This is a genomic window from Aquabacterium sp. A7-Y (assembly GCF_026153205.1).
Taxonomy (GTDB): Bacteria; Pseudomonadota; Gammaproteobacteria; order Burkholderiales; family Burkholderiaceae_C; genus Caldimonas.
Window position 1 is genome coordinate 1 of the sequence record NZ_JAPFBW010000019.1, and the last position, 56,375, is coordinate 56,375.

Here is a 56,375-nt window from a genome sequence, read left to right on the forward strand (position 1 = left end):
GTAATTTTCGCGCTGCGAGTGAGAGCGCTTTTGCCAACAGCACCTGCTGCCGCCACAGGCCGAAGCTGGTATTGAGCTCCTGGCGGAACAACCGGGCCACGGTGCGAGGGCTGGCGCCGGCATCCAGGGCCCAGGCTTCCAGGGAGTCGTGCCGGGTCGGGTCGTCGAGCACCGCCTGGCACAGTGCGCGCAGACGTTTGTCGGTCGGCAGGTCCACCCCCAGGCGTACGGCCCGTGCGCGGCGCAGTTCGTCGAGGATCAAGGCACCCAGGTGGTGCTGCCGACCCGGCTCGGCGGTCGGCTGCGCCGTGGCGCCGACATCCGGCTCGGTGTCGAGCTCCAGCACCAGGGCGCGCAGCAGCGGCGACACGTCCAGCACCCGGCACTGGCGCCACTCGGCCTCGGCCCCGCGCGCCACCTCCGGCCCGACGCGTCCCGCGGGCTGGTGGATGTAGACGGTGCGCATGTCGGCATCCTCCAGCACCGTGATCGCGTGCTCGATCCCGGGCGGCACCCAGACCGCGCGGGTCGGCGGCACGAGATAGGTGCTGCGCTGCGTATTGACGCGCAGCACGCCGGTGGCCGAGAAGGTCAGCTGCGCCCAGTCGTGCGCATGCGGCGCGACTTCGGTGTCGGCCCGCATCCGTGTGCGCCTTGCCGCGAATCGGGCGGGCGGTCGTCGGCACGTAGAGATGCGGCGTCAGCGGGCCGACCCGCTCGATGCGGCGGGCGGTCGGAGGGCGGCGCGGCGGTTTTGGCATGTTCTCGACAGAAGTTGTCCCGCTATCGTAAGTCGGACGCAGCCCGTCTTCGTACCATCTCTTCGCGAACTCCCTCACAGCAGCATGACTTCCGCTTCCTCCCCCCCTGTTCCACTCCACCAGGACGCCCGCACCATCGGGCTGATCGGGCTGGCCCACGGCACCTCGCACTTTTTCCACCTGCTGCTGCCGCCGCTGTTCCCCTGGTTCATCCGCGAGTTCGGCGTGAGCTGGCTGGAGCTCGGTTTCCTGGGCAGCGTGTTTTTCTTGATCTCGGGTGTCGGCCAGGCACTCTCGGGTTTCCTGGTTGACCGTGTGGGCGCCCGGCCGGTGCTGTTCTCGGCCTTGGGCTGTTTTGTGCTCGCGGCCCTGGCGGCGGCCTCGGCCCAGGGTTATGACGGCCTGGTGCTGGCCTCGGCGCTGGCCGGCCTCGGCAACGCGCCCTTTCATCCGGCCGACTTCACCATCCTCAACAAGCGCGTCTCGGCCGCCCGCCTGGGGCATGCGTTTTCGGTGCACGGCATCACCGGCAACCTGGGCTGGGCGATGGCGCCGCTGTTCCTGGTCGGCGTGACGCAGTTCACCGCGGTCACCCAGTCGTGGCGCCTGGCCTGCCTGGGCGCGGCGGCCATTGCCGCGGTGGTGCTGGCGGTGCTGTGGAGCCAGCGCGACGCGCTCGACGATCGCCAGGGCGCCTGGGCCCACGAGACCAAAAAGGGTGCCGCTGCCCCGGCCGAGCACCCGCTGGCCTTTCTGCGTCTGCCCTCGGTGTGGCTGTGCTTCTCCTTCTTCTTCTGGTCGACCTGCGCCTTGAGCGCCGTGCAGAACTTCGCGGCGCCAGTGCTGAAGCAGCTGTACGAGCTGCCGCAGCACATCACCTCCATGGTGGTGACCGGCTACATGCTCTGCGGCGCTGTCGGCATGGTGGCCGGGGGCTTCCTGGTGGCGCGGGTGCAGCGGCTGGAGGCGACCATCGCCGTGTCGCTGCTGGCCGGCGGGGCGCTGCTGGCGCTGGCCGGCTCGGGGTTGCCGGGCGGCATCGCGGCCGCCGTGATCGCCTGCCTGGCGGGCTTCGGCACCGGGCTGGCCGGGCCTTCGCGCGACATGCTGATCAAGCGCGCTGCCCCGCCGGGGGCGACCGGCCGGGTCTACGGCACCGTGTACTCCGGGCTGGACCTGGGTTTCGCGGTGGCGGCGCCCGTGTTCGGCGCGCTGCTGGACCGGGGCTACAGCTCCGGTGTGTTCTACGGCGCCGGGCTGGCGCTGGCGCTGAGCGTGGTGTCGGCGGCCGTGGTGGGCCGGCGCCAGCGGGTCGGCGCGCAGGCGGTGCCGCAGGCGGCCTGACCGGGGAGTCGCAGCTGGGCCCGGCCAGCCTCCCGGCATCGCTGGCAGACCGGCTGCGTACACTTCGCCCCCGTCACCGCCAGAGAAGACTGCAGGCATGAGCACTGTTACGACAAGAATCGCCACCCTCGATGACCTTCCCGTCGTCGCCCCCCTGTTCGATGCCTACCGGCAGTTCTACGAGCAGCCTTCCGACCTGCGGCTGGCAACGGCCTTCCTCCGCGACCGCATGGAACGGCAGGAGTCGGTCGTGTTGCTGGCCGAGGATGGGGACCGTCTTGCCCTCGGCTTCTGCCAGCTCTACCCCAGCTTCTGCTCGCTGGCTGCCGCGCCGATTTACGTCCTCTTCGACCTCTATGTGCGGCCCGAGGCACGTTGCTGCGGCGCGGCCAAGGCCCTGCTGGAGTTCGCAAGGGAGAGGGCCGAGCGCGACGGTCGTGTGCGCATGGACCTGACCACGGCGAAGACCAACCTCCCGGCGCAAGCCCTCTACGAATCGCTCGGGTGGGTGCGCGACGAGGTCTTCTACGCTTACAGCCGGCACACCGGGCGGTGAGTCCCCGGTGCCGCGCCGGGCGGTTTCTGGCATAGTGGATGCACTTCGCACGACCCATCCACCGACCGTCGAGCCCATGAAAGCCCTGAAGTCCGACCGAGCCCGGCAGCTGCTGCAGGATCCCGACGCCAGCGGCCAGCTGATGACCTTCCTGCTCTCGCAGCGTGCGCGGCCGGGGGCCAAGAAAGACGCCCCGGTGATCACGGTGAGGCCCCGCGATGGGCAGTCCTTCGAGGTGCAACCGGAAGTCGTACCCAAGGCCGCCTGAGCCCGCGCCGGCCCGTAGCACGTGAATATTGCGCTTCCGGCGGTCGTCGTTTTCCTGCTGGTCCTTCCCGGCTTCCTGGTCCGGATGCGCTTCAAGCGCGTCGAGCGCAGCGTGCTCGATGCCTCGCCCTTCGGCCGCGTCGCCACCGAGGCGACCATCCTCGCGACGCTGCTGCACATCTTCTGGATCCTGCTCGGCGCCGGGCTGTTCGACCGGCACTTCGAGCTGCGCCTGCTGCTCAACCTGCTCGGCTCGCACCCCGAGGCCCAGCGCGACGCGAGCGAGCGTATCGGCGCCCAGGCCGACTGGCTGGCCTTCTATTTCGTTTCGCTCTATCTCGCGTCCTGGCTGTTGCCGACCCTGGCGCGCGACTTCGTCAGCGCACGCCGCTGGGACCGGCTGGGCAGCCGTTTCGGCCGGGTGCTGCGCTTCAATGACGCACCCTGGTACTACCTGTTGAGCGGCGCCGACTTCGCCCCCGGCGAGGTGCCCGACCTGATCCTGATCTCCGCGGTCGTCAACGTCGGCAAGGAGCCCTGGCTCTACGTCGGGGTGCTGGACGACTACTTCATGACGCCATCCGGCGACCTCGATCGGCTGGTGCTGCAGAACGTGCGCCGGCGCCGCCTCGCCGATGATCGCGAGGGCCCGGATGCCGATGCGCCGGACCGCTTCTACGCCATCGACGGTGACTACCTGGTGCTGCGCTACACCGAGTCCACGACCGTCAACGTCAAGTACGTGAAGCTGCCGGCGCCGGAGCCGGACGCTGCGCAGCCACCCGCCTTGCTGCCTGATGCCTCGCCACAGGAGATCGCATGAGCTCAACCGCTTTCCGGCCGGCCGGCCACGTTCTCGTCGAGGCCCTGATCGCCCAGGGCGTCGACACCGCCTTCGGCGTGCCGGGCGAGAGTTTCCTGGCCGTGCTCGACGGCTTCTACGAACACCGCGAGAAGATCCGCTTCATCGCCTGCCGCCAGGAAGGTGGCGCCGCCTTCATGGCCGAGGCCCAGGGCAAGCTGGGCGGCCGGCCCGGCATCTGTTTCGTCACCCGGGGCCCGGGCGCGACCAACGCGAGCATCGGCCTGCACACCGCCTTCCAGGACTCCACGCCGATGATCCTCTTCGTCGGCCAGGTCGGCTCGGACATGCGCGACCGCGAAGCCTTCCAGGAGGTCGACTACCGCGCGATGTTCGGGCCCAACACCGGCGCCTTCGCCAAATGGGTGGCCGAGGTCGACCGCGCCGAGCGCCTGCCCGAGTACGTCGCGCGGGCCTTCCACGTCGCGCTGCAGGGCCGCCCCGGCCCGGTGGTGCTGGCCCTGCCCGAAGACATGCTGACCACGCCCATTGCGAGCCCCGTGCTGCCCCGGGTCGAGCCGGCCACGGCCTGGCCGGCACCCGGCGCGCTGCGCGAGGTGAGGGCGATGCTGATGGCCGCCGAGCGCCCCTTGGTGATCGTCGGTGGCGGCGGCTGGGACGTGGAGGCCTGCAAGGCGCTGCAGCGTTTTGCCGAGAACTGGCAGCTGCCGGTGGGCTGCGCCTTCCGCTTCCAGGACCTGTTCGACAACCGCCATCCCCTCTATGCGGGCGATGTCGGCATCGGCATCAACCCGCGGCTGGCGCGGCGCATCGCCGAGGCCGACCTGATCCTCGCGGTGGGCGCGCGCCTGGGCGAGATGACGACCGGCGGCTACACCTTGATCGAGGCGCCTCGGCCGAAGCAGAAGCTGATCCACCTGCACGCGGGGCCCGAGGAACTGGGCCGGGTTTATGCCGCCGACCTGCTGCTGCAGTCCTCGATGTCGAACGCTGCGAAGGCGCTCGAGAGCCTCGCCGCGCCCGCCTCGGTGCCATGGGCTGAGTGGGCCGTCGCCGCCCAGGCCGACTACCAGGCCAACCTCGAGCCCGGTCCCAGCCCCGGGCCGCTGGACCTGGCCGCAGTGGTCAAGACGATGCAGCGGGTGCTGGAGGAGACCGGCCGCCAGGACGCGGTGTTCACCAACGGCGCCGGCAACTACTCCGGCTGGCTGCACCGCTACTACCAGTACCAGGGCCTGGCCCGCGGCGGCCGCACCCAGCTCGCGCCCACCTCGGGCGCGATGGGCTATGGCGTGCCGGCTGCGGTGGCCGCCAGCCTGCTGCAGCCGGGCCGGACGGTGATCAACATCGCCGGCGACGGCGACTTCCTGATGACCGGGCAGGAACTGGCCACGGCCACCGGATACGGCGCCCGGCCCATCGTGCTGGTGGTCGACAACGGCACCTACGGCACCATCCGCATGCACCAGGAGCGCGAGTACCCGGGGCGGGTCTCGGGCAGCGATCTGTTCAACCCCGACTTCGTGATGCTGGCACGCGCCTACGGCTGGGCCGCGACCCTGGTCGCGCAGACCACCGAGTTCGAGGCGGCCTTCCGCGAGGCGCTCGATCGTCCGTTGCCGACCCTGCTGCACCTCAAGCTCGACGCCGAGGTCAGCACCAGCCGCAGCACCCTCAGCGGCATTCGGGCCGCCGCCCTGGCGCGCCGTAAGGCAGCGTCCTGACACCGGCCTGACATTGACAGCTGGCACCACCCGTTACATGTCTGTGTGATCCAAGTTGCAAGGTCCTGATCAAAATCGGGCCCGATGCAAGAAGCCCGTTCAGGGCTCACAAGACGTGACAGGGGTGCGGAGTATGAGTGCAGCCGTCGTGCTGGAGTTGCTGCTGGCAGCAGCACTGCTCGGGTGGGGAGGGTGGTTGCTGGCCGCCCGGATGCCGTTGGCTCTGCTGGCGCGCAAGGCCACGGCCTGGCGCAAGACGGCCGCCACCTTGCGGGTGACCAGCTTGCAGACGGCGCGCGGCCGCGGCACCAGCTTTCGGGTGCTGGTGCGCTACAGCTACCAGGTCGAAGGCAGCGAGGTCGCCGGCGAGCGCATCCACCACTGTTACACCCCGTCGGCGCGCCGACTGCTGCACAAGGGCATCTTCAACCGGCTGCAGTCGGGCTCGGTCATCGCGGTCCACTTCGACCCCGAGCGGCCCGAGCAGTCCACCATCCTGGCCGGCGTCAACCGCGACTGCCTGCTGTATGCCCTGGCCGGCGTGCCGCTGATCGTGCTGGGCGGCCTGCTCGGCCTGCACGGGCTGCTGCTGTCTTCCGACATCGAGGTGCCGGACTGGCTGACGGTGTGCGGGGCTTTCGCGGCGCTCGTCTGCGCGACCGTCGCCGCGGTGAGTTGGCGGGCGCACGACCGCCTGCTCGCCGACGTCGCGCGGGTGCTGTAGCAGGCGCCGGCGCTTCAGGCGAGGTGTCCCAGGCGCCGGATCTTGCGCCGGCGCACGCGCGAGAAGTGGGCGCTGAGGGCCAACGCCGTCACCAGCGTGCCGGCCCACAGCGGCCAGCTGTCGGCCAGTTCGCCAGGACGCGGCGGCACGCTGCGGTGGTAGAGCAGCCAGGCCAGCGCGAAGTTGGCCATGCCCCAGACCACGTTCACCAGCGGCCGCGAGTCGCCCACCGCCGGCGGCTTCGCGAAGGGCGTGGGGAAACGCCGGCCGCTCAGGCCATGGACGAAGTGCGGTACGCCGTTGACGGCGAAGACCGCAACGAAAAAATGTGCCACGTGATCGAGCCAGTCCATCGCCTCTGCTCCTGCTGCTGCCTGGCGAAAGATCGCAATCGATGTGCCCGGGCGAGGTGTTTCATGCCGCCAGCGCGCGCCGCAGCGCATCCGAAGGCAGGGCGGTTTCGACAGCGTCCGCCAGACGCTCCAGGCTGTGCTCCCGCAGGGCCTGCAGGTCCAGCGGCTGGCGGTCCTGCAGGCCGGCCCAGGCCAGCAGCGCATCCAGCGCCTCGGGCGTGTCGAAGAAGCCGTGCACATAGGTCCCGAGGATCTGGCCGCCGGCATCGCGCACGCCCTCGGGCCGCCCGTCGTCCAGCGACAGCAGCGGGTGCTCGAAGGCCGGCCCCTGGCTGACGCCGGCATGGATCTCATAGCCCTCGACACGCGCGCCCCCCTCCAGCAGCCGGCCGCGCACGCGACGCAACTGCTTTTCGCTTTCCAGCGTGGTGTGCAGCGCCAGCAGTCCCAGACCGGGCAGGGAGCCAGCCGGGCCTTCGATGCCCTGCGGGTCGTGCAGCCACTCGCCCAGCATCTGCATCCCGCCGCACAGGCCGACCAGCTTGCCGCCGTAACGCAGGTGGCGCCGCAGATCGCTGTCCCAGCCGCGTTCGCGCAGCGCGCGCAGGTCGGCCTGCACGCTCTTGCTGCCGGGCAGCACGACCAGGTCGGCCGCCGGCAGGGGCCGGCCCGGCCCGGCCAGCAGCAGTTCCACCTGCGGGTGTTGGCGCAGGGCGTCGAAATCGGTGTGGTTGGAGATGCGTGGCAGCACCGGTACCACCACCCGCAGCCGCGGTCCGGCGGCGCAAGGGGGCAGCGCCGGCGCCAGCGCATCCTCGGCGTCCAGCACCAATCCCTGCAGGTAGGGCAGCACCCCCAGCACCGGCTTCCCGCTGCGCGCTTCCAGCCAGGCTAGCCCCGGCTCCAGCAGCCGCAGGTCGCCACGGAAGCGGTTGATGACAAAACCGCGCACCCGCGCCTGCTCGCTCTCGCTGAGGCAGGCCAAGGTGCCGAGCAGGTGGGCGAAGACGCCGCCGCGGTCGATGTCAGCGACCAGCACGACCGGGCAATTGGCCGCCTCGGCGAAGCCCATGTTGGCGATGTCGCGCTCGCGCAGGTTGACTTCGGCCGGGCTGCCCGCGCCCTCGACCAGGACCACCTCGTGCGCGGCGCACAGGCGCCGGTAGCTTTCCATCACATACGGCAGGGCCAGCGGTTTGTAGTCGTGGTAGGCCAGCGCATCGGCATTGAAGCGGGCGCGGCCCTGGATGATCACCTGGGCGCCGGTGTCGCTGTTGGGCTTGAGCAGCACCGGATTCATGTCGGTGTGCGGCTCCAGCCCGCAGGCCTGGGCCTGCAGTGCCTGGGCACGGCCGATCTCGCCGCCGTCGGCGGTGACGGCCGAGTTGAGCGCCATGTTCTGCGGCTTGAAGGGCGCGACCTTGCGGCCGCGGCGGTGGAACACGCGGCCCAGCGCGGCGACCAGCGTGGACTTGCCGGCGTCGCTGGTGCAGCCCTGGACCATCAGGGTGCCGCGGAAGCTGTCGAAGAAGTCGATGTCTTGTGAAGGAGCGGGCATGGGCCGATTATGATTTCCGGCTTCGCCCTTGCCGGCGCCTGCCCGCTCCCGCCCCGCCGCCTGCCTGCCTTGCACCTCGATCTCCTGACCTTCCTCCCCGACCGCGAATGGGCCTGGGCCTTGTTGCTCGGCGTGGCGGCCGACGTGCTGCTCGGCGAGCCGCGCCGCTGGCATCCGCTGGTGGGTTTCGGGCGGCTCGCGAGCGCCATCGACCGCCGCTTCAACGGCGGCCGGCGCTGGCAGGGGGTGCTCGCCTGGCTGGGGCTGGTCGGCGCACTGGCCGCGCTGTATGGCGGCGCGCGCTGGCTGCTGCCGCAGGCCGCACGTTGGATGGCCGATGGCGCAGCCCTCTGGTTCGCGCTCGGCGCGCGCAGCCTGCAGGAGCACGTCTGGCCGGTGCGCCAGGCGCTGGTGCAGGGCGACCTGGCGTCGGCCCGCGCCGCCGTGCAGCGCATCGTCACGCGCGACTGCACGTCGCTGGATGCGAGCGAAGTGGCCGCGGCCGCCGTCGAGTCCACGCTGGAGAACGGCAACGACGCGGTGTTCGGCAGCTTGTTCTGGTTCGCCGTCGGCGGCGGGCTGGGGGCGCTGGTGTTCCGACTTGCCAACACGCTGGATGCGATGTGGGGCTACCGCACCGAACGCTACCTGTGTTTCGGCTGGGCCGCGGCCCGGGCGGACGATCTGCTGAACTGGCTGCCGGCCCGCCTCACCGCGCTCAGTTATGCGGGCCTTGGCTACACCCGGCTGGCCCTGTGGTGCTGGCGCCATCAGGCGCCGCGCTGGGACAGCCCGAACGCCGGGCCGGTGATGGCGGCCGGCGCCGGCGCCCTCGGGCTCAAGCTCGGTGGCCCGGCGCGCTACCACGGCCGCACCGAGACGCGCCCGGTGCTCGGCGCCGGCCGCCTGCCGCACAGCGGCGACGTGGGCCGGGCGCTGGCCCTGGTCGCCAGCGCCTTGCTGATGTGGCTGGTGGTGCTGACGGTGCTGCACGTGGGGCTGACGCGATGACGCCGGCGGCCGGTGCATGGCCCCAGGTGCCGCACGGCGCCGACCTCGAACGTGCCAGGCGCCTGTACCCCGAGCCCCGCGGCGGCTGGCTGGACCTGTCCACCGGCATCAACCCGCGGCCCTGGCCCGCGGCAGCGGCGGCGCTGCGCTTTGGCCTGGACGTGTGGCGTGACCTGCCGACGCCGGACGCCGGCTTGCTGACCGCGTTCGAGGGGTACTACGGTGCCGGGGCCTGGCCGGTGCCCGGTTCGCAGGCCGTGATCCAGGCGCTGCCGCGTGTGTGGCGGCGCCTGCACGGCACGGCGCGTTGCCGCGTGCTGGCGCCGGGTTATGGCGAGCATGCGGCGCGCTGGGCGCTGGAGGGGCACGAGGTCGTGTTGAGCGGCGTCGACGACATGGGGCAGGGCGATGCCGAGGTCCGTGTGCTGGCGCGGCCGAACAACCCGACCGGCGACAGCTTGGGGATCGCGCCGCTGCGCGAGCTCGCGTCCAGGAGCCGGCTGCTGGTGGTGGACGAGGCCTTTCTCGACGTCTCCGGCGAGACCAGCATGGCTGCCGAAGGCTTGCCGAACGTCGTGGTGCTGCGGTCGCTGGGCAAGTTTTTCGGGCTGGCCGGGCTGCGGGTGGGTGCGGTGCTGGGCGATGCGCCGTGGCTTGCTGCGCTGCGGGCCGAGATCGGGCCCTGGAGCGTCAACGGCCCTGGCCTGCATCTCGCTGCGGCGGCCTTGCGCGACGTCGACTGGCAGCGTGAAGCCCGCGGCTGGCTCACCGGGCAGTCGCTGCGCCTGGGTGCGCTGCTGGACGAAGCCGGCCTGCCGCACCATGGCACCCCCTTGTTCCGCACCGTCGCGACCCCGCGGGCCCGGGCGCTGCACGAGGGGCTGGCGCGGCGCGGCCTCTGGACCCGGCTGTTCGAACTCGACGCGCCGCGGCCCTGGCAGGCGCTGCGCCTCGGGCTGCCGGGGGACGCCGCCGGCCTGGAGCGGCTGGCCGAGGCCTTGTACGAGATCAACCGTCAGGAGGGGCAGACATGAGGCAGGCGATGGCCCGCTGGGGCACAGCCGTGATGGTGTGGTGGGTCGGCACTGCCGCGGTCACCGCTCACGCCGGGGTGAGTGTGGTCGACGACCACGGCCGCACCGTGCACCTGAAGGCGCCCGCGCAGCGCATCATCAGCATCGCGCCGCATGCCACCGAGCTGATCTTCGCCGCGGGCGGCGGGCCCCGGCTGGTAGGCGTGGTCGCCTACAGCGACTATCCCGAGGCCGCCAAGGCGATCCGCCGCGTCGGCGACAACAAGTCTCTGGACCTGGAGGCCATCGCGGCACTGCGGCCCGATCTCATCGTGGTCTGGCGGCACGGCAATGCCCAGCGCCAGCTCGAGAAGCTGCAGGACCTGCGCGTGCCGATGTACCAGAGCGAGCCCAAGCAGCTGGAGCAGATCGCCGCCTCGATCGAGAAGCTGGGCCGCCTGATGGGCAGCGAGGCCGAGGCCCGTGCCGAGGCGGGCCGCTTCCGGGCCCGTCTGCAGGCGCTGCGCCAACAGCATGCCGGCCGCGCCCCGGTGCGGACCTTCTACCAGGTGTGGCGCAACCCGCTGATGACGCTCAACGACACCCACATGGTGAGCGACATCGTCCGCCTGTGCGGCGGCGTGAACGTGTTCGGCGGGCTGGACCGGCTGGTGCCCACCCTGTCCGAGGAAGCGGTGCTGCAGGCCGACCCCGAGGTCATCCTGACCGCCGCCATGGGCGCGACCCGCAACGAGCAGTCGCTCGACGGGCTGGAGGGCTGGCGGCGTTACGCGCGCCTGCAGGCCGTCGAGCGCGGCAATCTCGTCAGCATCGACGGCGACCTGATCAACCGCCCGACCCCTCGGGTGCTGCAGGGGGCAGAGCAGGTCTGCCAGGCGCTGGAGGCGGCGCGGCGCAAGCGCCCCCGGTGAGGCACGGGCGCCGGCTCAGCGCGGCCTGCGCTCGGACAGCCGCATGCGCAGTCCGATCGGCAGCAGCGCCGACGCGAGCCGTTCGGGCGCCACCGGCCCCTCGCGGGTGCCGACCTCACGCAGCTCGAAGTTGCGCGCCAGCATCGCCAGCACCATGCTCATTTCCAGCATCGCCAGATAGCGGCCGGGGCACAGACGCGGCCCCGCGCCGAAGGGCATGGACAGCCGCTTGGGCGAGCTGGCGTTCAAGGCCTGCCGGCCTTCGAGCCAGCGTTGCGGCCGGAACTCCTGGGCGTGCTCGATGCGGTTTTCGTCGAGTGTGGCGGCGCGCATCATGCAGACCAGCACCGCGCCCTTGGGAATCAGCAGGCCGTCGATTTGCGTGTCTTCGCAGGCTTCCAGCTCGCGCACCGGCGCCACGGGGTGCAGCCGCATCGCCTCATGGATGCAGGCCTCGGTGAAGCTCAGGGCGCCGGCCGCTTCGAGGCTGGGGGGCAGGGCGGCCGGCGCCAGCGTGGTGTCGACCTCTTCGACCACACGGCGCCAGGCCTCGGGATGCCGGCTCAGGAAGTAGATGGTCCAGGCCAGCGTGTTGGCGGTGGTGTCCTCGCCGGCCAGCAGCATCGTGAAGACATTGCCGGCCACTTCCTGCTCGGTCAGGGGCCGGCCCTCGTCGTCGCGTGCGGCGAGCAGCGCTTCCAGCAGGTCCGCCGGTTCGCTGCAGCGCCGCGGCTCGGCCTCCAGCCGGGTCTGGGCCGCAGCGATCAACTCGCCCACCACCCGGTGCACGGCGCGCACATGGACGTCGAAGGCGCGGACCGACGGCAGCCACGTCAACCAGCGCCAGTAAGGCAGCGGACTGTTGGCGCGGCGGAATACCATCGGAAACACCTTGTCCAGGTGGCTGTGCAGCTCGCTGTGCTCTTTCTGGATCGTGTTCATCTCCACGCCGAAGGCCAGGCCCGCGGTCACGTCCACCGTGTAGCGCATCAGCGTGCGCTGCAGGTTCAGCACCTCACCGTGGCGCGCGGCGTCGATCCAGCGCTGCCGCAGGCGGTCGGTGACCCGCAGCAGCGAGGGGAAAAACCGGCGCAGGTGGGCCGGGTCGAATGCCGACATGACGATGCGGCGCTGGCGTCGCCAGGTCTCTCCCTCGGCGGTGAAGACGCCCTGGATGCCGATCTCGTCCATCACGCTTTGGATGCGGCTGTAACGCCGCCAGGTGTCGGGGCGGTCGCGCAGCGCTTGCTGGATGGTGTCCGGGTCGGACACCACCACTGCGTCGGTGCGGCCGAAGCGCAGCCGGTAGACCGGCCCGTGCCGTCGCGCCCAGGCCTCGATCTGCGCATGCAGGTTCTGCCTGTCGAACTGCAGCAGGTTGCCGACCAGCGGCCAGGGGAAGGGGCCGGGGAGGTCGGCGGGGCGCCGCAGCGGCGGCGGGGAAACGGGAAGAGGTGCCTGTTCAGTGCTTGCCATGACGAGTCCCTCCTGGGAGTGGAACTGCAGTATTGGCAGCGGAAAGCCGTCTCTCGACCTCCGACTGTGTGCACTTGCGAGAGGGATGCCTGCTCAGGCAGCAGCCAGGTGGTGCGCGACTTCAGGGACGCGCGAACAGCCGCGCTGCCGCGGCCGGGCAGGAACCATAGTAGCCGTGGAAGAAGGAGGCGGTCAGCGAGCCGGCCTGGTACACCGCCTCCGGTCCGCCATAACGGCGCGGCTGGGTCAGCGCCGCCGGCGCGAGGCCCGGCTGCACTTCCAGGCGGCCATAGTGGAAGACGTGGCCGCGCAGCTCGCCCTGACCGGTGCGCCAGCTGTGCAGGCCGATGCCGGCCAGCCGGGTGCCCATCACCGCGGTGGCGGGCAGCAGGCCGGCCATGCGGTGCTCACGGCCGCTGGCGTCGCGCAGGGTCTCGGCGCAAACCATCATGCCGCCGCATTCGGCGACGATGGGTCGCTCGCGGCGGTGGTGTTCGCGCAGGCTGGCGAGGAATCGCGCGCAGCCGCTCAAGCGCTCGGCGTGCAGTTCGGGGTAGCCGCCCGGCAGGTAGACCGCGCTGGCCCCGTCCGGCACCGGCTCGTCGGCCAGTGGCGAGAACGCGCTGACGTGCGCGCCGAGGCCTTGCAGCAGCGCCAGGTTGGCTTCGTAGCAGAAGGAAAAGGCCGCGTCGCGCGCCACCGCGATGTGGCTGCCCTCCAGCAAGGGCGGCGGCACGACCGGGCTGGCGGCGCTGCTTGCCTCGAAGGGACGGCGCCATTCGGGCAGGGCGTTCAGCAAGGCCGAGTCGAGATGCAGGGCGTGGTCCAGGCTGTCCCAGATGGCGGGCAGGCCGGCAGCGAGTTCGTGCGCCTCCACCAGCCCCAGATGGCGTTCCGGCAGGGGCCGTTCGCAACGCAGCAGGTGGCCGGCCCAGCCGAGCTGAGGCGGCAGGCTGTCGCGCAGCATGCGGGCATGGTTGGGTCCGGCGACCCGGTTGGCGAGCACGCCGGCCCAGCTGAGCGTGCGTCCGCGGCCGTAGTCGTGCAAGCCCAGCGCGAGGGCACCGAAGGTTTCGGCCATGGCGCTGGCGTCGATCAGGGCCAGCACCGGCACCGCGAAGGCGGCGGCCAGATCGGCCGCACTTGGGTCGCCGTCGTAGAGGCCCATCGCGCCCTCGATGATCAGCCAGTCGGCTTCGCGCGCGGCGGCGTCGAGCAGGCGGGCGCTTTCGGCAGGGCCCACCATCCACAGATCGAGGTTGAACACCGGTGCACCGGTGGCGGCGGCCAGGTAGCCAGGATCGATGAAGTCCGGGCCGATCTTGAAGCCGCGCACACGCTGTCCGCCATTGGCGAGCCGGCGTGCCAGCGCGCAGGCGAAGGAGGTCTTGCCCTGCCCGGAGGCCGGGCCGGCGATCAATAGAGCACGCGCCACGGGAAGGACCTCTCGTCCGACGGGTGGATCGGCCTGTCCCCCGAAGGAGCGGCCTGCAGGAAGGCCGCCATCGGATGTCTCGGACGCCCGACCATCACAGCTCCACGCCGGGCTGGGCCCGGATGCCCTGGGCGAAGGCGTGTTTCACCAGTCCCATCTCGCTGACCGTGTGCGCGACCTCGATCAGTTCGGGCGGCGCGGCGCGGCCCGTGACCACCACGTGCTGCATCTCGGGGCGGCCGAGCAGGTCCTCGATGACCTGCTGCACGTCGAGATACCGGTACTTCAGCGCGATGTTGAGCTCGTCCAGCACGACCAGGCCGATCGCGGGGTCTTGCAGCATCCGGGCCGCGACGGCCCAGGCGGCCTGCGCCTTCTCGGCATCGCGCTCGCGGTCCTGGGTGTTCCAGGTGTAGCCCTCGCCCATCACGTGGAAGTCGACCTCGCCGGGGAAGCGGCGGAAAAAGATTTCCTCGCCCGTCGGGATCTTGCCCTTGATGAACTGCACCACGCCGACCTTCATGCCGTGGCCGAGCGCGCGCGCCACCATGCCGAAGGCGCTCGAACTCTTGCCCTTGCCGTTGCCGGTGTGCACGAGGATCAGGCCGCAGTCGCGTTGGGCGGCGTCGATCTTGGCATCGACGATCTCCTTCTTGCGCTGCATGCGACGGCGGTGGCGTTCGGCGAGGCCGGCATCATCCTTGACGTCGTCGGAGGAAGGGGTGTTCATGTGATCCTCATTGTTGCGCTGGCAGGTAGTAGGTGCGGCTGTCCAGTGTGACAGGCAGCATGCGGCAGCCATAGGCCTGCTCCAGGTGCTGCTCGGACAGCACCTGCTCCAGCGGCCCGGCCACCCAGCGCGGCTGTCCCGACGCCGGCTGCAGGCACAGCAGGGCATGGGTGCAGCAGCGCTGCGCGAGGTTGACGTCATGCAGCGACATCACGATCGCCCGGTCGCTCAGGCCGGCCAGCAGTCCGGTCAGCGCGAGCTGGTGGCTGACGTCGAGATGCGCGGTGGGCTCGTCGAGCAGCAGCAGCGCGGTGTCCTGCGCCAGCGCCGCGGCGAGCGCGACGCGCTGGCGCTCGCCGCCGGAGAGGCAACGCACGTCCTGGCCGGCGAGCTGCAGCGCGTCGCAGCGTGCCAGGCAGTCCAACGCGAGCTCGCGGTCGCCCGGGGCCAGCCAGCCGAGCCGGCCGGCATAGGGCTGGCGGCCGGCCAGCACGACGTCGAGCACGTTCATCGCGAAGACGTCGTGGTGCTGCTGCGGGCACCAGGCACGGCGCCGCGCCAGCTCGCGGGTCGAGAGGCGCTGCAGGGGCTGGCCCTCGTAGCGCACGCTGCCGCCGGCGGCCGGCAGCAGTCCGGCGACGCTGCGCAGCAAGGTGGTTTTGCCGCAGCCGTTGACGCCCAGCAGGGCCCAGCGTTCGGCGCGCTTCACCTGCCAGTCCAGGCCGGCGACCAGCGTGCGGACACCGGCCCGGACCTGCAGGTTCTCGGTGCTCAGCAGGACGCTCATGCCGTCCTCCCGCTGCACAGCAGCAGCCACAGGAAGGCCGGCACGCCGATGAGCGCGGTGAGCACGCCCACCGGCAGCTGCATCGGCGCGACGAGGGTGCGTGCCAGCGTGTCGGCCAGCACCAGGAAGGCGCCGCCACCGAGCGCGCAGGCCGGCAGCAGCAGGCGCTGGTCGTTGCCCAGCGCGAGCCGCAGCGCATGCGGCACCACCAGGCCGACGAAGCCGATGCTGCCGGCCACCGTGATCGCCAGCCCCGCGGCCAGCGAGGCCAGCACCACCACCACGGTGCGCACGCGCGCCACGTCGACACCCAGCGAGCAGGCCTGGGCGTCGCCGAGCAGCATCAGGTTGAGATCGCGCGCGACGCCCGTCGCGAGCACCAGCAGTGCGGCCGCCGCGGCCAGCGGCAGGCCGTAGCGATCGGCGCCGTTGAGGTCGCCCAGCATCCAGAACACCATGCTGCGCAGCTGGTTCTCGGGCGCGACCGAGAGGATGAAAGCCACCACTGCCCCGAAACCCGCGCTCAGGATCACGCCCACCAGCAGCAGGTGCACGCCGGCCTGCGTGCTGTCGGCATGGCGCCGGAAGGCGCGCGCGCCGAGCAGGAAGACCAGCGCCGTCGCCAGCAGCGCGCCCGCCGAGGCCCCGGCGCTGACCAGCCACCAGCTGGCCCCCGCCGACAGCGCGAGCAAGGCGCCTACCGAGGCGCCGCCCGACAGGCCCAGCACATAGGGATCGGCCAGCGGGTTGCGCAGCAGCGCCTGCAGCATCGCACCCGACAGCGACAACAGCGCGCCGCAGGCCAGTGCGCAGAGCGCGCGCGGCAGACGCAGGCTGGTCACGATGTCGGCCTGCACGCCGGCTGACTTGCCGAGCAGGGCCGCCAGCACCTCGCCCAGCGCCAGCGGCTGGCTGCCGAGCGAGATCGCGAGCAGCACGCTGGCCGCGGCGGCCAGCAGCAGGGCCGGCAAGGTCAGCAGCGGGGGCGCGGCAGTCTTCATCTCAGGGGCGGCTGCCGGTGAACTGCAGACCGGCGAACACGGTGCGGCCCAGGGTCGAGTAGCCCCAGGCGGTGGCGTAGTCCTTGTCGCCGACGTTGTTGAGCCGCGCGAGCAGGGTCCAGCCCGGGGCCATGCGCCATTGGGCGCCGAGGTTCACGATGCCGTAGCCGCCCACGCGCACGCGGTTGAACATCGGGCCGTAGTCCTCGCGGTCGGACACCGCCAGCCATTCGGCGAAGGCGTTGCCCCACTCGGCCTGGCGCTCGACCTTGAGCTGTGCGCTGCGGTCGGCGCGGCGCACCAGCGGCAGCCCGTTGCTCTTGTCCTCGGCGTCCAGCACGTCGACCGATCCGTCCACGTGCCAGCCGCTCGCATGCCAGCCGGCCTGCAGGGTGGCGCCCTGCATTTGGGCGAGCTGGCTCTGGACGTTGGTCCTCGGGTCGATGAAACCGCGGATGCGATTGCGGTAGAGCGTCAGCGAGCCCTGCAGTGGACCGTTGTCGTAGCGCAGCGCCAGTTCGCGGCCGTGGTTGCGCTGGGGTTTGAGCGCCGGGTTGCCGCCGTAGTCTTCGCCGGGATAGTAAAGCTGGTTGAACGTCGGTGCCTGGAAGTTGCTGGCCAGGCTGCCCGTCACCCGCCACGCCGGGCCCAGCCGGTAGCCCAGCGCCAGGCTGTGGGTGGTGAAGCCGCCGAACTGCGAGTTGTCGTCGCGGCGCAGCGCGGCCTGCCCGGTCCAGTCGCCGCGGTTCAGGGCATAGGCGAGCAGCACGCTGTCGATGTGGCGCTCGTCGACGGTGTACGCCGTCGTGCCGTCCACCTCGTCTTCGAGCCGCTCCAGGCCGGCAATGATCCGGTCGTTGCCGATCTCGAACGTGTTCTGCCAGACCAGCTGGCGGCGCCGGGTGTCGAAGTCGCTGCGGCCGTCGAGCTGCCCGTCGGACGAGCGCTTGTAAACGCTCGCGCTCTTGTCGTCGCTCAGGCTCAACCGCAGGCTCGACAGCCAGCGCGCGTGCAGGCGGTTCTCCAGGGTCACGCCCCAGCTGGAAGTCTGCGTCCGGGCTTCGGCGTCGGTGTCCTCGGACGTCAGGCCCAGCGGGCTGCCGAAACTCACTGGGTCGAAGAACGCGCCGTCGAATCCGTGCCGCCCGCGTGCCACCAGCCCTTGCACCGCCAGGCTGTGCCCGGGGGCCAGCGTCCAGTTGAGCGAGCCGGAGAGCGAGCGGCTGCGGTAGCCGTCGTCGTCGGGGTTGTAGGAGAAGCCCGAGGGCTCGTTGCTGGCGCTGATGCCGTGAGCCCGTTCCGCGGCTGCGCCGATACTCCAGCCGAGGTTGCTGCTGCCCCCACCGACGCTGCCGTCGAGCTTGGCCAGGCCGTCCGAGCCGGCGCCCACCTGGGCCTGGTAGTTCAGGCCCTTGCCGCCGCGGCGCGTGAAGATCTGGATCACGCCGCCGACCGCGTCCGGCCCGTAGAGTGTGGTGGCCGGGCCGCGCAGCACCTCGATGCGCTCGATCTGCGCCAGCGGGATGTTCTCCAGCGGCGCGGCGCCATTGGTGGCCGAGCCGATGCGCACCCCGTCCACCAGCACGACGATGCGGCTCAGCTCGGCGCCGCGGATGAAGAGGTTGGTGTTCGAGGCATAGCTGCCATTGCTGCTCATCTGCACGCCGGGCAGGCGCTGCAGCAGCTCGCGCAGGCTGGACTGCCCCGAGCGGCGGATGTCCTCCTCGGTGACGACCGAGACGTCGGCCACCAGGTCCTGCACCGACTGCGGCAGGCGGGCAGCGGTGACGACGGTCTGGGGCAGGGACGCGGGCTGCGACTGGGCCAGGACGGGCAGGGCGGCGTACAGCGCGGCGGCCAGGGCGGGCGGCAGCACGCCATGGCGCAAGGCGAAGACAGGTATGTTCATGACGGACAGGAGCAGGACACCCGTGCCTGCTTCCCCGCAGGTCCGGGCACACCGGGCGCGCGAGAGGCGCACCCACCTGTTGGCCGGTATCCGGGCTGGCAGAGCGACCCCGGCGGCCTTCCCAGCGCCTGGGCGCCAGTGGCGGAGAACCGGAGCTGGAGCGCGCCTGGCGGCGTGCTTCGTCTGCTGACCGTTGCGGGGGCAGCGCAGGCCTCGGGTGGCCGCCGTCGCGGCGGACATCCTTCCTGCTTCCCGTTTAACTGCGCCACCGGGCGGCGGCGCGGGCACCAACGGACGGGATTGTATGAGAGCGTTGCGCCGACACCCCCAGACGCAGAAGATGTGAATCGATTGGGCCACCTTGTGAGCAAACGCCGGGCCTTGCTCGTCGCCCTTTCGGCCCCCGGTATGAGTGGGCGCCAACTTGTGACTTTGTCGATATCTTCCGCTCTCACTCATCATCAAACGCTCAGGGACCTGCCGCTGCTTCGATGCAAGCCCAGCTTGCATCGGGGCCCGGTATTGCCCGGGCCAGCAGCGGAGGACCTATGCGGAACATTCCTGGCGGGGCGCCCGTATCGAGGCGCACGGTCGCGGTGGCGGCCTTGTCGCTCCTGCTGCTGGTCGGGTGTGGGGGCGGCGGTGGTTCAGCAACGGACGAGCCTTCGCCGTCGCTTGCGGACGCTGCCGACACGGCCCCGGACGGCGGCGACCGCGAGGCGGCCCAGGCTGCCTTGATCACGCCCCGGCAGGACGCGCTTGTCGGCATGCTGCCCCCGACACCCGACGCCCACCTGGTCGGCATGTGGAGCCCGGTGGTGGACTGGCCGGTGCTGGGCCTGCACGCCAATGTCCTGCCCAATGGCCGCGTGCTGACCTACGGCGCCAAGCGGCCCGACCTGCCGGGGCAGAAGGCGCTGGCCTTCGACGAGTGGGACCCGGCCGGCGGCCTGCAGCCCGCTGCGCACAAGGAGGTGCGCAGCCCCACCGAGGTCGACAGCTTCTGCAGTGCCTCGGTGATGGGCCCCGATGGCCTGCTCATGATCGTCGGCGGCAACACCTTCTGGAAAACCTCGCAATGGGACCCCGGGCGCAGCCTGCTGCTCGCGCGCGCTTCTCAGATGCACCAGCCGCGCTGGTACAGCTCGCTGGTGCGGCTGCCGGACAACCGCGTGGTGGTGGTCGGCGGCAACAGCAACGACAAGACGGCCTCCGCCATCTACGCCACCACGCCCGAGGTCTTCTCGGCCGCCGAGGGCTGGCGCCAGCTGTCCAACGCCAGCAGCGACGAAGCTTTCGGCGCGACCGAAAAACGCTGGTGGTACCCGCGCGCTTACCTGGCGCCCGACGGCCGCATCGTCGGCATCTCCAACAACCTGATCTGGCGGCTCGACGCCGCGGGCGCGGGCCGCCTCGAGGTGCTGGGCCGCTCGGGGCACCGCGTCGGCATCTCCGGAACCACGGTGATGTACCGGCCGGGCAAGGTGCTGCTGGTGGCCGGCGGCGAGACCGTCTTCGACACCGAGCCCGCGTCGCGAAAGGCGGCCGTGCTGGACATCGGCGCCGAGCGCCCGGTCGCGGTGCCGGTGGCCGAACTGGCCTATGCGCGCAACTATGCCAACTCGCTGATGCTCCCGGACGGCCGCGTCCTGGTCACCGGCGGCACCACCCACGGCAATGCGCTGGGCAAGGCCGTTCTGCCGGCCGAGGTGTGGGACCCGCAGGCGGACCGCTGGACCCCCTGGGCCTCGGCCTCCGCCGAGCGGCTCTACCACTCGACCTCGCTGCTGCTGCCCAGCGGCGCGGTGCTGAACACGGCTGGCGGGTCGCCGGGGCCGGTGTTCTCGGATACGGCACAGGTGTTCTTCCCGCCTTACTTCTTCAGGAAACGCCGGGACGGCCAGGTGGTATGGGCCGACCGGCCGGCGGTACAGAGGATGGAGCGCGGCCACCCCTATTTCAGCCACGGCGAGGACGCCCGGACGACCGTGCGGCTGGCGGACCGGCGGCGCATCGCCTCGGTGGCCCTGATCTCGCTGGCCGCGGTGACCCACGGCCACAGCACCGACCTGCGTCATGTGCCGGTGCCGTTCCGCCAGCGCCAGAACCGGCTCGAGCTGCACCTGGACCAGCTGTCGGACACCACCGTGCCACCGGGGTACTACCAGCTGCACGTGGTGGACGACCAGGGCGTGCCCTCCGCTGCCGTGATCGTCGAGTTCCGCCGCCGCGCGGGCGATGTCGCGGGCGAGGGCCGCGCCAGCCAGTCCAGCGACGAGCGGGGTTCGAGGGCCGCCGACCGGGCCACCGACCAGGACTGGCGCAGCCACACCGCGACCGCGCCCGGGCAGTCCGATGCCTGGTGGCGGCTGGACTTCGACGACACGCGGCCGATCTCGGCGATCAGCTTGTTCAACCGCCTGGGTGACTGCGATGGCACTGGCGACTGCCGCAGCCGGCTGCGCGACATCACGGTCTCGGTGCTGGACGCGGCCGGCCAGGCGGTCTGGACCTCGTCGCAGCTCAACCCCGAGAACAGCCTGAAGTCGCCCGACCGCCTGCACCTGGACCTCACCTTGCTCAACGGCACGGCAGTGCCAGGACGCAGCGTGGTGGTGCAGCGGCGCTCCGACCCTGACCTGTCCGGCAGCGGTGGCCAGGGCGACCGGAGCGAGGCCGAGGTGCTCTCGTTGGCCGAGGTGCAGGTCGAGCAGGGGCCCGTCAACCTGGCGCTGCGCCAGACGGCCCGGCAATCGAGCACTGCCTCGGGCGGCGTCGCGTCGCGGGCGGTGGACGGGCGCTACAACGCACTCTGGCGCGACGGGCCGCTCACCTATACGGGCCCGGCGCAGCAGCCGTGGTGGGAGGTCGACCTGGGCGCGGTGCACCCGCTGCGACAGGTCAGGATCTGGAACCGGGTGGACTGCTGCAGCGAGCAGTTGGCCGACTTTGACGTGCTGGTGTCGGACACGCCCTTCGGTGGATCCACCCTGGAGGAGGAGCGCCGACGTCCCGGGGTGACGGCCTACCCCGTGGGCTCGCTGGAGGGCCGGCGGATGCTGGATCTGCGGCTCGCGGAGGGCCAGAGCGGGCGCTATGTGCGCCTGTGGCTGAGGGGGGAAGCGGCGCTGTCGCTGGCGGAGGTGGAGGTGCTGGCGCGCTGAGCGACGGCCAAGTCAGGGCCCGGCCGGCCTGCTCAACGGGCCCGCCGGGCGGCGCCCCACAGCATCAGCACCACACCGCCCAGGACCACCCCCGCAGCGCTCCATTCGAAGCCGGTGATGTGCTCGCCGGCCACCGCGACGCCGAGCAGCATCGCGATGACGGGATTGACGAAGGTGTAGCTGGAAGCGAGCGCTGCCGGGGCCTGGCTGAGCAGCACCATGTAGGCGTTGAAGGCGACCAGCGAGCCGAACACCACCAGATAGGCCCAGGCCCCGGCGGCCAGCGGCTCGGGCGGCCAGATGGGCGTCTCGCCGGCCGCGAGCGACAGCGCCAGCAGCAGCAGGCCGCCGCAGACCATCTCGCTGGCGAAGCCCATCGCGCCCGGCGCCAAGGGCAGGCTGCGCTGGCTCAGCACGCTGCCGATGGACCAGGTGATGCAGGCCGTCGCGATGGCGATGAGGCCCACCGGCGAGGCCTGGAAGCCGGCGCCCTGGGTCAGCATCAGCACGCCGCCCAGCCCGACCGCGATGCCGGCCAGCTCGAAGCGGCTCGGGTAGACGCGCCACAACAGGTTGAGCGCAGCGATCATCAAGGGCACGACCGCGATGAAGGCCACCACCAGGCCGGACCCCACACTCTGCTCGGCATAGGCGGTGCCGCCCATGCCGCCGCCCAGCATCAGGCCGCCCACGCCGGCCGCGTTGAGCCATTGCCGCGCGCTGGGCAGGGGACGGCCGCGCCAGCGCATCCAGGCGAGCAGCGCCAGGCCCGCCACCAGGAAGCGGGTGCCCATCTGGAAGAAGGGCGGAAAGCTGATCAGCGCGTATTTGATCGCCAGGTAGGTCGAGCCCCAGACCAGCCAGGTGGCGGCGAGGCAGAGCGTGATCAGGGGCGTGAGGGACCCCGGGCGGGCGAGGATGGTGGAAGCAGCGCTCATGGTCTAGGGTGTGTTGGGTGTGGTTCCGATCTGGCCGGAAAGCTCAAGATCGTAAGAAAGCAGCCCACACCGCACCAGTAGCGTTTCACGGATCTGAAGCCGATAATCCTTGTATTCAGAAAGCAATCCGGAGGTCCAGCCTTGAATCACGATCTCGACCATCACGACACCCGCATCCTGGCCGAACTGCAGGCCGATGCCCGGCTGTCGATGGCCGAGCTGGGCCGCAGGGTGCACCTCAGCCAGCCCGCGGTGACAGAGCGGGTGCGCAAGCTGGAGACGGCCGGCGTCATCACCGGCTACCGTGCCAGCGTCGACCTGCAGAAGCTGGGTTACGGCATCCGGGCCGCCATCCGCGTCGGGCGCGCCGAATACGCGCGGGTGGTGCAACTGATCCAGCAGACCCCCGAGGTGGTCACGGCCTACAACGTGACCGGCGAGGACAGCTGGATCCTGGAGATCGCCGTGATCGACGTGGGCCACCTCGATGCGGTGGTGACCAAGTTCTGCATCCTCACCGAAACTTCGACTTCCATCATCCTGAACGCGGTGCGCGAGTGCCAGCCCATGCTGCCCGCGCGCCGCGAAGACGTGAAACCGCCGATCAAGAAAGTGGACAAGGCATGACGACTTCCCCCGACTCCGCGAGCTCGCTCGACTTCGCGACTTGCGATTTCTGCGACGCGCACAAGAACGACAGCGACGGCGCCTTCCGCGTGCTGCCGCCGGTGTTCCGCGACTTCGGCGCGCGCCGCAAGTTCGCCGGGCCGGTCAGCACGGTGAAGTGTTTCGAGGACAACACGCTGGTCAAGGCGGCGCTCGACACGCCGGGACAGGGGCGGGTACTGGTGGTGGACGGTGGCGGCTCGCTGCGCCGGGCGCTGGTGGGCGGCAACCTGGGGGCCGCGGCGGCGAAAAACGGCTGGGCCGGCGTGGTCGTGGACGGCTGCGTGCGCGATGTGGCCGAACTGGCGGCCTGCGAGGTCGGCATCCGGGCCCTGGCCTCGATGCCACTGCCGACCGAGAAGCGCCATGAAGGCCAGCGCGACGTCGCGGTGCAGGTGCAGGGCGTCTGGGTGCGCCCGGGCGACTGGCTGTATGCCGACGCGGACGGCATCGTCGTGATGCCGGCGCCGGCACCTTGAGCGCCGGGTCGCCCCGGCGGGGCGGCCCGGTCGCGGCCGCGCTCAGGCGACCTGGATGGCGATGCGCCGCGGCTGCGCGTGCTCCTGCTTGGGAATGCGCAGCTTCAGCACGCCGTCCTTCAGCGCCGCGTCGATGCGGCTCGCGTCGAGTTCGCGGCTCAGCGTGAAGGCGCGGCGGTAGCGCGGCACGCGCACCTCGGCATAGACGGCCTCCAGCCCCTCGGGCGTGGGCATCGCCACATCGGCTTCGAGCTGCAGGGTGTCGCCTTCGACCTTCAGCTCCAGCTGCTCCTTGGAGACGCCCGGCAGGTCCGCCAGCAGCGTGATGCCGGTGTCGTCCTCCAGCACGTCGACGCGCGGCACGACGGCGCGGCTGTCACGGCTGTCACGGCTGTCGCGGCCGTCCTCGGACTGGCCGGTCTTGACGATTTGCTTGTCGCTCATGATCTTCACCTCCTTGCAGACGATGCTGGGTTCACTGGATCGCGATGCGCTTGGGCTGGGCCGACTCGCGCCGGGCCACGCTCACCTGCAGCACGCCGTCGCGGTAGCTCGCGTTCACCCGCGTCGGGTCGATGTCCTCGGGCAGCGTGATGGCACGCCGGAAGCTGCCGTGCACGCGCTCGCGGCTGTAGACCGTGGCCTGCTCGCTGCCTTCGGGCAGGCTGGGCTTGCGCTCGCCGGAGAGGGTCAGCACGCCGCGGTCCAGCGTGAGGTCGATGCTGCGGGCATCGAGGCCGGGGGCGAAGGCGTAAATCTCCACGCTGGTGGGCGTGCGGCCGATGTTGATGGCCGGGAAGGTGCCGGGCGCCACCGAGCGGATGCTGGCGGGCACGCCCGGGCTGCCGAACACCTCGTCGAGTTCGCGGCGCAGGCGGTCGAACTCGGTGAACAGGCTGCTCGGGAAACTCATCAGGGATTCGTACATGGTGCGTCCTCCTGGGCAAAGGCGGCCGATCCACATCGGCCTACGAACGCGAGATAGGTTCCGGCCGCGAGCTTTTCAAGAGGGGGAGGCGGCGCCTTGCGAAGCGCTGCCGGCGGCCCCGGCAGGGGCCAGCGAGTGCCGGGGCGGGCCGCTGTCGGTCGCCGGTGTCAGGCCCGCGCGTTGCGCGCGACCCACTGCTCGAAGGTGGCCAGGTACTTGCCGAGGAAACCCCGGGTGGACTCGTTGGCGATGTCGCCCTGGGCGTCGAAGAGTTTGTCCCCGCCGCCGATGTAGGCCTCGGGCTGCTGCAGGCAGGGCATGTCGAGGAACACCAGCGACTGGCGCAGGTGGTGGTTGGCGCCGAAGCCGCCGACAGCGCCCGGCGAGAGCGAGATGATGCCGGCCGGCTTGCCGCTCCAGGCGCTGTGGCCGTAGGGGCGCGAGCCGACGTCGATGGCATTTTTCAGCGGGGCCGGCACCGAGCGGTTGTATTCGGGCGTGAGGAACAGCACCGCGTCCGAGGCGGCGATGCGCTGCTTGAAGCTGACCCAGGCGGCGGGCGGCTCGCCGTCCAGGTCCTGGTTGTAGAGCGGCAGGTCGCCGATCTCGACGATCTGCAGGTCCAGCGACTCGGGCGCGATGCGCGCCAAGGCGAGGGCGAGCTTGCGATTGAGCGATTCCCGCCGCAGGCTGCCGACGATCACGGCAACCTGTTTTTTGTTGGCCATGAGGACTCCTTGAGAGAGGAACAATGGGCGCTGCCGCTCACGGCAGTGCGGTCCATCATAGCCAGCGGCCATCGCGCCTGACGACGCCGGGGAGATGCCTCAGGCGGCCGGCTTGACGACTTCCAGCAAGCGGTCCAGGCCGCCTTCGTTGATCGCCACCATCGCCTGCGCCCGCACCGCCGGCTTGGCGTGGTAGGCCACGCTGAGGCCGGCCGCGCCCATCATGGGCAGGTCGTTGGCGCCGTCACCGACCGCGATCGCCTGCAGCGGGGTGCAGCCGATGCGCTCGCACATCGCGAGCAGCTGGCGTTTTTTCTCCTCGCCGTCGACGATGTCGCCGATCACCCGGCCGGTCAGGCGGCCGTCGACGATCTCCAGCTCGTTGGAGCGCGCGTGGTCCATGCCCAGGCGGGCCTGGACCCGGTCGGCGAAAAAGGTGAAGCCACCGGAGACCAGGAGCGTCTTGAGGCCCGCCGCGCGTGCCGCCGCGACCAGCTCCGTCGCGCCGGGGTTGAGCTGCAGGCGCTGGTCGTAGACCTGCTGCAGTGCGTCGGCCGGCAGGCCTTCGAGCAGCGCCAGGCGGCGCCGCAGGCTCTCCTTGAAGTCGGTGATCTCGCCGCGCATCGCGGCCTCGGTGATGGCCGCCACCTCGGCCTTCTTGCCGGCCACGCCGGCGATCTCGTCGATGCACTCGATGTTGATCAGCGTCGAATCCATGTCGAAGGCGATCAGCCGGAAGTCCGACAGCTGCAGCTGGGGGGTGGTGATCTGGACCGTCAGGCCGGGGGCGAACTCGGTGGGCATGGTGTTCAGGAGGGAGGGAAAAGAAAGCAAAAGGGGCGCGGCTCAGACTGGCTGCGCCACCGGCGTGCCGAGGGCGCGCAGGATGTCCCGGATGTACTGGGCCCGGTCCTTGGGCTCCGGGTAGGCCTTGTCGATGCGCAGCTTCTCGTTGCCGACCAGCTTGACGTTGCGGTTCTTCTGCACCAGCTCGATGATGCGCATCGCGTCGATTGGCGGATTGGGCCGGAAGGTGAGCGTCATGGCCGCCGGCGCCGCGTCGATCTTGAGCACGCCATAGGGCTTGGCCAGCACGCGCAGGCGGTGCACGTCGAACAAGGTCTGGCCCTGCGGCGGCAGCTTGCCGAAGCGGTCCGTGACCTCCTCCAGCAGCGCGTCGATCTGGTCGTTTTTCTCGGCGGAGGCGAGCCGCTTGTAGAGGTTCAGGCGCACATGCACGTCGCCGCAATAGCTGTCCGGCAGCAGGGCCGGCGCGTGCAGGTTGATCTCGGTGGTGACCGACAGCGGCGACAACAGGTCGGGTTCACGCCCGGCCTTGAGCGAGCGCACCGCCTCGCTCAGCATGTCGTTGTAGAGCTGGAAGCCGACCTCCTGCATGTTGCCGCTCTGGTGTTCGCCCAGCACCTCGCCGGTGCCGCGGATCTCCAGGTCGTGCATCGCGAGATAAAAGCCCGAGCCCAGCTCCTCCATGCTCTGGATGGCTTCGAGCCGCTGGGCCGCCTGCTTCGTCAGGCCCTCGACGTCGGGCACCATCAGGTAGGCGTAGGCCTGGTGGTGCGAGCGCCCGACCCGCCCGCGCAGCTGGTGCAGCTGGGCCAGGCCGAACTTGTCGGCGCGCGAGATCACGATGGTGTTGGCGGTCGGCACGTCGATGCCGGTCTCGATGATGGTCGAGCACAGCAGCACGTTGTAGCGCTGCGCGACGAAGTCGCGCATCACGCGTTCCAGCTCGCGTTCGGGCATCTGGCCGTGCGCCACCACGATACGCGCCTCGGGCAGCAGCTCCTGCAGCTTCTCGCGCCGGTTCTGGATCGTCTCGACCTCGTTGTGCAGGAAATAGACCTGCCCGCCGCGCTTGAGCTCGCGCAGCACCGCCTCGCGGATGGTGCCGCTGCTCTCGTTGCGCACGAAGGTCTTGATGGCCAGGCGCCGCTGCGGCGCGGTGGCGATGACGCTGAGGTCGCGCAGGCCTTCCAGCGCCATGCCCAGCGTGCGCGGGATGGGCGTGGCGGTGAGCGTCAGCACGTCCACCTCGGAGCGCATCGACTTGATTGCTTCCTTGTGGCGCACGCCGAAGCGGTGTTCCTCGTCGATGATCAGGAGCCCCAGGCGGGCGAACTTGACGTCGGCCGACAGCAGCTTGTGGGTGCCGACCACGATGTCCACCGTGCCGTCGGCCAGGCCCTTGAGCGCCTGGTTGATCTCCTTGCCCGAGCGGAAGCGCGACAGCTCGGCCACCTTGACCGGCCAGTTGGCGAAACGGTCCGAGATGGTCTGGAAGTGCTGCTCGGCCAGCAGCGTGGTGGGGGCCAGCAGGGCCACTTGCTTGCCGCCGGTCACGGCGACGAAGGCCGCCCGCAGCGCCACCTCGGTCTTGCCGAAGCCGACGTCGCCGCAGACCAGCCGGTCCATCGGCTTGGGCGAGATCAGGTCCTGGATCACCGCGTGGATCGCGGCGTTCTGGTCGGGTGTCTCCTCGAAGCCGAAGCTGGCCGCGAAGGCCTCGTAGTCATGCGGCGAGAAGCGGAACGCGAATCCCTCGCGCGCGGCCCGGCGCGCATACAGGTTGAGCAGCTCGGCGGCGGTGTCGCGCACCTGCTCGGCGGCCTTGCGCTTGGCCTTGTCCCACTGGCTGGAGCCGAGCCGGTGCAGCGGCGCCTCCTCGGCGCTGACGCCGGTGTAGCGGCTGATCAGGTGCAGCTGCGCCACCGGCACGTAGAGCGTGGCCTTGTCGGCGTATTCCAGGTGCAGGAACTCGGTCGGACCGTCGCCGAGGTCGAGATTGATCAGCCCCTGGTAGCGGCCGATGCCGTGATTCACGTGCACCACCGGGTCGCCGATCTTCAGCTCCGAGAGGTCCTTGATCAGCGCATCGACATTGCTGACCTGCTCCTGCTTGCGGCGCCGGCGGGTGCTGGGGCCGGTGGCGAACAGCTCGGTCTCGGTGACGAACTGCAGGCCGGTGGCCTGGCCCTCGGGCTGCCAGTGGAAGCCGGCGGCCAGCGGCGCAACGGCGATCGCGAAGCGCTCGTCGCCGGCCTGGAACTCGGCCAGCGAGTCCACCCCGGGCGGCTCGATGCGGTTGTCGCGCAGCAGCTCCAGCAGGCTCTCGCGGCGGCCGGCCGACTCCGCCACCAGCAGCACGCGGTGCGGCGTCGTGCCGACGTGGATCTGCAGCTTGCGCAGCGGCTCCTGGGCGCCGCGCTCGGCGGCCAGGTCGGGCAGCGGGCGGGCCCAGTCGGCGGGCTCGCTGCCACGCACCGCCAGCTGCGGGTGGGCATTGCAGAGGGTGAAGAAGTCCTCGGCGCGCAGGAACAGGTCCTCGGGCGCCAGCAGCGGGCGCTCCGGGTCGTGCTGCAGGAAGCGGTGGCGCTCGCGGGTGTCGGTCCAGAAGCGCTTGAGTGCCTCGTCGATCTCGCCGTGCAGGGCCACCACCGCCTGCTCGCCGAGGTACTCGAAGATGGTCGCGGTCTGGTCGAAGAACAGCGGCAGGTAGTACTCGATGCCGGCGGTCGCAATGCCGTTGCCGATGTCCTTGTAGACCCGTGCCTTGCTCGGGTCACCCTCGATGCGCTCGCGCCAGCGGGCCCGGAAACGCGCCCGCGCCTCCTCGTCCATCGGGAACTCGCGGCCCGGCAGCAGCCGCACCTCGGGCACCGGGTAGAGGCTGCGCTGGCTGTCCGGGTCGAAGGTGCGGATCGAATCGACCTCGTCGCCGAACAGGTCGACCCGGTAGGGCACGCCCGAGCCCATCGGGAACAGGTCGATCAGGCCGCCGCGCACCGCGTATTCGCCGGGCGACACCACCTGGCTGACGTGCTGGTAGCCGGCCAGGGTCAACTGGGCCTTGAGCGAGGTTTCGTCGAGCCGGGTCTTCTGCTTGAAGTGGAAGGTGTAGCCGGCCATGAAGGACGGCGGCGCCAGCCGCACCAGCGCGGTGGAGGCCGGCAGCAGCACCACGTCGACGTCTCCCTGGCGCATGCGCCACAGCGTCGCGAGGCGCTCGGAGATCAGGTCCTGGTGGGGCGAGAAGGTGTCGTAGGGCAGCGTCTCCCAGTCGGGGAACACCGCGCAGCGCAGCTCGGGCGCGAAGAAGGCCAGCTCGTCGTGCAGCCGCTGCGCGTCGGCCGGCTCGGCAGTGACGATGGCGGTGAGCGTTTTCGCGGCGGCCTGCTGGCGCGCAAAGCCGGCCAGCAGCAGCGCGTCGGCGGAGCCGGGCGGCCGGGCGACGGTGTAGCGCTTGCCGGGGGCGATGGATGGGATCTGCATGCGTCCTTCGCGACAACAAAAGCGAATCGCCCCGGGCGAGGTCGCCGGGGGCGAAGAAGCGCCCGGATTATAGAATCCGGCCTTCTCTCAGCCTGACTGCCCCATGTATTCCACCGAGCCGCCGCGCCTTTACGCCCTTGTGCCTTGCGCCGGTGTCGGCGAGAGGGCAGGCGCGGGCGGGCCGAAGCAGTATGCGATGCTGAACGGCCGCACCCTTGTCGCCCACACCCTGGCGGCGCTGGCGCAGGTGACGCGGCTGGCCGGCGTGATGGTGGTGCTGTCGCCCGGCGACACGCGGTTCGCCGAGGCGGTGCCGGGGTTCGAGGGCTGGGCCGAGCCGGTGGGCGGCGCGACGCGGGCCGAATCGGTGAGCCGGGGGCTGGACGCCCTGGTCGAGCGCGGCGCGCTGCCGCACGACTGGGTGCTGGTGCACGACGCGGCGCGCTGTCTGCTGCGGCCGGAGTGGGTCGACACGCTGATCGACGCCTGCCGGGACGACGAGGTCGGCGGGCTGCTGGCGCTGCCGCTGGCCGACACGCTCAAGCAGGCCGCCGGCGGCCGCTCGGCCGCGACCCTGGACCGCGCCGCCAAGTGGCAGGCCCAGACGCCCCAGATGTTCCGCCTCGGGCTGCTGCGCCCGGCCTTGCTGCAGGCCGGCCCGGCCGTGACGGACGAGGCCAGCGCGATCGAGGCGCTCGGTCATGCGCCGCTGCTGGTGCGCGGCTCGCTGGAGAATTTCAAGATCACCTATCCGCCCGACTTCGAGCTGGCGGAGCGTTTGCTGAGGTCGCGTTGATGAAGATAAGAGTGGGCGAGGGCTGGGACACACACGCGCTGGTGGCTGGCCGCAAGCTGATCCTGGGGGGCGTCGAGATCCCGCACACCCTGGGGCTGCTGGGCCACTCGGACGCCGATGCGCTGCTTCACGCCATCACCGACGCGCTGCTCGGCGCGGCCGGGCTGGGCGACATCGGTCGCCACTTTCCGGACAGCGATGCCCAGTTCAAGGGCGCCGATTCGGGCCTGCTGCTGGCCGAGGCGATGCGCCGCGTGCGCGCGGCCGGCTGGGAGCTCGGCAATGTCGACAGCACCATCGTGGCCCAGGCGCCCAGGATGGCGCCCCATATCCCGCTGATGCGCGAGCGCATTGCGCTGGCTTTGGGCTGCGATGTGTCGGAGGTGAACGTCAAGGCCAAGACGGCCGAGAAGATGGGGCCGGTGGGTCGCCAGGAATCCATCGAGGCGCGTGCAGTGGCGCTGCTGGTCCGCGCCGACTGAGGCGGCCGGCGGCGCGCAGCTTCAAGGCGCCCGCTTCAACCGGATGCGCGCGATCAGCCCGGTGTCGGGCGCCGGCGAGTTGCTCAGCTCGAAGGTGCCGCCCATGCGCAGCACCGTTTTCTCGACCACCGCCAGGCCCAGACCAGCGCCGGTGGCCGCGGTGCGGGCCGCGTCGCCGCGGAAGAAGGGGGTCGTGAGCTGCGAGAGTTTCTCGGGCGGAACGCCCGGGCCGTGGTCGCGCACCGTCACGATGACCCAGGGGCCGGTGCGCGCATAGGTCAGCTCGACGTTGGTGACGCCGGTGGTGGGCGTGCGGCCGTAGCGGCGCGCGTTCTCGAACAGATTGGCGAGCACCCGGCCCAGCTCGGTGTCATCGGCCAGCACCTTGGTGTCGATCGCGACGCGCGAGACGATGCGGATCTGGTTGGTGTCGCGGAAGGCGGCGATCTCGCGGTCCACCACGCTGCTCAGATGCACCGGCACCAGCTTGACCTCGCCCGGGCGGGCGTAGTCCATGAACTTGTCGATGATGGCGTCGAGCTGGTCGATGTCCAGCGCCATGTTGCGGCGCGCCTCCTCGTCGGACACGCTCATCTCCGCCTCCAGGCGCAGCCGGGCCAGCGGCGTGCGCAGGTCGTGCGAGATGCCGGCCAGCATCACGGCGCGGTCCTCCTCGACCTTCGCGAGCTCGCGCGCCATCCGGTTGAAGCCCATGTTGACCTCCCGGATCTCGCTGGTGAGCGTCTCCTCGTCCAGACGCGACTCGTACTCGCCTTCCCGGATGCGGCTGGCCGCGAAAGACAGCTGCTTGAGCGGCTGGTTGATCAGCCGCGCCACGCCGGCCGAACCCAGGATGGTGGCGAGCAGCGCGATGCTGACCCAGATGAACCAGGTGCGGCCCTGCACCGCCTGCACCCGGCCGGGGTCGACCTGCAGCCAGTAGCGGTCGTTCTCGATCGTGAAGTCGATCCACAGGCCTTGCGCGCCGTTGACGCTGGTGGCGACCAGGGTGGTGGGCCCCAGGCGTGAGCGCAGTTCCTGGCCGATGCGGCGTGTGAAGCGATCAGTTTCGAAGGCTTCGAAGCGGTCGGTGCGTTCGCGCGGCTGCAGCTTGATCGACTCCTGCTCGGAGATGGTCTTCAGCAGGGTCACGCGGTTGATGCTGTCCGCATAGCGCAAGGCCGCGCGCGACAGGTTGACCAGGCTGGCCAGCTGCTGGGCAGCCTGCACCGCGCGCGGCTCGAACTCCAGCGCGCGAAAGGTTTGAACCCACGCGAAGATGCCGAAGCCCAGCAGCACGCCGAGCAGGATGAAGGTGCGCCAGAAGAGGCTGAGGGTGACGCGTTTTCGGGCCATGCGGAGACAACAGCGGCCACCCCGCGTGGCCGGAACTCGGAGTATGCCCTTCGCGCCAGGCCGGCGGCGGCCCCACCGCAGCGGGGCGCGTCAGGGCGGAGCAGGGGCCGCCCGCGACAGGAAACAGCGACAGAAAAGCGCCGGGCGCGCCTCAGGCAGCGCCGTCCGGCACGAACACATAGCCGACGCCCCAGACCGTCTGGATGTAGCGCGGCTGCGAGGGGTCGGGCTCGATCATCTTGCGCAGGCGCGAGATCTGCACGTCCAGGCTGCGGTCGAAGGGCTCGAACTCGCGGCCGCGCGCCAACTGGGCCAGCTTGTCGCGTGACAGCGGCTGGCGCGGGTGGCGTACCAGGGCCTTGAGCATCGAGAACTCGCCGGTGGTCAGCGGCATCGGTTCGCCGTCCTTGGTCAGGCGGCGCAGCGCCAGGTCGAATTCGAAGGGGCCGAAGACAACACTCTGAGGCTCCTTGGCCGGAGCGCCGGGAGCTTCCAGGGTGGGGCGGCGGCGCAGCACGGCGTGGATACGCGCCAGCAGCTCGCGCGGGTTGAAGGGCTTGGGCAGGTAGTCGTCAGCGCCGACCTCCAGGCCGACGATACGGTCGACGTCCTCGACCTTGGCGGTCAGCATGATGATGGGCGTGGCATCGTTGGCGGCGCGCAGGCGGCGGCAGATCGACAAGCCGTCTTCGCCGGGTAGCATCAGATCGAGCACGATCAGGTCCACCGTCTCACGAGTCAGGACGCGGTTGAGGGCCTTGGCGTCCTCAGCCAGGAGCACTTCGAAGCCTTCCTGGGTCAGGTAGCGTCGCAGCAGATCGCGGATGCGGGCGTCGTCGTCCACGACGACGATGCGGTCCATCCGCGCGTTGGGGGTCTGTGATGTCATGAGCGGGGCTCCCTACTTTGTAACAGGCGGGATTTTGTGCGCTGCACACGCGCATTTCTGCGCCTCCGGACCAACTGTTACAAATTTTGCTCGCTGTCCGGTTGCCTTGTCAAACGGGGCTGATCCCCCGGAACAGGGGGGATCGGAAGGTCGGGAGACAGCATCGCGGCTGCCTTCGAACGACCTTGCCGTCAGCCTCGCGAGGGGTTTCCGCGTTAGGGCAAGCAGGCCATCTGCGGCTGTCCGTCGGCGCCCGGTCGGTGGGTTTCGCCGCCGCGCAGCTTATGCTGTTCTATCTATTAATAGCAAGAGCAATGGCGGCGCAAGCGCATGGGGCGGGGCGCCGCCGCTTCATCTCGAGGAAGGACATCCATGAAAAAAGCCAAGATCGGCGCCGGCGCGCTCCTCACGGCCCTGACCTTGCTGAGCAACGCGGCCCAGGCGCAAGCGCAGGCGCACGAGCCGCAGAACGTCGTCAGCTTCTCCGCCAGTGCTTCGGAAGAGGTCACCCACGACCTGCTGACCATCACGCTGAGCACCACCAAGGAGGGCAACGACGCCGGCCAGGTGCAGGCGGCCCTGAAGCAGGCGCTGGACGCGGCCCTGGGCGAGGCGAAAAAGGCCGCCCAGCCGGGCCGGATGGACTTGCGCACCGGCGACTTCTCGCTGCATCCGCGCTACAGCCAGCAAGGGCGCATCTCGGGCTGGCAGGGCTCGGTCGAGCTGGTGCTGGAAGGCAAGGACCTGGCGCGCATCGCCCAGACCGCCGCCAAGTTGAACACCTTGAGCATCTCCAACATCACGCAAGGACTCTCGCGCGAGGCGCGCGAGCGCCACGAAGCGGTGGTGACCGAGCGCGCGATTGCGGCCTACAAGGCCAAGGCCCAGGACTACGCGAAGCAGTTCGGTTTCGCCGGCTATCTGTTGCGCGAGGTCAACATCGCCAGCAACGAGCAGGGCGGCTTTCCGCGGCCGATGATGATGGCACGCGCCAAGATGGCGATGGCCGAGGACGCCCAGGTGCCGGTCGAGGCCGGCAAGGGTGTGGTGACGGTCACGGTGTCGGGCAGCGTGGTGCTGAAATAGGGAGCGCGCGCGTCGAAAGAAAAAAGGGCCCGCCCGGCGGGCGGGCCGGTGTCTCACTGGGCGACCCAGCCGCCGTCCATGTTCCAGGCCACGCCGCGCACATTCGAGGCAGCATCGGAGCACAGGAAGGCGGTCAGCTCGCCGAGCTGTTCGGGCGTCGTGAACTGCGGCGCCGGCTGCTTTTCGCCGAGCAGGCGGCGGGTCGCTTCCTCGACCGAGACGCCGGCCTGCGCGGCACGCGCCTCGACCTGCTGCTGCACCAGCGGGGTCAGCACCCAGCCCGGGCAGATGGCATTGACGGTGACGCCGGTGTCGGCCGTCTCCAGCGCGACCGCCTTCGTGAAGCCGACGATGCCGTGCTTGGACGCGACATAGGCTGACTTCTGGGCCGAGGCGACCAGGCCGTGCGCCGAGGCGACGTTGATGATGCGGCCCCAGTTCTTGGCGCGCATGCCGGGCACCGCGAGCCGGGTGGTGTGGAAGGCCGAGCTGAGGTTGATCGCGATGATGGCGTCCCACTTCTCGACCGGGAAATCCTCGACATTGGCCACGTACTGGATGCCGGCGTTGTTGACCAGAATGTCCACACCGTCGAAGTCCGTGCGGGCATACAGCATCAGCTCGGCGATCTGCTCGGGCTGGGTCATGTCGGCGCCGTGGTAGCCGACCTTGGCGCCGGTGGCGGCCACTTCGGCCTGGGCGGCTTCGACGTCGCCGAAGCCGTTGAGGACGATGCGGGCCCCTTTGCGGGCCAGAGCCAGGGCGATGCCCAGGCCGATACCGCTGGTGGATCCGGTGACGACGGCGGTTTTTCCTTCCAACATGGTCTGTCCTCTTTGCTATGGTTCGGGGGGCGCGCGCGCAATTTCGGGATTATGAGAGAAGGACTTTGAACAATGACTGAACCCCGCCTCGACTTCGTGCAATGCCTCGACACCCAGGGCCTGCACAGGATGGCGTACTGGGAGTGGGGTGACCCGGCCAATCCGAAAGTCCTGGTGTGTGCGCACGGCCTGTCGCGCCAGGGGCGCGACTTCGACGCGCTGGCGCACGCCCTGTGCAAGGACTACCGCGTGGTCTGCCCCGACGTCGTCGGGCGTGGCCGCTCCGACTGGCTGGGTGACCCGATGGGCTACCAGATCCCGGCCTATGTCGGCGACATGGTCACCCTGCTGGCGCGGCTCAACGCGAAAACCCTCGACTGGGTTGGCACTTCGATGGGCGGGCTGATCGGGCTGTGCCTGGCCTCGCTGCCGGGGAGTCCGGTGCGCCAGCTGGTGCTCAACGACGTCGGGCCGACCATCGAGACCCAGGCGATCGAGCGCATCGGCACCTATGTCGGCAAGACGCCGAAGTTCGCCTCGCTGGACGAGGCGGCCGACTACCTCTGGTCCATCTCGACCGGCTTCGGCGAGCACAGCCGCGAGCAGTGGCTGGCGCTGACGCGGCCCATGCTGCGCAGCGTCGAGGCGGAGCAGGGCGGCGGTTTCCTGCCGCACTACGATCCGCGCATCGCAGTGCCTTTCCACGCCGCCACACCCGAGAGCACCGCCCAGGCGCAGGCCCAGCTGTGGCAGCGCTACGACGCGGTGCGCGCCCGCACCCTGGTGCTGCGGGGGGCCCACTCCGACCTGCTGACCCCCGAGACGCTGCAGGAGATGAGCCGCCGCGGACCGAAGGCCGCGGTGCACGAGTTCCCCGCGGTCGGGCACGCGCCCACCCTCGTCACGCCCGAGCAGATCGCGGTGGTGCAGGAGTTTCTGCTGGCCGAGGCATGAAGACCGGGTCGCTGGAGTTCGGGCCGCAGCCGTCGGCCATCGTGCAGCTGACCGGCGAAACCGCCGACCGGCTGCTGCCGCCTTCGGAGGCGCTGTCGCAGGAACACGCCCGGCTGGAGCGTGCCCGCGCCTTCTCGGAGCCGCTGCTGGCCGGGCAGCGGCTGGACACCGGCGAGGATGCGCTGGCGCACTCCCAGGGTGTGGCCGCGATCCTGCAGGGCATCGGTGCCTCGCCCTCGATGATGGCGGCGGTCTACCTGGTGTATGTCGGTGAGTACCTGAACAAGCCCGAGGAGGTCATCGCCAAGGCCTTCGGCCCGTCCTATGCAAGCCTGGTCGGCGCGGCCCGCAAGCTGCTGCAGATCCAGCGCAACGCGCGCGACGCGCTGGTGGACGAGGAGATGCGGGCCGAGCAGACCGAACGCGTGCGCAAGATGCTGCTGGCCTTCTCGCGCGACCTCCGGGTGGTGCTGCTGCGGCTGGCCTCGCGGCTGCAGACGCTGCGCTACTACGCGCAGGAAAAGCGCGCCTGCCCGCTGGTGCTGGCGCGCGAGTCGCTGCAGGTCTTCGCGCCGCTCGCGAACCGGCTGGGCATCTGGCAGATCAAGTGGGAGCTGGAGGACTTGTCGTTTCGCTTCCTGGAGCCCGAGCAGTACAAGAACATCGCCAGCATGCTCGACGAGAAGCGGGTCGAGCGCGAGCTGGCGGTCGAAACGCTGCGCCAGGACCTGGGGCGCCTGCTGAAGGCCCAAGGCATCGCGGCTGAGGTGCAGGGCCGGCCCAAGCACATCTACAGCATCTGGAAGAAGATGCGGGGCAAGCAGCTGGACTTCGAGCATGTCTTCGACATCCGCGCGCTGCGCGTGATCGTGCCGAGCTTGCGCGACTGTTATGCCACGCTGAGCCTGGTGCACGAGGCCTACAAGCCGCTGCCCGAGGAGTTCGACGACTACATCGCCAAGCCCAAGCCCAACGGCTACCAGTCGCTGCACACGGTGGTGTTCGGGCCGCAGGCTCGCCCGATCGAGATCCAGATCCGCACCCGCGAGATGCACGAGCACGCGGAGCACGGCCTGGCGGCGCACTGGGCCTACAAGGAAGCCGGCACCAAGGGGTATGCAGGCGTGGTGGCGGCGGGTGACTTCGAGGCCCGCGTGGCCGAGGCGCGCAAGAACGTGCTGCGGCAGCTGCTGGCCTGGGAGCGCGACTTCACGGGCCACGCGCAGAACGCGGCGCGGGAGGTCTTCGACGACCGCATCTACGTCTTCACGCCGCAGGCCGTCATCGTCGAGCTGCCCAAGGACGCGACGCCGGTCGACTTCGCCTACACCGTGCACACCGACCTGGGCCACCGCTGCCGCGGCGCCAAGGTCGACGGCAGCATGGTGCCGCTGAACACGCCGCTGCAGAGCGGGCAGACGGTCGAGGTGATCTCGGTCAAGGAGGGCGGTCCGTCGATGGACTGGCTCAACAGCGAGCTGGGCTACCTGAAAAGCTCGCGCGCCAAGGCCAAGGTGCGGGCCTGGTTCAACGCCCTGGCGCAGCAGCAGACCATCGCCAAGGGGCGCGAACTGGTGGAAAAGCTGCTGCAGCGCGAGGGCCGGACGGCGGTCAAGCTGGAGGACCTGGCCGCCCAGCTTGGTTTCAAGAGTGCCGACGCCTTGTTCGACGTGATCGGCAAGGACGAGTACTCGCTGCGCAACATCGAGCACGTGCTGCGGCCCAGCGAGCCGACACCCAGCGCCGACGAGGGCATCACGCTCAAGAAGCCGCGCGCGGACGCCGGCTCACCCAAGGGCGGGGTGCTGGTCGTGGGGGTGGAGTCGCTGCTGACGCAGCTCGCGCGCTGCTGCAAGCCGGCGCCCCCGGACGCCATCGGCGGTTTCGTGACGCGCGGCAAGGGCGTCGCGATCCACCGCAGCGACTGCTCCAACTTCCGCCAGATGGCCGGCCGCACGCCCGAGCGCGTCATCCCGGTGGAGTGGGGTGTGCCGTCCACCGACCAGGGCGCGGTCTACCCGGTGGATGTCAACGTGCAGGCGACCGACCGGCAGGGATTGCTGCGCGACATCTCGGAGGTCTTCGCGAAGGAGAAGATGAACGTCGTCGGGGTCAACACGCAAACCATCAAGGAGACCGCCTGGATGACCTTCACCGTCGAAGTGTCGGACTCGGCGCGCCTGGCGCAGGTGCTCAACCAGGTCTCACAAGTGAACGGCGTGCGTCTTGCACGAAGAAAGTAGCGCACAATTAAAAAACCGTGCTATAGTCTCGCTTCTTCAGGCGCGTAGCTCAGTTGGTTAGAGCACCACCTTGACATGGTGGGGGTCGTTGGTTCGAATCCAATCGCGCCTACCAGATTCGGTAGAGCACTCAAGGGCTTGGCGGCGACGCCAGGCCCTTGGTCTTTTGGGCCGTGCAAAAAAAGCGAAACGGCGCCGTCACGTGGCGGCCTGCGTAGGCTCGCCTCCAGCGGCACACCGATTTCTGAAGGCGGCTACGCCGCGTTCTGCCACAGTACTGAAGCACCCCGCCCTCGACGAACAGGGGCGGGTGCTCGCGTCGTCTGAGCCGGATACGCGTCCGCATCCGCCAGGCCGGGCGCACGCTGTTTGTGCAGGCCGCGCGCAGCGACCGCTTTGTCGAACTCGGCCGGAACAAGTTGCCGCGAGCGCGGTGTCCATCTCCCGCAGAAAGCGCGATCGCGCAGCAGTTATGCTCAACGTCTGACTGAACAATAAAAACGCGGGGAGGACCCCTTGATTCTTCACGATGAGGCCAAGCCAGCCTCCGGAACCCATGCCTTCGCGCTTCATGCGGAGCTCATGCCGGGCAGATACAGGACGGCCCTGCGTCACCTCGGTGTAGGCGTGCTGGCCGGCGCCTCGTTGTGGGCCTTGCAGAGATGGCGGGCAAGCTCGGGGCCTTTGCACGGTGCACTGGTCTATCTGGTCCTCGCGACCTCGCTGAGCTGGGTGCTCTCGCAGGGTGCTTTCACCACGGAAAGGCGGCGGGTCGGGTTTGCCGTCATGCTCGGAAGCGTGTTCGCACTGCTCGGCGCGCACGCGGGAGCGTCCTGGATGGTGTCCTACCGGGCGTCCTTCCTGTTCGGTCATGTGCTGGCCGCCGCGGTCGTCGGCTTTGTCGTCGTTGCGCTGGCAGCGGGGGTACAGGCTGCCCCGCTTCGGTTCGACTATCGCCAACTGTTCGAACAGACCTGGCGCAACGCGCTGCTGGTGCCGATCAGCACGGCGCTTACGGCGGTGCTGTGGGTGCTGCTGTGGGCGGCAGCCTGGCTGATGGACAGCATCGGCTTGCCGGCCATGAGTCGGCTGCTTGCGCAACCGGCGTTCGGTATCATTGTGACGGCCGGCGCGTTCGGCTTGGCGAGCGGCCTCGTGCTCGAGCATGTCGACACGCTGCTGGCACTGCGCCGCGCTGGCCTGTCGCTGATCACGTGGTTCCTGCCGCTGGCGCTCACGTTCGCCGTTGCCTGGCTGGGGGCGCTTGCCTTTACCGGCGTTGAACCGCTGTTCGCCACGCGACACGCGGCTTTCTATCTGTTCTGGTTCGTGGCTCTGACCACCGCCTTCGCTAACGCCGCCTTCCAGGACGGCCGCGAGCCTCGCCCCTTCCCGGGTTGGATGGCGCAGTCCTTGCCTCTTGCCTGGTTGGCCATGCCAGCGCTCGCGCTGCTCGGCGACTGGGCCCTCGGGCAGCGTGTCGCCCAGCACGGCTGGACCGAGGACCGGCTCTGGGGCGCCGTCGTGGGGCTGTTGGTCACGCTGTATGCCTCCGGCTATGCCGCTTCCGTGCTGAGGCGGCGGCGGGGATGGATGGCGTCCCTACCAGCGACCAACATCGTCGCGGCCCTCGCTATGGTGGTGGCGGTCACGCTGCTCATCAGTCCCTTGGCGGATGTACGAGGCATTGCCGTGCGGCACCAGGTAGCGCGGCTGCAGTCGGGTCAAGTTGAGCCGGCCGCCTTCGATTGGGATCACTTGCGGCGTGACCGTGCGTATGGCCGGGCGGCGCTCCAGGCCTTGTCGAGCGCCCCCGGCACGGACCTTCGAAGCCGCGAGGTGGCTCGCCTTGCCGCCGACGCGCTGAAGCGCGACGATGCTGAGGGCAGCAGCGCCCAGGACAGCCACGAAGCTCGCGCAGCCTTGCTCCGCCAGGTGAGGGTGCTTCCCTCAGGGCAGGTGCCCGATCCCGACCTGCTGGAGCGGCTGATTCGGCCAGAGGCCCACTGGGACGAGCGCTCCTGTGTGCGGCAACCTGCCGCTTGCCACCTCTGGCTGGTCGACATGGACGGCAACGCGCTGGGCGACGCGGTTCTGCTGGTGGAGCACGGCAACGACGTGCAAGCCACGCTGTACGCCAAGGAGCCGTTCGGGTGGCGGGAGCAGGGGCGACTGAAAGGCGGTCCTGCGACCCTGTCCGGCTGGCGCAGCGCGATCGAATCGGGGAAGCTGGCACGCACCCCGCCTCGTTGGCCGGACCTGAGTCTCGATGACCGGCGAATTGAATTCGATCGCTGAACGACCTCGCCTCGCGGGGTTTCGAGCTCGTCGATAGGCGGCCGCTCTTTCATCGCCCTTCCAGCGACGACGCGCTAAGTGACCCGCCATACCGCAGAGGCGGCCCGCGCCATCCAAGCGTCGTTTCACACCGCAGCCGCGCGCTTCGTCGCAGCGCCGTTGCCGCAGGCGCTGTGCGGCGAGAGCATCACGGTATCGAGACAGCGAAGCTTCAACGAGCCGAACATGACGATGATGATGCAGATCCTCTTGCAGACCCCGCGCTGGGTCTTCGTGCTGTTTCTCGCGCTGCTTGGGCTGGGCGTGATGCAGCTTGCGCCACGACTGGCCTCATTGCGCCGCGTGAGCCTGGTGCCGATCGCGATGACCGGGCTGTCGCTGTACGGCGTGATCAGCGCCTTCCCAGACCAGCCGCTGTCGCTGCTGGCCTGGGCTGCTTGCGCCGGTTTGGCAGCACTGGCCATGTTGTCACGACCGCTGCCCGCCGGCACCCGTTACGACGCCGCGGTTCGCCATTTCCAGTTGCCGGGCAGCTCGGTACCGCTGGCGCTGATGATGGGCGTGTTCTTCACCAAGTACGTCGCCGGTGTCGCACTGGCGCAGGCGCCGGAGCTGGCCGCCCAGGCCGGCTTCGCGTTCGCATTCAGCGCCTGCTACGGCTTGTTCAGCGGTCTGTTCATCGGCCGTGCCGCGCGGCTGTGGCGGCTCGCCGCGGTCGCCGGAGCGGTTGCTCCGCATGCTGTCTCCGTGTGATGCTTCGCCCGCCTGTCGACTTCCTTCGCGCTCGGCTCGGCCTGGGTAAACGATCCGAGCGGGACGTCACCAGCAGGCACATAGGTACTCATCACGACGCCGGTGACCGAGGTTTGCGAAGCGACGAGCCGCAGCGCGCCGGCCTTTGTGCCGGCCTCGAACAGCCGCTTGCCGCGCCCGAGCACGACGGGGAAGGCCACACCTTGTACTCGTCGATCAGCGATGCGGCCTGCAGCGTCTGGATCAGGGTGCCGCTGCCGATGATCTGCAGCTCGCGCCTGCCTCTGACTTGAGCGCCGTGACGGCCGCGATAACCTCGCCCCGCAGCAAGGTCGAGTTGTTCCAATGCAGCTTCTCCAGCGTGCGGGAGGCCACATGCTTCCTGGCCGCGTCGCGCGTCTGCGCGATCGGGTTGTCGGCCGGCTGGTACGGCCAGTGCGCCTCGAAGATCTCATAGGTCCTGCGACCGAGCACGAGCTCGCGGTCCTTGCCATCGAAGCCGCTCATGGATCGGCCCATGACCTCGTCCCAGTAGCTGAACGTCCAGCCGCCGAAGGCGAACCCGCCGCTGCGATCTTCCTCGGGGCCACCCGGTGCCTGCATGACGCCGTCGAGCGAGACAAAGGTGGATGCGATGAGTTTTCTCATGGAGCGACTCCGTGGGTTGGGAGGTGAGGCATGGATGATGGCTGTCTCATCTCCACGACGAGCGAGGTGAGCCGATTTCGACACGATCCTGCCGAGTGAACGGGCGACGCCGTGGAGGGTTTGTCTCGTGAGCGAGGCGCCGCTGCGGCGGCGGCAGACGTTGGACGCGGGTCGGCCCTGGATCTTCGGCGCCAACGCTCGTAAAAGAGGCGAAGTTGCGGGTAAAAGCAAGTCGGTGATCCCATGCTGGCATGCGAGCTACAGTCGAGGTCGGCAATGCGGGACGCGACGACCAATGACCGACCAAGAATCACTTCTTGCTGCTATCCACGAGAGCGTGGAGCTTGTGCCGTATGACCCTGCGTGGCCGCCAGCGTTCGAGGAAGAGCGTTGGCGGCTCCTGTCGCTATTTCCGAGCGCCTTTGTGGCGATCGAACACATCGGTAGCACGGCGATCCCGGGGATGAGAGCCAAACCGATCGTGGACATTCTCGCGGGTGTTGAATCGCTGACGGGGGTGGATGCGTTGGCGGCCCGATTGTGCGAGGTGGGCTACGCAACCTCGGCGGAATTCAATGCTTCGCTCTCTGACCGGAAGTGGTTCATGCGATGGGCCCATGGGCGCCGAACGCATCATCTCCATGTCGTGGTTCACGACGGAGGGATCTGGCGTCAGCGTTTGGCATTCCGCGATCGGCTGCGCGTGGATCCCCAGGCTGCCGCCCGATACGAGCGCCTCAAAGCAAGGCTCGCCGCTGAGCACCGGGATGACCGAGAGGCATACACGGACGCCAAGGCTGATTTTGTGCAATCGATCGTTGCTGGAGTTCTGTGGTGATCGCACCGACCGAGCTCAGAACCTGCCGACTCGGATTCCGTTGCACCCGAACCCGATCTTCACCCGGAACCACATCAGCTTCATCAATGACGATGTCGCGTAAGCGGCGCGGCATTCCAGCTTGGCAGCGAACCTACCCTGGAGGTGCAATAGGCAGGGTGCTGCCCTGCACTTCATCGCCTGTACTTTGCAATCCGTCGACCTCGATCTGTTGATCCATGACCAGTGCCGGACTCGCGACACGCGGGGAACCCGCCGGCCGGGCCGGAACACCCACCACTGTCGTGTGAGGTGGCACGTCGCACAGAACAACACTTCCTGCGCCTATCTTCGACCCGTCCCCAATGCGGATGTTGCCGAGCACCTTGGCCCCAGCACAGATCAGGACGCCCTTGCCGACCTTCGGATGCCTATCACCCTGCTGCTTTCCCGTTCCGCCCAGCGTGACCTCTTGCAGCAGGGAGACGTCATTCTCCACCACTGCTGTCTCGCCCACGACCACGCCTGTCGCATGATCGATGAAGACGCCATGGCCAATACGGGCAGCCGGGTGGATATCGACTGCGAAGGTTTCCGAGATGCGGCCCTGGAGGCAGAAACTGAGGGCATGCCGCTCCCGTGTCCACAAGCAGTGGGACAAGCGATAGGCCTGCAGGGCCTGGAAACCCTTGTGATTGAGGAACACGTTTGCAATGCCGCGCGCTGCAGGATCGCGCTCGGACGCCGCGCCGAGGTCGCGCAGTACGGCACTGAGGAGTTCCGGCGACTCGGAGAAGGCCTGCAGGAAGATCTCGCGCAGGCGAGCAGGATCGATTTCAGCGGTAGCAAGCTTGGCCGCCAGGATCGCGCACAGCGCCCCTTCAAGTGAGGTCTGTCCAAGCACAAACACATCCATGTACCGTGCGAGCACAGGCTCGTTGTTGGCGATGTGCTGCGTCTGATCACGCAGCTCAGCCCAAGTGGCGGCAAGGACGGGAGAGTGCATAGCAGTGGCTCCGACGAGCGCGTCCGAGGTTTTTCAAAATGGACATTCGCCTATCCGGCTTGCAGCTGCTTTTCAGCGCGTTCAACCCGGTCGGCTTCCCAACCGGAAGTATCACTCCACCACGAGGCTGTCAAACGGAGGTGGCTCAAGTCTTGCATCCCGGTTCACAAAGCGCATGCCCAGTTCTTCCGGGCCGAGATTGGCTTCAAGCCCAGCTGTACCGTGGAGCCGGTCGATCTGGAAGCGGTGCTCAGCTGGGCGGATCCGGCAGGGTGGCGGCGCCCCCGGTCAGGTAGTCGACCATCGCTTTGATCGCCAGCATCTGCGGGCCGCTCTTCTTCGCATAGTCCGGGCTGTTGTCACCCCACCAGTCCCAGCAGTTGTTGGTCGCCATCAGGCTGGTCTGGGGGTACAGCAGCACGATGTTGTTGGTGTCAGCCCACTTGTTGTAGCCCGTGTTGCGCACATAGTCCTGTCCGAAGCCGGGCGTGGCGGTGCTCTGCAGGCAACCATGCAGCACCACGTGCAGCCTGCAGCTGGCACCCGTGGAACAGGCCTGCGGCAGGTAGAGCCATGCTGTATCGGCCATGCCTTGGCCGGGGAGGAAACCGCCGGAGCGGATGACGAAAGCCTTCTGGTTGAACTCGATGAACTGGCCGGACAGCGTACCGTCATTGCGTGGGTTCAGAGGGCCGTACAGCTGCTCGAGGATGGCTCCGGCCAGATCGAAATTGCAATTGTTGATGTACGGCAATGCGAGCGCGCTGCAGATGTTGCCATAGTAGTCAGTGACCATCGCATGCCCAGCTGGCACATCCGACTTGTAGGCGATGTTCCCCGCCGGCACAAAGTTCATGTAATAGGCTAGCAGGTCGCTGACTACCGGCTCCATGACCGTCCTGTCGTTAGAGCCAGAGAACAGGTAGACCTTGGAGGACGCGAGGTTGGCCACCGGGTCCAAGTCGCCCTTCTCCGCCCAACTCTTGGTGATCTCTACCAGGCGGGACACCGGAATCCCGCCAGAGTGCGTCATGCAGCGTCCGACGCCAAGAAGCATCTGATCTTCCGCGCAATAAAAGGGTCCACCGGCAACGACACCCGCGCCTGTCTTGAAGGTGGCCGAATAGGCCACGTGCAGCTGCACCGCCATGAAGCCGCCAGCAGACAGGCCTGAGACCGTGGTCGCGGACTTGTCAATCCGCAAGGTCGGCAAGGGTCCCTGCGTAGATGATGCTCCGGCGATGCTCAGCCGGGAGGCCTTGTCCTCGGTCTGAGAAGCTTCTTGCAGTCCTCCGGGATTGCGGTCTGCCAGGTTGCGTTGAATCCGACCGATGACGCTGTGAGCGGCATCGATTTCGAGCTGCAGCCCAGGCTCGTCGGGGCGTTCCGTACTCAGCTGCTCCAGCAAGCTCAGGCCGGTTTGCACCAAGGCCTTGCTGGTGCCCATGCTGCCGAGCTGATCCGGGATCGCATCGCTGGCACTGTAGATAAACACGTTGGCCAGCTGCCGCATGCTGTTCATGTGCCTTTCGGCACGTTCGCGCTGTTGCTCGGCCCGTTGGCGCTGGCGGTCGGCCTCGTAAGCCTGAAAGGCGGCAAAGGCCAAACCGGCCGCCAACGCGAGGTTGGCCACCAGTGCCACACCCACCAAGGCTCGGTGGCGCAAGACAAACCGGCCAGCCCGGTAGCTCCATGCGCCGCGCCGCGCTTGCACCGGCAACCGCTCCAAGTGGCGGAACAGATCGTCTGCGAATTGCTCGGCCGATGCGTAGCGTTTGGCCGGGTCCTTGCGCAGCGCCTTCAATACCACCGCGTCGAGGTCACCCCGCAACTGCGCCCGCAGGCGCCGCTCGGTGACCGCCTTGCTCGGCGGTGTCGGTTCCCCGTCGCAGATCGCCTTTGCCAGTTCGTAGTCGCTGCTGGTTGGCAGGTCCAGGTAGGGTGACGTGCCGGTCAGCAGGCGGTGCAGCACCACCCCGAGCGAATAGATGTCGCTGGTGGGACTGATCTCGTCGCCTTGCACCTGCTCGGGGCTGGAGTAGGCCAGCGTCAGTACCCGCTGTGCGGTGCGCGTGTTCGTGGGCGGCGCGCCGTCGGCTGACCCCAGGCGTTTCGCGATGCCGAAATCCAGCAGCTTGACGGCGCCGCTGCCGCTCACCAGGATGTTGCTCGGCTTGAGGTCGCGGTGCACCACCCCTTTGCTGTGAGCGTAGTGAGCCACCTGGCAGACGCTGCGGAACAGTTGCAGGCGCTGCTGGACCGGCAGCTTGCGGCGCTCGGCGTAGAGGTCGATCGGCTCGCCGTCGACCAGCTCCATCACGAAGTACGGCCGGCCGTCCTCGGTCACGCCGCCATCGAAGACCTTGGCGAGGTTGGGATGGTCGAGGCTGGCCAGGATCTGGCGCTCCGCGTGGAAGCGGGAGATCGCGTGTTCGCGGTCGAAGCTGTGGCCCATCAGTTTGATGGCCACCTGCTGCTCGTACTGGCCGTCGGCGCGCTCGGCGCGGTAGACCTCGCCCATGCCACCGCGACCGATCAGCTCGACGACCCGGTAGGACCCGAGCTGCTGGCCGATGCAAGAGGCTCCCTTGAGTTCGTCCACCTCGGCTGCCAGCACGGTGGGCAGTCGGTCAAGCAAGGTCTCGCTGGCTTCTGCAGCGTCAAGCAGCGAGCCCAGCTCCTCGGCCAGCGCAGCATCATCAGCCGCCAGCCGGTTGACGAACACGCGGCGTTGCGAGGGTGGCAGCGTCAGGGCCTCGGCCAACAGTCCCTTCAAGCGCTGCCACCCGGCGGGGTCGAGACCGTCGGCAGGACGCTTCTTTGAGTGCAAGGCGGAGCGCATGGAAGCGGTCTACCGGGGGCGGGGCCGAGTTCTCAGGAATAGCACCATCGACATCCTCGATCCCCGCTGAAGCCGCATCAAGTGACGTTCAGTTTCAGCTTAGGCGGTGCCGGCCGGCTGTCAATCACACTGTCCTGAGGACCCTGTCCTAGACGGTCTGCGCTCGCGTGCAAAACGACTTCCTGAACGTCGATTTTCGAGGGGACCCGTCCGATCGGCGCTCATACCGTCCGAGGCGTTCATCGGGAGATCCCATGTCGCTCGGGAACACCGCGCCGCTGGGCAGCCGCGCCAGCGGGCAACGCTCGATCGCAAGCCTGGGCGCCGGGGCCGCCCACGCCTTCGTCGCGTTGCCCGCGCCAGCGATGTCATCAATGTTGGCGTCGGCACCTCTCACAACGGCGACGCCATCCCCCCTTTGTTGCAATTTCTGAAACTATGTCTTGTAGCCGGGCCCGTCTTTCCGCCAAGGGTTAACACCTAAAGTTCATCCCATCGATGAGCACAAACGACCAACGGTTGCGACTCAGCGAGGGGCCGGGGGCTGATCCTGCCGACCCGGGCCCGCGCAGGCCGCCACCGCCACCGCCCGCAGCCACGAGGACGTGAAGCAGGAAGCTGCCAGCTTCCTGCGCACCCAGCCCAGCGCTGCCCCGATCAAGGTCGGCGGCTGAGCATGAAGGGCGGGCTCAAGCGGCCCGCTGCTGGTGACGACGAAGGGTTGTCTGTCGATCAAACGATCATCCACGCGGTCCGCGGCGCCCCTGGCTGCACCACTCCTTCACGCAGTGCCGTATCCCGTCGAGGTCGACACCGATCTTGCGCAGCCGCTCCTCGAACTCGCGTGACAGCGAGTTTTCGCTCAGCAAACACCGCAGCAAGGCGCACCAGCCCTTGTGACCGTCCGGGTCTGCCGGCGAGGGCGGCGTGGGTCGGTCACCGCCGGCCCACACGGCCCCGGTGAGGATCTGCTCGCGGGTAAAGGGCGTACCCCGGAAGCTGCCGCCTTCGGCAATCACGCGGAAGCGGTAGATGCCAGCGATGTGAGCGACCAGCGAGGCTTCGAACACGCCGGGCGCCACTTCCGCAAGCGTGAGCATGCTGTGGGTGTGGTCGGGGTACTCCAACTCCGCAGTGACCCTCGCGCGTCGCTCGACCGGCAGCGAGTACTCGGTCAGTGCGGTGCGCAGGAAGAGCCGGGCGCCGGGCTCGAAGCTGTCCTGGGTGAGCACTGCGTTCATGCGCAGGTTCGAGAACGAATGGACGCTGAGGCAGTACTTCGCGCCTTTGGCGCGCAGCTCCTGCAGCGGGCCTTGCGAGGCAGGTATGTCGTGGGTCACTCCACCGGCCAGCAACCGCTTGTAGCGCTGCTCGTCGATCTCGAGCACGGCATGCCAGGTGCCGCCGTGCACCACGCCGGGTTGGAAGGCGAGGGGCAGGCCGAAGCTGGAGGTCTGCAGTCGGGGCGCGGTGTCGAAGCGGGCGCCGAAGGAGCCGGCATTGCCTTCGTCGATCAGCGCACCGTCGGGCGTCTCGATGCACAGCCGCACCACCGGGAAGTCGGTCAGCAGGATGACGCGCGCGTTGATGTCGGCCTCGCTGAGCTGGAAGGGAATGTGCACCCGGGTGCCCACGCCGACGTAGCCGAGGGGGTCGCGCACGATGCTGGTGTTGGTCACGCCGGCGAGGATCTGCAGGAAAAACTTGCGCATGCGGAACTGGTCGTCCAGGCTGGTCGCCAGCAGGCCCGACAACAACAGCACGCCGCCGGTGCTGCCTGCCAAGGCGGTCAGCGCGGCAGTGTTGACCTGCGCTTCGTTGCCCAGCCCGACCGCATAGGTGCGGTTGTCGATCAGACCCGCGACCTCGGCGATGCTCTTCGGCTGGTTCTCCAAGCCATCGGTCAGCAGCAGGATGGCCTTCTGGTCGTAGGCGCCCGCCGGCAAGGCGTTGAGCTGGTTGCGTGCCATCTCCAAGCCGTCACCGACCGAGGTGGCGCCGTGGGCGCCGTGCGCGGCGATGGCCGTCAAGGCGGTCGAGCGAGTGAGGTCACCGAAGCCGTCGTTCAGGACCTTGGTGATGGGCATGCCGCCGAAGCTGGGGTCGTTCGGTGCATAGGCGTCCTGGTCGAAGCGGATGATGCCGATGCCGTTGTCTTTCTGGATCAGGTTGGCGAACAGGCTTGCCGAGTCGGCCAGCACCTGCAGCCGGGTGACACCGCTGGTGCCTGCAGCCCAGGCCATGCTGCCCGATTGGTCGAGCGCCAGCTGCACCGCGACGGTGGGTCGCTCGATGCTGTTGGCGCGCAGTTCGAACAGGAACTCCTGGCCGTTTTCTTCGCAGAGCACCGTGGTGTTGATCGGGGGCAGGATCTGTGGTGCCGTGCCCACTGCACCCGCGGTGAACTGGAACCAGATGCGCACCTCCCGGAACGGCACCGGGCCCGGGTGCGAGACGATTACCGGTGTCGCGATCGCGAACGGCGCGCCCGGCTCGGTCCCTGGCTTTACCCGCAGCGTGACATCGCCGCAGGCCCGCACCTTGATGACTGCTGCACGCCAGGTGGTCTCTTCCTCCGGCACGTCGTTGAAGCTGACCTGGTAGCGCGACGTGCCGGCATTGAAGGGGTTCTCCGCTTCCAGCACCTGGAAACTGCCGCTGTTGGTGTCGTAGCACGGCGGGGTGACGACCGACACGTCCATGTAGGTGATGACGGCGCGCAGGGTGGGGTCTGATGCCCAGGGCTCCAGCCCGGTGCCGCCGGCCCAGGGCTCGACGTTCTCGGTGGCGAGCGAGGTCAACTCGCCGGCGCTCAGCCCGGCATAGGCGCTCGCCGTGCTCAGCCGCTCCGGATGCGCCAGGTCGGTCTGCCACTGCGCCCAGAGCCGGTCGACGTTGGAGTGCAGCAGGAACACAAAGGGATCGTGGAAAGAGTAGTGCGGATTGCTGATCGTGCCGCCGATGTAGGAGTGAGCGACACTGTCATGCGCGCTCTTCAGGGCCGACGCAAAGGTGTCGAAGTTGGTGCCGGCAGCCAGGATGGTCGCATCCGGGCTGATCGCCGGCGTGCCGTCGCCGTTGGCTGCTGCGCCGCCCACGGCGCGCCAGATCTTTGTGTGGCCGTTGCCGGTTTCGGCGTCCTCGGTCGACTCGAAGCCGTTGAGCAAGTGGCCGGCGTCACCACTGGCGTTGCCCATGAACTGCGGCGTGAACAGGGCAGCCCGTCCTCCGTTGGTCGAACGTGGATCGCTGGTCCAGTCCCAGTAGTGCAGCGAAAGGGCCGGGTTCACCTCGCGCAGCAGCTGTTCGAGGCGGTTGACGATGACCCGGTGCCAGGGGATGAAAGCCGGGCCCGCGTGCACGTCGACGCCGGAGAAGTGGGCGTTCTTGTGGATGTCCTCCTGTTTGTCCCAGTACGAGACCCCGTCGGAGAAGAACTTCGTGGTGTCGATCTTGACGATCGCGTCCATGAAGAGATTGCGTTCCGCTTCCGAGACTTTCGAGATGTCCCTGCGGATGCCGTCGCCAAGTGCCATGGTGTGCTCCCCTGAGTGGATGTAGAAGTGGCGGTCGGGTCGAACGGCGAGAGGAGGGCGGCCGGCCCCGACGATGCGGGCGCCGCTTCACTTCGCAGCGCGACACAAGGCCCTCTCGTCGCGCGCGGTCGAGTCACCTTGCTGGCCGGAAGGCAAGCACGGGCCGCGCACAAACCCTCGGGCGAGCCGGCAATACGACGAGTGCCTCAACCCGCTCTGGGCAGGGGCCGCACAGCACCGGAGGGGTGTGGACAGCCGCATCCACGCAACAGGGGCAGCTGCAAGAAGCGCCAAAGGGCGCGCCTTGATGTCGAAGCCTTGCTTAAGGGCTTGCCGTGCAAGCCGTGGACGGCTTGCCGGCCGTTTGCGCGTGAACACTTTGAAAGTACCGCATGGGACTCTGTTTCGGTTCCCCAGAAATAGGGAGTCGAGGCCCCCCTCAAGAGGGACCTGCTCACAGGACGAGAGGGGCAATCCAGACGGCTTGGCAAAAACAGTGGTGTGACGGATGAGGTCAACTTGTTCCTCAAATGATTCCGTTCTTCTCAAGTTGGCTCATGGGCCACGCTTCGTCGCACCAGCTTCTGCAAACTGATTCCCCCCGATCGCTATAGCCGCTTCGGCTGCGCAGGACGGTGCGCGGCCACTCGAAACCAACGAAGGATGGTTTGCAGAACTGGTCCGAATGGTCTTGCGTGGTGAGGCGGTGGCGCCGACGATGAAAGGCCTGAAGCTACTCGGACTTGGCTTGAACCGGTCGACCAAGAAGACGCGCAAGCGAGAGGTCTTGGAAGAGATGGAGCGCGCGGTGCCGTGGGCGGTGCTTGTGGCATTCGTGCAGCTGCACTCCCCAAGGCGAAGACGGGGCGAGTGCGCCCGGCGATCCAGTCGCGGTCTATCCGGTCACTGAGCTGTCCGATTTGATCGGACCACGACAGCACTGAGCAAGAAGACAAGGGCGTGGGACGAAGGGACGTTGGCAGCGCGCTCGCACATCCACGAGTTGAAGCAACAACGGCCCTCAGCGTGTTGCAGTGGGCCAGACCGGTGTGAACCCAAGCGGCCGTGCCTGCGATGGTATTGAGGGCGCTGTTGCTGCCTGGTGCACCGCGCACGGGGCACTCCTGCGTCCCGCACGAGGACACGGTTGCCGTGCGAGCCAGTGACAGGCTCCCATCTTGTAGGTAACGTTTTGATCTATCGGTGCTTCCCCAAAAAACTGGACCGCGCACGTTTTCGTTGATCCCACATCGTGTCTGGCCTACTCTAAAGCGGCACGGCAAGACTGGCTGCGGGCGTGAGGTTCGGTTGATTAGATCAACTTTTAAAGGCTGTGCATGCCACTAGAAAGCACTCACACTCCCGTTGCCGGAGGTGAATTTGCGGGGGATTGGGTCGACGGGCGTAAAGCCTAAGCCGTAATTCACCCGGCAGCCACGCCGCAGGGTGTGGGTGTCGATCACAGTGAAGTAAATGGTCCCAGCTGCCGCAGTACACAGCCACGATCGGCCGCAATCGGATGCGCCAAGGTACTGCCGCTGCTTGGTCGTCCGGTCATTGAGTAATAGCGGCACCATGTATGCGGATTGGAGACTGTATGCGTACCAATTGTTTGCTGGCGACTGTCCTAATGATTCCCGTGTTCACTGCTCACGGGGCGGCGCCCGACTGCTCTAATTTGCCAGGGGAATGGACCAATCAACTCGGCTCTACACTTTCAATTCATAGTGTCGACCATGGATCCGGAAAAATACTAGGTAGTTATGTCTCGCCCTCCGGAACACAGGGAGAGAAGGAGGAGCTTGTTGGCTGGATCAACAGCTCTCAGGCCACGAGCGAAAGCAACGTACTCGCCATTGCGTTCTCAGTTCAATGGGGGAGCTATGGCAGCATCACCTCGTGGACCGGATTTTGTGAAAACAAGGGCGGAACGCCGACCATCACAACATTTTGGCACCTCGTGCGGTCCTCCAGTCGCTTCACCTGGGATCACATGCTCACCGGAAGCGACGTTTTCGTCCCGAAGGTCGTCGGTGGCAACTCTGACGCCCCCAACAGAACAAAGCACGCCGATTAAGGAATTCTCCACTCGGGGGCGGCCATAAAGTGGCAACGCGGGAGAGCGGTGCGGCGCCCGCGGTGAGCCGGCCGACTCAAGCGCCGCGAGGGCGCGCTCGCCGGTGGGCGATGGAGACCATGCCGGATGGGGCCGGTGCTGTCGAACTCGGCGAACAAGGTCGGCCCGTCGCTCAGGCGCAGGGCGCGGTCGAGCAGCACGCGGTCGAAGCTGGAGGGCGAGGCAATGTCGAGGTCCAGCAGAGTCGTCGCGCCCAGGATGACATCGCTGCCCCACAGCTGTGCCACGCCGACGTCGTCGCCCAGCCCGGCGCCCAGGGCTCCGGCGGTGAAGCTGATCGTGAAGCTCGAGAAGAGGATGCCGCCGACCTGCCTGCGGGGAGCGCCTGTGCTGTCGGAGTCGAGATGTTGCGAGTAGGCACCTGCATCGAGGCGGCAGCCTTCGCCGATCTCCAGCAGGCCGGTGGTGTCCACGCCCAGCGTCAGTCATGCGCCCTCGAGCACCGACAACCGCCCGGCGTTCTCCAGCCGGCAGTACAGCAGGTCCACCTCGCCGCCCAGCCAGGAGGTGGTGAGCCGGGCGTCGTCGCCCTTGAGCATCAGCACCCCACGATTGCGCCAGAGCCGCGGCCGCCAGGCCGCATTGCCGGCGAGCGGCTCGCCGACGTTGAGCATGATGGTGCTGTGGTCGGCGATCAAGCTGCCGCCGGTCAACTCGGTGCCGAATACACCGCCGCCCGCGTCCGTGTGGCGCAGCTGGGCCAGAGCACCCCAGACGACGAGCCGCGCGCGGATGGCCTCAAGGCTGCCGGTGTTGTCGAGCTCGCGCGAAGGTGAGTGGCCCGCCGCCCTGCACCCGCACATTGCCGGCGTTGGTGAACGGCGTGTCCACACTGGTGGCGGCCGGGCCCGAAGCGAGCGCTTTGCGCTTCGCAGTCCCAAAATTGCGCTTGCAACGCAAATGCACTACACTAAGGCCATGAAATCCGCCGTGCTTCCCCAAGTCCGCGTTGAGCCGGAGCTGCGCAATGAGCTCGAGGCCGTCCTGCACCCCGGCGAGACGCTGTCGGAATTCGTTGAGGCTTCCGTACGCAAAGCGGTGGAGTACCGCCGCGTCCAAACCCGGTTTCACCAGCGGGGCGAGACCGCTTGGGAGAACTACCAGCGGACAGGCGTGACGGTGTCGGCTGATGAGGTACTGGAACGGCTGCAGGGCAAGCTTGACGCGAAGCGGCGGCAACTCGAAGGATGAGTTTCGAGGTTCGTTTCTCTCCTGAAGCAGACGACGACCTTGCACCCCTGTTCGATTTCTTGCTGGACAGGGCCCAGACGGTCGAAGATCTCGACGATACCCAACTGGCAATTCAGGCGATTCGCTCGGCTGTGTTTCATCAGCTGGCTGCAACTCCGTACAGCTTTAGAAAGACCGGAAAGAGCCCCACCCGTCGTGAGCTCATCATTCCGTTCGGCCGGACCGGGTACGTGGCCCTCTACGAGATTTCCGGACCGTCGAACATCGTCGTGTTGGCCGTGCGGCATCAGCGCGAGGAGGACTATTACTGACCGGGGTGCGCGGCAAGCCGCGTCGTTGGAGGCAGGGAAGGATCGCGCGAACGCCGCGACCTCAGGCGACGCGGTGAACGGCCTCCCGCTCGATCGGCTCGAATCCGCTGGCGCCGCCCTAAAGCGGCAGGCTGTCGCCCTGTCCGGAGCAATCTCCTTGACCAGCCAATCCAGGCCGAGGAATAGCCGCGCTCGCACGCACTGGTGATCGGGCCGTCGTTGAATACGCATGCTTCGTCGCGGGAGGCTACGAAGCCGTAGGCTCACGTTGACAGCACAGATACACCCATAGAACCTATCTCAAAATCGCTGGAGGGCTGAGGGCAGGCGCAACTCCCGGAGGAGAGCGAGCGTCGCTAGGCCCATGAGCATACAAGCCCAGCTGGCTGCCTCGGGCACCGGGCTCAGCAGAAAGCTCGCTTCGCGTCCCGTCGGGTCGATGCCAAGGGCGAGGATCTGCCCCGACTCATTGAGTTCCGCTTCGTACGAGAGCCGCCAGCCCGGCAGATCTACCAGACGATTGAGATCCTCGAAGGTCTTGCCATCAAGCGCAACCTGCACACATTCATGGAAGGCGCCCGTGGATCGATCCTCGCAAGTGCCCAGCCCCACGACCACGCCGGCGTCGTTGATCGCCACGGCCCGGGTTCCTTGCGGATTGCCGAATTGATAGTACGGAGGCGTCGCGATCTCCTCCAACTGGCCGTCCTTCCAAATCCCGCTCGCGGAGAAGACCACCCCGTGTTCATCCGTAGCGCTGGCGTGCACGAGGACCTGGCCTTGGTTGTTGATGTCCACTGCCGCACTATCCAGCGGTCCTCCCCAGGGAGCCTGGAGAGTGCCCAAGTCGACGATCGCTCCATCGCTCCACAAGGTGGCTCGCGCCTTACCGAAGTAGCCCGTCGGGTCGACCAGCTCCGACACACCGACCCCCTGTCCCGCCTCATTGATGTCATAGGCGGTGCTGTATGGACGCCCCTGTTCAATGCCGTCGTAGAGGCTGCCCAAAGCCACGGCACGTCCTGTCGCGTCCCAGAGGGTGGCTTGATTCGTGAATTCTCCGCGGTGGTAAAGGGTTGAATACCCCACGGCCAGACCGGCCTCGTTGATCTTCGATGCGTTGGCTCCACCGTACCCGGTGGGGTCGACAGCCAACGGCGCCAATGCTTCCAGGCGGCCGTTTCGCCAGCGAAACGCGGACGTGCCCAGGGTCCTGCCCCTTGCATCATAGTGCGCGGCTTCCCCCACGACGACGGCCGCCTCGTTGACATCGTGCGCCCTGCTGTACCCCACGCCAGTCGCATCTGTGCCGAATGTCCCAAGGTAGATCGGCCGGCCGCCTTGCCACAGCACCGCTCGCATCCCCTTGTTCTCGCCTCCCTCGTAGTAGGTCGATCCGCCCACTACGAGGCCGCGGTTGTTCATGCGGACAAGGTCGGTCTCGATGCCCAAAGCGGTGTTCGTCGGCGCTGTCAAAGGAAGTAGTGCCCCCCCAGGACTCCAAACAGCGCCTACCTTCGCCCCCTGCCACGGTGTCGACAGCAGCACCTGGCCCCTGTCATTGAGGTCCGTCGCACCGTCCGGCTCGACGCGTTCAGCGGTGTAGTAGGGCGCGCTCCAGACAGAGGTAGCCATCAGGGCCAGTGCCAGGGCCCCTCCCTGACGCGGCGTGAGGAGATCGACCATTGCAGCTCCGGAAAGGTGGATGACGGGGCGCGAGCGCAGATGACGCGGCGCGGTCGCCCTGAAACATAGTCGGTCCGGGGGAACTCCGCTCCCCCGGATTTGGGGAGCTGGCGGGGGCGTCGAAGGTGGCATGACCCCGGGGTGGCTTGCGGGTTTCTGGGGCGGTTGGCATCGATTGAAATTCCGACCTCGGTCGCCGAGACTGGTTGGCGGACCCGACCGGAAAACGACACCGCTGCCGCTGTCGCAAGCAGCTGCCACATCTCGTACCCACCTTCCTGGAGGGCAAGATATGAGGCTCACGCAATCCGCCGTCTCGATCGCCCTGGCGCTGGCCGCTCCCTCTGTGCTCGCCGCCACCTTGCCGAGGTTCCGAATGCAAGTGCTGGGGCCACCGCCTCTGAACGAGGCGATCGGCCCTGCTGCGGTCGACATGAACAACCACGGCGAGGTTGTTGGCCATGGACATTTTCGATACGCTCCGGAGCAGGAGCAACATGCCTTGTACTGGCGGGGCGGCAAGGCGAGCTTCTTGAAGAGACCGCTTGAGAAGGAGGAGGCCGGGCAAAACCCCTTCGAGGTTGCCGGCTTTGGGATCAACGACCGCGGCAGCATCGTCGGCAAGGCCTACGCGCCCTATGACCAGGGTCTCGGTCGTGCATTGATGTGGCCCTCCAGCAATGCTGTGCCGCAATCGCTGCCGCCGACCCCGCATCTGTACGACGTCGCGACCGAGATCAACAATCGGGGCACGATCGCTGGACAGTCGGAGCGCGACCCATTCGTTCACACTGCTCCCGTCAGTACGTTCTTGTGGCGCCATGGCCGAGCGCTCACGCTGTGGAACGATACCGATGGCGATCCGCACAACCTGGTGCGGTACAAGGGTGCGAAAGTCACCGACCTCAATGAAAACGACGAGG

At 68.5% G+C, this 56,375-nt stretch carries 48 protein-coding genes, 1 tRNA gene, 2 pseudogenes and 1 riboswitch (1 of these 52 running past the window's edge); of the genes and pseudogenes, 26 read left to right on the forward strand and 25 right to left on the reverse strand.

The genetic code is table 11. From position 1 onward, the window contains the following. On the reverse strand, positions 1-643 hold a 643-nt coding region (locus OOT46_RS17410; protein ID WP_265404899.1), incomplete at its 3' end, for an AraC family transcriptional regulator. Positions 644-845: 202 nt separating this feature from the next. Here OOT46_RS17410 and OOT46_RS17415 point away from each other — a divergent pair. The 6 genes from OOT46_RS17415 to OOT46_RS17440 all read left to right on the forward strand — a co-directional run bounded on the left by OOT46_RS17415 (position 846) and on the right by OOT46_RS17440 (position 6,199). Next, the gene (locus OOT46_RS17415) at positions 846-2,105 is read left to right on the forward strand and encodes an MFS transporter (RefSeq protein ID WP_265404900.1); all 1,260 of its coding nucleotides are present in this window, start codon (positions 846-848) and stop codon (positions 2,103-2,105) included. 97 nt (positions 2,106-2,202) lie between these two features. Beyond that, positions 2,203-2,661: a GNAT family N-acetyltransferase gene (locus tag OOT46_RS17420; RefSeq protein WP_265404901.1), complete on the forward strand. Its 459-nt coding sequence runs from the start codon at positions 2,203-2,205 to the stop codon at positions 2,659-2,661. A 76-nt stretch (positions 2,662-2,737) separates the two neighbouring features. Continuing rightward, positions 2,738-2,929, forward strand: coding sequence for a hypothetical protein (locus tag OOT46_RS17425; RefSeq protein WP_265404902.1), 192 nt, complete (start codon positions 2,738-2,740; stop codon positions 2,927-2,929). 21 nt (positions 2,930-2,950) lie between these two features. After that, a complete protein-coding gene (locus OOT46_RS17430; protein WP_265404903.1) occupies positions 2,951-3,751 on the forward strand; it encodes a hypothetical protein in 801 nt (266 codons plus the stop codon). Continuing rightward, positions 3,748-5,475, forward strand: coding sequence for a thiamine pyrophosphate-binding protein (locus tag OOT46_RS17435; RefSeq protein WP_265404904.1), 1,728 nt, complete (start codon positions 3,748-3,750; stop codon positions 5,473-5,475). Before OOT46_RS17430 ends, OOT46_RS17435 begins: the two co-directional genes overlap by 4 nt. 133 nt (positions 5,476-5,608) lie before the next feature. After that, on the forward strand, positions 5,609-6,199 hold the full coding sequence (locus tag OOT46_RS17440) for a DUF3592 domain-containing protein (protein ID WP_265404905.1): 591 nt from the start codon (positions 5,609-5,611) through the stop codon (positions 6,197-6,199). Between the two features lie 14 nt (positions 6,200-6,213). Here OOT46_RS17440 and OOT46_RS17445 read toward each other — a convergent pair whose 3' ends face one another. Both OOT46_RS17445 and OOT46_RS17450 read right to left on the reverse strand, forming a co-directional pair. Beyond that, positions 6,214-6,552: a hypothetical protein gene (locus OOT46_RS17445; RefSeq protein WP_265404906.1), complete on the reverse strand. Its 339-nt coding sequence runs from the start codon at positions 6,550-6,552 to the stop codon at positions 6,214-6,216. A gap of 61 nt (positions 6,553-6,613) precedes the next feature. Beyond that, on the reverse strand, positions 6,614-8,110 hold the full coding sequence (locus tag OOT46_RS17450; protein WP_265404907.1) for a cobyric acid synthase: 1,497 nt from the start codon (positions 8,108-8,110) through the stop codon (positions 6,614-6,616). A gap of 69 nt (positions 8,111-8,179) precedes the next feature. On the opposite strand from OOT46_RS17450, the gene OOT46_RS17455 reads away from it, so the two are divergent. Genes OOT46_RS17455 through OOT46_RS17465 form a run of 3 tightly spaced genes read left to right on the forward strand, consistent with a single transcriptional unit; the run spans position 8,180 to position 11,066 of the window. After that, a complete protein-coding gene (locus OOT46_RS17455; RefSeq protein WP_265404908.1) occupies positions 8,180-9,121 on the forward strand; it encodes a CobD/CbiB family cobalamin biosynthesis protein in 942 nt (313 codons plus the stop codon). After that, on the forward strand, positions 9,118-10,155 hold the full coding sequence (locus OOT46_RS17460; RefSeq protein ID WP_265404909.1) for a threonine-phosphate decarboxylase: 1,038 nt from the start codon (positions 9,118-9,120) through the stop codon (positions 10,153-10,155). Before OOT46_RS17455 ends, OOT46_RS17460 begins: the two co-directional genes overlap by 4 nt. Further along, entirely contained in the window at positions 10,152-11,066 is a 915-nt protein-coding gene (locus OOT46_RS17465; RefSeq protein ID WP_265404910.1) for a cobalamin-binding protein, read from the forward strand. The genes OOT46_RS17460 and OOT46_RS17465 overlap by 4 nt, the downstream gene beginning before the upstream one ends. Positions 11,067-11,081: 15 nt before the next feature. Here OOT46_RS17465 and OOT46_RS17470 read toward each other — a convergent pair whose 3' ends face one another. The 6 genes from OOT46_RS17470 to OOT46_RS17495 form a co-directional block, all read right to left on the reverse strand. Then, positions 11,082-12,542: a cytochrome P450 gene (locus OOT46_RS17470; protein WP_265404911.1), complete on the reverse strand. Its 1,461-nt coding sequence runs from the start codon at positions 12,540-12,542 to the stop codon at positions 11,082-11,084. Between the two features lie 121 nt (positions 12,543-12,663). Then, a complete protein-coding gene (locus tag OOT46_RS17475; RefSeq protein WP_265404912.1) occupies positions 12,664-13,977 on the reverse strand; it encodes a cobyrinate a,c-diamide synthase in 1,314 nt (437 codons plus the stop codon). Positions 13,978-14,071: 94 nt separating this feature from the next. After that, complete coding sequence (cobO, locus tag OOT46_RS17480) at positions 14,072-14,707, reverse strand: cob(I)yrinic acid a,c-diamide adenosyltransferase (RefSeq protein ID WP_265404913.1); 636 nt, start codon at positions 14,705-14,707, stop codon at positions 14,072-14,074. A gap of 7 nt (positions 14,708-14,714) precedes the next feature. Continuing rightward, the gene (locus tag OOT46_RS17485; protein ID WP_265404914.1) at positions 14,715-15,494 is read right to left on the reverse strand and encodes an ABC transporter ATP-binding protein; all 780 of its coding nucleotides are present in this window, start codon (positions 15,492-15,494) and stop codon (positions 14,715-14,717) included. Further along, positions 15,491-16,495 (reverse strand): FecCD family ABC transporter permease, encoded by a 1,005-nt coding sequence (locus tag OOT46_RS17490; protein WP_265404915.1) that lies wholly within the window; start codon positions 16,493-16,495, stop codon positions 15,491-15,493. Before OOT46_RS17490 ends, OOT46_RS17485 begins: the two co-directional genes overlap by 4 nt. A gap of 1 nt (position 16,496) precedes the next feature. Further along, positions 16,497-18,404, reverse strand: coding sequence for a TonB-dependent receptor domain-containing protein (locus tag OOT46_RS17495; protein ID WP_265404916.1), 1,908 nt, complete (start codon positions 18,402-18,404; stop codon positions 16,497-16,499). Between the two features lie 63 nt (positions 18,405-18,467). After that, positions 18,468-18,711, reverse strand: a riboswitch (cobalamin riboswitch). A 241-nt stretch (positions 18,712-18,952) separates the two neighbouring features. Here OOT46_RS17495 and OOT46_RS17500 point away from each other — a divergent pair. Continuing rightward, positions 18,953-21,568 carry a discoidin domain-containing protein gene (locus tag OOT46_RS17500; protein ID WP_265404917.1) on the forward strand — a complete coding sequence of 872 codons (2,616 nt, stop codon included), beginning with the start codon at positions 18,953-18,955 and terminating at the stop codon, positions 21,566-21,568. Positions 21,569-21,600: 32 nt separating this feature from the next. Here the strand turns inward: OOT46_RS17500 and OOT46_RS17505 are convergent, their stop codons facing one another. Then, positions 21,601-22,506 (reverse strand): EamA family transporter, encoded by a 906-nt coding sequence (locus tag OOT46_RS17505; RefSeq protein ID WP_265404918.1) that lies wholly within the window; start codon positions 22,504-22,506, stop codon positions 21,601-21,603. A gap of 141 nt (positions 22,507-22,647) precedes the next feature. Between OOT46_RS17505 and OOT46_RS17510 the strand changes: the two genes are divergently transcribed. Together OOT46_RS17510 and rraA are read left to right on the forward strand one after the other, a co-directional pair. After that, the gene (locus tag OOT46_RS17510) at positions 22,648-23,133 is read left to right on the forward strand and encodes an Lrp/AsnC family transcriptional regulator (RefSeq protein ID WP_265404919.1); all 486 of its coding nucleotides are present in this window, start codon (positions 22,648-22,650) and stop codon (positions 23,131-23,133) included. Further along, on the forward strand, positions 23,130-23,651 hold the full coding sequence (gene rraA, locus OOT46_RS17515) for a ribonuclease E activity regulator RraA (RefSeq protein ID WP_265404920.1): 522 nt from the start codon (positions 23,130-23,132) through the stop codon (positions 23,649-23,651). Before OOT46_RS17510 ends, rraA begins: the two co-directional genes overlap by 4 nt. Positions 23,652-23,693: 42 nt before the next feature. Here rraA and OOT46_RS17520 read toward each other — a convergent pair whose 3' ends face one another. From OOT46_RS17520 to mfd, 5 genes are all read right to left on the reverse strand, one after another. Further along, on the reverse strand, positions 23,694-24,095 hold the full coding sequence (locus OOT46_RS17520; RefSeq protein WP_265404921.1) for an Hsp20/alpha crystallin family protein: 402 nt from the start codon (positions 24,093-24,095) through the stop codon (positions 23,694-23,696). A 31-nt stretch (positions 24,096-24,126) separates the two neighbouring features. Next, positions 24,127-24,579: an Hsp20/alpha crystallin family protein gene (locus tag OOT46_RS17525; RefSeq protein WP_265404922.1), complete on the reverse strand. Its 453-nt coding sequence runs from the start codon at positions 24,577-24,579 to the stop codon at positions 24,127-24,129. 167 nt (positions 24,580-24,746) lie between these two features. Further along, entirely contained in the window at positions 24,747-25,307 is a 561-nt protein-coding gene (locus OOT46_RS17530; protein ID WP_265404923.1) for an NADPH-dependent FMN reductase, read from the reverse strand. Between the two features lie 99 nt (positions 25,308-25,406). Next, complete coding sequence (gene serB / locus OOT46_RS17535) at positions 25,407-26,111, reverse strand: phosphoserine phosphatase SerB (protein WP_265404924.1); 705 nt, start codon at positions 26,109-26,111, stop codon at positions 25,407-25,409. Positions 26,112-26,153: 42 nt separating this feature from the next. Continuing rightward, entirely contained in the window at positions 26,154-29,597 is a 3,444-nt protein-coding gene (gene mfd, locus OOT46_RS17540) for a transcription-repair coupling factor (protein WP_265404925.1), read from the reverse strand. Between the two features lie 103 nt (positions 29,598-29,700). On the opposite strand from mfd, the gene ispD reads away from it, so the two are divergent. Both ispD and ispF read left to right on the forward strand, forming a co-directional pair. Continuing rightward, positions 29,701-30,393 (forward strand): 2-C-methyl-D-erythritol 4-phosphate cytidylyltransferase, encoded by a 693-nt coding sequence (gene ispD / locus OOT46_RS17545; RefSeq protein ID WP_265404926.1) that lies wholly within the window; start codon positions 29,701-29,703, stop codon positions 30,391-30,393. Further along, positions 30,393-30,875 carry a 2-C-methyl-D-erythritol 2,4-cyclodiphosphate synthase gene (gene ispF, locus OOT46_RS17550; RefSeq protein WP_265404927.1) on the forward strand — a complete coding sequence of 161 codons (483 nt, stop codon included), beginning with the start codon at positions 30,393-30,395 and terminating at the stop codon, positions 30,873-30,875. The genes ispD and ispF overlap by 1 nt, the downstream gene beginning before the upstream one ends. A 21-nt stretch (positions 30,876-30,896) precedes the next feature. On the opposite strand, the gene OOT46_RS17555 is transcribed toward ispF, so the two are convergent. Both OOT46_RS17555 and ompR read right to left on the reverse strand, forming a co-directional pair. Then, a complete protein-coding gene (locus OOT46_RS17555) occupies positions 30,897-32,231 on the reverse strand; it encodes a sensor histidine kinase (RefSeq protein WP_265404928.1) in 1,335 nt (444 codons plus the stop codon). A gap of 151 nt (positions 32,232-32,382) precedes the next feature. Next, positions 32,383-33,120 carry a two-component system response regulator OmpR gene (gene ompR / locus OOT46_RS17560; RefSeq protein ID WP_047194837.1) on the reverse strand — a complete coding sequence of 246 codons (738 nt, stop codon included), beginning with the start codon at positions 33,118-33,120 and terminating at the stop codon, positions 32,383-32,385. Between the two features lie 372 nt (positions 33,121-33,492). On the opposite strand from ompR, the gene OOT46_RS17565 reads away from it, so the two are divergent. Further along, a complete protein-coding gene (locus OOT46_RS17565) occupies positions 33,493-34,206 on the forward strand; it encodes an SIMPL domain-containing protein (protein WP_265404929.1) in 714 nt (237 codons plus the stop codon). A 53-nt stretch (positions 34,207-34,259) separates the two neighbouring features. Here OOT46_RS17565 and OOT46_RS17570 read toward each other — a convergent pair whose 3' ends face one another. After that, complete coding sequence (locus OOT46_RS17570) at positions 34,260-35,030, reverse strand: 3-hydroxybutyrate dehydrogenase (RefSeq protein ID WP_265404930.1); 771 nt, start codon at positions 35,028-35,030, stop codon at positions 34,260-34,262. Between the two features lie 72 nt (positions 35,031-35,102). On the opposite strand from OOT46_RS17570, the gene OOT46_RS17575 reads away from it, so the two are divergent. From OOT46_RS17575 to OOT46_RS17595, 5 genes are all read left to right on the forward strand, one after another. Next, positions 35,103-35,984: an alpha/beta fold hydrolase gene (locus tag OOT46_RS17575; RefSeq protein WP_265404931.1), complete on the forward strand. Its 882-nt coding sequence runs from the start codon at positions 35,103-35,105 to the stop codon at positions 35,982-35,984. Then, positions 35,981-38,227 carry a RelA/SpoT family protein gene (locus tag OOT46_RS17580; RefSeq protein WP_265404932.1) on the forward strand — a complete coding sequence of 749 codons (2,247 nt, stop codon included), beginning with the start codon at positions 35,981-35,983 and terminating at the stop codon, positions 38,225-38,227. The genes OOT46_RS17575 and OOT46_RS17580 overlap by 4 nt, the downstream gene beginning before the upstream one ends. A gap of 38 nt (positions 38,228-38,265) precedes the next feature. Further along, positions 38,266-38,342 (forward strand) — tRNA-Val (locus tag OOT46_RS17585). A 401-nt stretch (positions 38,343-38,743) separates the two neighbouring features. Continuing rightward, the gene (locus tag OOT46_RS17590; RefSeq protein WP_265404933.1) at positions 38,744-40,525 is read left to right on the forward strand and encodes a DUF4153 domain-containing protein; all 1,782 of its coding nucleotides are present in this window, start codon (positions 38,744-38,746) and stop codon (positions 40,523-40,525) included. 78 nt (positions 40,526-40,603) lie between these two features. Continuing rightward, positions 40,604-41,278 carry a DUF6622 family protein gene (locus tag OOT46_RS17595; protein WP_322114264.1) on the forward strand — a complete coding sequence of 225 codons (675 nt, stop codon included), beginning with the start codon at positions 40,604-40,606 and terminating at the stop codon, positions 41,276-41,278. 243 nt (positions 41,279-41,521) lie between these two features. On the opposite strand, the gene OOT46_RS17600 is transcribed toward OOT46_RS17595, so the two are convergent. Beyond that, positions 41,522-41,926 carry a dihydrofolate reductase family protein gene (locus OOT46_RS17600; protein WP_265404934.1) on the reverse strand — a complete coding sequence of 135 codons (405 nt, stop codon included), beginning with the start codon at positions 41,924-41,926 and terminating at the stop codon, positions 41,522-41,524. Positions 41,927-42,221: 295 nt separating this feature from the next. Here OOT46_RS17600 and OOT46_RS17605 point away from each other — a divergent pair, with 295 nt between their 5' ends. Continuing rightward, positions 42,222-42,764: a GrpB family protein gene (locus OOT46_RS17605; protein WP_265404935.1), complete on the forward strand. Its 543-nt coding sequence runs from the start codon at positions 42,222-42,224 to the stop codon at positions 42,762-42,764. Between the two features lie 265 nt (positions 42,765-43,029). On the opposite strand, the pseudogene cysE reads toward OOT46_RS17605, so the two are convergent. The 3 genes and pseudogenes from cysE to OOT46_RS17625 all read right to left on the reverse strand — a co-directional run. Next, positions 43,030-43,749, reverse strand: a pseudogene (cysE, locus tag OOT46_RS17610) (serine O-acetyltransferase); the annotation flags it as partial. Between the two features lie 250 nt (positions 43,750-43,999). Continuing rightward, positions 44,000-46,525 carry a protein kinase domain-containing protein gene (locus OOT46_RS30780; protein WP_322114266.1) on the reverse strand — a complete coding sequence of 842 codons (2,526 nt, stop codon included), beginning with the start codon at positions 46,523-46,525 and terminating at the stop codon, positions 44,000-44,002. Between the two features lie 806 nt (positions 46,526-47,331). After that, positions 47,332-50,127 (reverse strand): tyrosinase family protein, encoded by a 2,796-nt coding sequence (locus tag OOT46_RS17625; protein ID WP_265404936.1) that lies wholly within the window; start codon positions 50,125-50,127, stop codon positions 47,332-47,334. A gap of 727 nt (positions 50,128-50,854) precedes the next feature. Here OOT46_RS17625 and OOT46_RS17630 point away from each other — a divergent pair. Both OOT46_RS17630 and OOT46_RS17635 read left to right on the forward strand, forming a co-directional pair. Next, positions 50,855-50,997, forward strand: a pseudogene (locus tag OOT46_RS17630) (IS5/IS1182 family transposase); the annotation flags it as partial. 769 nt (positions 50,998-51,766) lie between these two features. Beyond that, a complete protein-coding gene (locus OOT46_RS17635) occupies positions 51,767-52,204 on the forward strand; it encodes an avidin/streptavidin family protein (RefSeq protein WP_265404937.1) in 438 nt (145 codons plus the stop codon). Here the strand turns inward: OOT46_RS17635 and OOT46_RS17640 are convergent. Together OOT46_RS17640 and OOT46_RS17645 are read right to left on the reverse strand one after the other, a co-directional pair. Continuing rightward, positions 52,201-52,677 (reverse strand): hypothetical protein, encoded by a 477-nt coding sequence (locus OOT46_RS17640; protein WP_265404938.1) that lies wholly within the window; start codon positions 52,675-52,677, stop codon positions 52,201-52,203. The two genes, OOT46_RS17635 and OOT46_RS17640, sit on opposite strands and share 4 nt — an antisense overlap. 12 nt (positions 52,678-52,689) lie before the next feature. Further along, positions 52,690-53,067 carry a hypothetical protein gene (locus OOT46_RS17645; protein ID WP_265404939.1) on the reverse strand — a complete coding sequence of 126 codons (378 nt, stop codon included), beginning with the start codon at positions 53,065-53,067 and terminating at the stop codon, positions 52,690-52,692. Positions 53,068-53,182: 115 nt separating this feature from the next. Between OOT46_RS17645 and OOT46_RS17650 the strand changes: the two genes are divergently transcribed. Both OOT46_RS17650 and OOT46_RS17655 read left to right on the forward strand, forming a co-directional pair. Next, positions 53,183-53,455: a YlcI/YnfO family protein gene (locus tag OOT46_RS17650; protein ID WP_265404940.1), complete on the forward strand. Its 273-nt coding sequence runs from the start codon at positions 53,183-53,185 to the stop codon at positions 53,453-53,455. Beyond that, positions 53,452-53,766 carry a type II toxin-antitoxin system RelE/ParE family toxin gene (locus OOT46_RS17655; protein WP_265404941.1) on the forward strand — a complete coding sequence of 105 codons (315 nt, stop codon included), beginning with the start codon at positions 53,452-53,454 and terminating at the stop codon, positions 53,764-53,766. Before OOT46_RS17650 ends, OOT46_RS17655 begins: the two co-directional genes overlap by 4 nt. Positions 53,767-54,066: 300 nt before the next feature. On the opposite strand, the gene OOT46_RS17660 is transcribed toward OOT46_RS17655, so the two are convergent. Further along, positions 54,067-55,452, reverse strand: coding sequence for a hypothetical protein (locus tag OOT46_RS17660; protein WP_265404942.1), 1,386 nt, complete (start codon positions 55,450-55,452; stop codon positions 54,067-54,069). A gap of 292 nt (positions 55,453-55,744) precedes the next feature. Between OOT46_RS17660 and OOT46_RS17665 the strand changes: the two genes are divergently transcribed. Then, positions 55,745-56,375: the beginning of a PEP-CTERM sorting domain-containing protein gene (locus OOT46_RS17665; RefSeq protein ID WP_265404943.1), read on the forward strand. 662 nt of this gene lie beyond the right edge of the window; the window shows 631 of its 1,293 coding nt (coding positions 1-631); it begins with the start codon at positions 55,745-55,747; the stop codon falls past the right edge of the window.

Excerpts from the sequence above, each read along its gene's own strand:
- OOT46_RS17420 (WP_265404901.1), top strand. The coding sequence starts at position 2,203 with ATGAGCACTGTTACGACAAGAATCGCCACCCTCGATGACCTTCCCGTC.
- OOT46_RS17460 (WP_265404909.1), top strand. The coding sequence starts at position 9,118 with ATGACGCCGGCGGCCGGTGCATGGCCCCAGGTGCCGCACGGCGCCGAC.
- OOT46_RS17520 (WP_265404921.1), bottom strand. The coding sequence starts at position 24,095 with ATGAGCGACAAGCAAATCGTCAAGACCGGCCAGTCCGAGGACGGCCGC.
- mfd (WP_265404925.1), bottom strand. The coding sequence starts at position 29,597 with ATGCAGATCCCATCCATCGCCCCCGGCAAGCGCTACACCGTCGCCCGG.
- OOT46_RS17645 (WP_265404939.1), bottom strand. The coding sequence starts at position 53,067 with ATGTGCGGGTGCAGGGCGGCGGGCCACTCACCTTCGCGCGAGCTCGAC.
- ispF (WP_265404927.1), top strand. The coding sequence starts at position 30,393 with ATGAAGATAAGAGTGGGCGAGGGCTGGGACACACACGCGCTGGTGGCT.
- OOT46_RS17445 (WP_265404906.1), bottom strand. The coding sequence starts at position 6,552 with ATGGACTGGCTCGATCACGTGGCACATTTTTTCGTTGCGGTCTTCGCC.
- ompR (WP_047194837.1), bottom strand. The coding sequence starts at position 33,120 with ATGACATCACAGACCCCCAACGCGCGGATGGACCGCATCGTCGTCGTG.
- OOT46_RS17450 (WP_265404907.1), bottom strand. The coding sequence starts at position 8,110 with ATGCCCGCTCCTTCACAAGACATCGACTTCTTCGACAGCTTCCGCGGC.
- ispD (WP_265404926.1), top strand. The coding sequence starts at position 29,701 with ATGTATTCCACCGAGCCGCCGCGCCTTTACGCCCTTGTGCCTTGCGCC.
- OOT46_RS17600 (WP_265404934.1), bottom strand. The coding sequence starts at position 41,926 with ATGAGAAAACTCATCGCATCCACCTTTGTCTCGCTCGACGGCGTCATG.
- OOT46_RS17525 (WP_265404922.1), bottom strand. The coding sequence starts at position 24,579 with ATGTACGAATCCCTGATGAGTTTCCCGAGCAGCCTGTTCACCGAGTTC.
- OOT46_RS17570 (WP_265404930.1), bottom strand. The coding sequence starts at position 35,030 with ATGTTGGAAGGAAAAACCGCCGTCGTCACCGGATCCACCAGCGGTATC.
- OOT46_RS17425 (WP_265404902.1), top strand. The coding sequence starts at position 2,738 with ATGAAAGCCCTGAAGTCCGACCGAGCCCGGCAGCTGCTGCAGGATCCC.
- OOT46_RS17440 (WP_265404905.1), top strand. The coding sequence starts at position 5,609 with ATGAGTGCAGCCGTCGTGCTGGAGTTGCTGCTGGCAGCAGCACTGCTC.
- OOT46_RS17530 (WP_265404923.1), bottom strand. The coding sequence starts at position 25,307 with ATGGCCAACAAAAAACAGGTTGCCGTGATCGTCGGCAGCCTGCGGCGG.
- OOT46_RS17580 (WP_265404932.1), top strand. The coding sequence starts at position 35,981 with ATGAAGACCGGGTCGCTGGAGTTCGGGCCGCAGCCGTCGGCCATCGTG.
- OOT46_RS17500 (WP_265404917.1), top strand. The coding sequence starts at position 18,953 with ATGCGGAACATTCCTGGCGGGGCGCCCGTATCGAGGCGCACGGTCGCG.
- cobO (WP_265404913.1), bottom strand. The coding sequence starts at position 14,707 with ATGAACACCCCTTCCTCCGACGACGTCAAGGATGATGCCGGCCTCGCC.
- OOT46_RS17565 (WP_265404929.1), top strand. The coding sequence starts at position 33,493 with ATGAAAAAAGCCAAGATCGGCGCCGGCGCGCTCCTCACGGCCCTGACC.
- OOT46_RS17465 (WP_265404910.1), top strand. The coding sequence starts at position 10,152 with ATGAGGCAGGCGATGGCCCGCTGGGGCACAGCCGTGATGGTGTGGTGG.
- OOT46_RS17605 (WP_265404935.1), top strand. The coding sequence starts at position 42,222 with ATGACCGACCAAGAATCACTTCTTGCTGCTATCCACGAGAGCGTGGAG.
- OOT46_RS17575 (WP_265404931.1), top strand. The coding sequence starts at position 35,103 with ATGACTGAACCCCGCCTCGACTTCGTGCAATGCCTCGACACCCAGGGC.
- OOT46_RS17470 (WP_265404911.1), bottom strand. The coding sequence starts at position 12,542 with ATGGCAAGCACTGAACAGGCACCTCTTCCCGTTTCCCCGCCGCCGCTG.
- OOT46_RS17650 (WP_265404940.1), top strand. The coding sequence starts at position 53,183 with ATGAAATCCGCCGTGCTTCCCCAAGTCCGCGTTGAGCCGGAGCTGCGC.
- OOT46_RS17625 (WP_265404936.1), bottom strand. The coding sequence starts at position 50,127 with ATGGCACTTGGCGACGGCATCCGCAGGGACATCTCGAAAGTCTCGGAA.
- rraA (WP_265404920.1), top strand. The coding sequence starts at position 23,130 with ATGACGACTTCCCCCGACTCCGCGAGCTCGCTCGACTTCGCGACTTGC.
- OOT46_RS17435 (WP_265404904.1), top strand. The coding sequence starts at position 3,748 with ATGAGCTCAACCGCTTTCCGGCCGGCCGGCCACGTTCTCGTCGAGGCC.
- OOT46_RS17415 (WP_265404900.1), top strand. The coding sequence starts at position 846 with ATGACTTCCGCTTCCTCCCCCCCTGTTCCACTCCACCAGGACGCCCGC.
- OOT46_RS17485 (WP_265404914.1), bottom strand. The coding sequence starts at position 15,494 with ATGAGCGTCCTGCTGAGCACCGAGAACCTGCAGGTCCGGGCCGGTGTC.
- OOT46_RS17660 (WP_265404942.1), bottom strand. The coding sequence starts at position 55,452 with ATGGTCGATCTCCTCACGCCGCGTCAGGGAGGGGCCCTGGCACTGGCC.
- OOT46_RS17505 (WP_265404918.1), bottom strand. The coding sequence starts at position 22,506 with ATGAGCGCTGCTTCCACCATCCTCGCCCGCCCGGGGTCCCTCACGCCC.
- OOT46_RS17655 (WP_265404941.1), top strand. The coding sequence starts at position 53,452 with ATGAGTTTCGAGGTTCGTTTCTCTCCTGAAGCAGACGACGACCTTGCA.
- serB (WP_265404924.1), bottom strand. The coding sequence starts at position 26,111 with ATGCCCACCGAGTTCGCCCCCGGCCTGACGGTCCAGATCACCACCCCC.
- OOT46_RS17490 (WP_265404915.1), bottom strand. The coding sequence starts at position 16,495 with ATGAAGACTGCCGCGCCCCCGCTGCTGACCTTGCCGGCCCTGCTGCTG.
- OOT46_RS17555 (WP_265404928.1), bottom strand. The coding sequence starts at position 32,231 with ATGGCCCGAAAACGCGTCACCCTCAGCCTCTTCTGGCGCACCTTCATC.
- OOT46_RS17495 (WP_265404916.1), bottom strand. The coding sequence starts at position 18,404 with ATGAACATACCTGTCTTCGCCTTGCGCCATGGCGTGCTGCCGCCCGCC.